At 74.3% G+C, this 56415-nt stretch carries 50 protein-coding genes and 1 riboswitch (1 of these 51 only partly in view); of the genes, 29 read left to right on the top strand and 21 right to left on the bottom strand.

The window, feature by feature from the left end; genetic code table 11:
- The 3 genes from AC2TEW_RS34185 to AC2TEW_RS34175 form a co-directional block, all read left to right on the top strand.
- A protein-coding gene (locus tag AC2TEW_RS34185) for an MFS transporter (RefSeq protein ID WP_484627156.1) crosses the window boundary here: on the top strand, positions 1-56 show its end. It extends 1369 nt beyond the left edge of the window; 56 of the gene's 1425 nt are visible here — the last part of the coding sequence; the start codon falls outside the window, past its left edge; its stop codon occupies positions 54-56.
- Positions 53-1078 carry a TolB family protein gene (locus AC2TEW_RS34180; RefSeq protein ID WP_484627155.1) on the top strand — a complete coding sequence of 342 codons (1026 nt, stop codon included), beginning with the start codon at positions 53-55 and terminating at the stop codon, positions 1076-1078. The genes AC2TEW_RS34185 and AC2TEW_RS34180 overlap by 4 nt, the downstream gene beginning before the upstream one ends.
- A gap of 237 nt (positions 1079-1315) precedes the next feature.
- A complete protein-coding gene (locus AC2TEW_RS34175; RefSeq protein ID WP_484627154.1) occupies positions 1316-1573 on the top strand; it encodes a hypothetical protein in 258 nt (85 codons plus the stop codon).
- Positions 1574-1614: 41 nt separating this feature from the next.
- On the opposite strand, the gene AC2TEW_RS34170 is transcribed toward AC2TEW_RS34175, so the two are convergent.
- Positions 1615-2085, bottom strand: a complete 471-nt coding sequence (locus tag AC2TEW_RS34170) for an OsmC family protein (protein ID WP_484627153.1) — start codon at positions 2083-2085, stop codon at positions 1615-1617.
- A gap of 88 nt (positions 2086-2173) precedes the next feature.
- Between AC2TEW_RS34170 and AC2TEW_RS34165 the strand changes: the two genes are divergently transcribed.
- Positions 2174-3547 carry a DUF4190 domain-containing protein gene (locus tag AC2TEW_RS34165; protein ID WP_484627152.1) on the top strand — a complete coding sequence of 458 codons (1374 nt, stop codon included), beginning with the start codon at positions 2174-2176 and terminating at the stop codon, positions 3545-3547.
- A gap of 67 nt (positions 3548-3614) precedes the next feature.
- On the opposite strand, the gene AC2TEW_RS34160 is transcribed toward AC2TEW_RS34165, so the two are convergent.
- The 5 genes from AC2TEW_RS34160 to AC2TEW_RS34140 form a co-directional block, all read right to left on the bottom strand.
- On the bottom strand, positions 3615-4970 hold the full coding sequence (locus AC2TEW_RS34160; RefSeq protein ID WP_484627151.1) for a cobyrinic acid a,c-diamide synthase CobB: 1356 nt from the start codon (positions 4968-4970) through the stop codon (positions 3615-3617).
- 4 nt (positions 4971-4974) lie between these two features.
- The gene (gene cobO / locus AC2TEW_RS34155) at positions 4975-5580 is read right to left on the bottom strand and encodes a cob(I)yrinic acid a,c-diamide adenosyltransferase (protein ID WP_484627150.1); all 606 of its coding nucleotides are present in this window, start codon (positions 5578-5580) and stop codon (positions 4975-4977) included.
- A gap of 4 nt (positions 5581-5584) precedes the next feature.
- On the bottom strand, positions 5585-7669 hold the full coding sequence (locus AC2TEW_RS34150) for a putative cobaltochelatase (RefSeq protein WP_484627149.1): 2085 nt from the start codon (positions 7667-7669) through the stop codon (positions 5585-5587).
- Positions 7670-7750: 81 nt separating this feature from the next.
- On the bottom strand, positions 7751-9277 hold the full coding sequence (locus tag AC2TEW_RS34145; RefSeq protein ID WP_484627148.1) for a cobyric acid synthase: 1527 nt from the start codon (positions 9275-9277) through the stop codon (positions 7751-7753).
- Positions 9278-9580: 303 nt separating this feature from the next.
- Complete coding sequence (locus tag AC2TEW_RS34140; protein ID WP_484627147.1) at positions 9581-10549, bottom strand: cobalamin biosynthesis protein; 969 nt, start codon at positions 10547-10549, stop codon at positions 9581-9583.
- 68 nt (positions 10550-10617) lie between these two features.
- Positions 10618-10761: riboswitch (cobalamin riboswitch) on the bottom strand.
- A 340-nt stretch (positions 10762-11101) separates the two neighbouring features.
- On the opposite strand from AC2TEW_RS34140, the gene AC2TEW_RS34135 reads away from it, so the two are divergent.
- The 3 genes from AC2TEW_RS34135 (at position 11102) to AC2TEW_RS34125 (ending at position 14708) form a co-directional block, all read left to right on the top strand.
- Positions 11102-11791 (top strand): helix-turn-helix domain-containing protein, encoded by a 690-nt coding sequence (locus AC2TEW_RS34135; RefSeq protein WP_484627146.1) that lies wholly within the window; start codon positions 11102-11104, stop codon positions 11789-11791.
- A gap of 119 nt (positions 11792-11910) precedes the next feature.
- Positions 11911-13020, top strand: coding sequence for an alpha/beta hydrolase (locus AC2TEW_RS34130; RefSeq protein ID WP_484627145.1), 1110 nt, complete (start codon positions 11911-11913; stop codon positions 13018-13020).
- A gap of 257 nt (positions 13021-13277) precedes the next feature.
- Positions 13278-14708, top strand: a complete 1431-nt coding sequence (locus AC2TEW_RS34125) for a hypothetical protein (RefSeq protein ID WP_484627168.1) — start codon at positions 13278-13280, stop codon at positions 14706-14708.
- An 83-nt stretch (positions 14709-14791) separates the two neighbouring features.
- On the opposite strand, the gene AC2TEW_RS34120 is transcribed toward AC2TEW_RS34125, so the two are convergent.
- The 9 genes from AC2TEW_RS34120 to AC2TEW_RS34080 form a co-directional block, all read right to left on the bottom strand.
- Positions 14792-15673 (bottom strand): CDP-alcohol phosphatidyltransferase family protein, encoded by an 882-nt coding sequence (locus AC2TEW_RS34120; RefSeq protein ID WP_033817846.1) that lies wholly within the window; start codon positions 15671-15673, stop codon positions 14792-14794.
- A complete protein-coding gene (locus tag AC2TEW_RS34115; RefSeq protein ID WP_033817845.1) occupies positions 15660-16352 on the bottom strand; it encodes a phosphatidylserine decarboxylase in 693 nt (230 codons plus the stop codon). Before AC2TEW_RS34115 ends, AC2TEW_RS34120 begins: the two co-directional genes overlap by 14 nt.
- Before the next feature lie 512 nt (positions 16353-16864).
- Positions 16865-18067 (bottom strand): acyl-CoA dehydrogenase family protein, encoded by a 1203-nt coding sequence (locus AC2TEW_RS34110; RefSeq protein WP_484627144.1) that lies wholly within the window; start codon positions 18065-18067, stop codon positions 16865-16867.
- A 131-nt stretch (positions 18068-18198) separates the two neighbouring features.
- Positions 18199-18702, bottom strand: a complete 504-nt coding sequence (locus AC2TEW_RS34105; RefSeq protein ID WP_484627143.1) for a MaoC family dehydratase — start codon at positions 18700-18702, stop codon at positions 18199-18201.
- Positions 18703-18717: 15 nt separating this feature from the next.
- Positions 18718-19680: an HpcH/HpaI aldolase/citrate lyase family protein gene (locus tag AC2TEW_RS34100; RefSeq protein WP_484627142.1), complete on the bottom strand. Its 963-nt coding sequence runs from the start codon at positions 19678-19680 to the stop codon at positions 18718-18720.
- Between the two features lie 23 nt (positions 19681-19703).
- Entirely contained in the window at positions 19704-21722 is a 2019-nt protein-coding gene (locus tag AC2TEW_RS34095) for a protein meaA (RefSeq protein WP_484627141.1), read from the bottom strand.
- Positions 21722-23059, bottom strand: coding sequence for a crotonyl-CoA carboxylase/reductase (gene ccrA, locus AC2TEW_RS34090; protein ID WP_484627140.1), 1338 nt, complete (start codon positions 23057-23059; stop codon positions 21722-21724). Before ccrA ends, AC2TEW_RS34095 begins: the two co-directional genes overlap by 1 nt.
- Before the next feature lie 378 nt (positions 23060-23437).
- Positions 23438-24328: a TetR family transcriptional regulator gene (locus tag AC2TEW_RS34085; protein WP_484627139.1), complete on the bottom strand. Its 891-nt coding sequence runs from the start codon at positions 24326-24328 to the stop codon at positions 23438-23440.
- Positions 24329-24630: 302 nt separating this feature from the next.
- Positions 24631-26409: a 3-hydroxyacyl-CoA dehydrogenase family protein gene (locus AC2TEW_RS34080; protein WP_484627138.1), complete on the bottom strand. Its 1779-nt coding sequence runs from the start codon at positions 26407-26409 to the stop codon at positions 24631-24633.
- Positions 26410-26857: 448 nt separating this feature from the next.
- Here AC2TEW_RS34080 and AC2TEW_RS34075 point away from each other — a divergent pair, with 448 nt between their 5' ends.
- Positions 26858-27439 (top strand): Uma2 family endonuclease, encoded by a 582-nt coding sequence (locus AC2TEW_RS34075; protein WP_484627137.1) that lies wholly within the window; start codon positions 26858-26860, stop codon positions 27437-27439.
- Positions 27440-27498: 59 nt separating this feature from the next.
- On the opposite strand, the gene AC2TEW_RS34070 is transcribed toward AC2TEW_RS34075, so the two are convergent.
- Both AC2TEW_RS34070 and AC2TEW_RS34065 read right to left on the bottom strand, forming a co-directional pair.
- Positions 27499-28995: an MFS transporter gene (locus tag AC2TEW_RS34070; RefSeq protein ID WP_484627136.1), complete on the bottom strand. Its 1497-nt coding sequence runs from the start codon at positions 28993-28995 to the stop codon at positions 27499-27501.
- Between the two features lie 114 nt (positions 28996-29109).
- Positions 29110-29748 carry a TetR/AcrR family transcriptional regulator gene (locus AC2TEW_RS34065; RefSeq protein WP_484627135.1) on the bottom strand — a complete coding sequence of 213 codons (639 nt, stop codon included), beginning with the start codon at positions 29746-29748 and terminating at the stop codon, positions 29110-29112.
- A gap of 214 nt (positions 29749-29962) precedes the next feature.
- On the opposite strand from AC2TEW_RS34065, the gene AC2TEW_RS34060 reads away from it, so the two are divergent.
- The 3 genes from AC2TEW_RS34060 to AC2TEW_RS34050 all read left to right on the top strand — a co-directional run bounded on the left by AC2TEW_RS34060 (position 29963) and on the right by AC2TEW_RS34050 (position 34088).
- Positions 29963-31282 carry a type I glutamate--ammonia ligase gene (locus tag AC2TEW_RS34060; RefSeq protein ID WP_484627134.1) on the top strand — a complete coding sequence of 440 codons (1320 nt, stop codon included), beginning with the start codon at positions 29963-29965 and terminating at the stop codon, positions 31280-31282.
- 4 nt (positions 31283-31286) lie between these two features.
- On the top strand, positions 31287-32450 hold the full coding sequence (locus tag AC2TEW_RS34055; RefSeq protein ID WP_484627133.1) for an amidohydrolase family protein: 1164 nt from the start codon (positions 31287-31289) through the stop codon (positions 32448-32450).
- A gap of 156 nt (positions 32451-32606) precedes the next feature.
- Positions 32607-34088: a S8 family peptidase gene (locus AC2TEW_RS34050; protein WP_484627132.1), complete on the top strand. Its 1482-nt coding sequence runs from the start codon at positions 32607-32609 to the stop codon at positions 34086-34088.
- A 180-nt stretch (positions 34089-34268) separates the two neighbouring features.
- On the opposite strand, the gene AC2TEW_RS34045 is transcribed toward AC2TEW_RS34050, so the two are convergent.
- Positions 34269-35162 (bottom strand): HipA family kinase, encoded by an 894-nt coding sequence (locus AC2TEW_RS34045; RefSeq protein ID WP_484627131.1) that lies wholly within the window; start codon positions 35160-35162, stop codon positions 34269-34271.
- Between the two features lie 190 nt (positions 35163-35352).
- Between AC2TEW_RS34045 and AC2TEW_RS34040 the strand changes: the two genes are divergently transcribed.
- The 9 genes from AC2TEW_RS34040 (at position 35353) to AC2TEW_RS34000 (ending at position 46017) form a co-directional block, all read left to right on the top strand.
- Complete coding sequence (locus AC2TEW_RS34040; protein ID WP_033821954.1) at positions 35353-35793, top strand: SRPBCC family protein; 441 nt, start codon at positions 35353-35355, stop codon at positions 35791-35793.
- Positions 35794-35997: 204 nt separating this feature from the next.
- A complete protein-coding gene (locus AC2TEW_RS34035; protein ID WP_484627167.1) occupies positions 35998-37161 on the top strand; it encodes a glycosyltransferase in 1164 nt (387 codons plus the stop codon).
- Positions 37162-37524: 363 nt separating this feature from the next.
- Complete coding sequence (locus tag AC2TEW_RS34030) at positions 37525-39030, top strand: sugar transferase (protein ID WP_484627130.1); 1506 nt, start codon at positions 37525-37527, stop codon at positions 39028-39030.
- Position 39031: 1 nt separating this feature from the next.
- Positions 39032-40372: an O-antigen ligase family protein gene (locus AC2TEW_RS34025; protein WP_484627129.1), complete on the top strand. Its 1341-nt coding sequence runs from the start codon at positions 39032-39034 to the stop codon at positions 40370-40372.
- On the top strand, positions 40369-42123 hold the full coding sequence (locus AC2TEW_RS34020; RefSeq protein ID WP_484627128.1) for a lipid II flippase MurJ: 1755 nt from the start codon (positions 40369-40371) through the stop codon (positions 42121-42123). Before AC2TEW_RS34025 ends, AC2TEW_RS34020 begins: the two co-directional genes overlap by 4 nt.
- Positions 42113-42910, top strand: a complete 798-nt coding sequence (locus AC2TEW_RS34015) for a polysaccharide deacetylase family protein (RefSeq protein WP_484627127.1) — start codon at positions 42113-42115, stop codon at positions 42908-42910. The genes AC2TEW_RS34020 and AC2TEW_RS34015 overlap by 11 nt, the downstream gene beginning before the upstream one ends.
- A complete protein-coding gene (locus AC2TEW_RS34010) occupies positions 42907-44082 on the top strand; it encodes a glycosyltransferase (RefSeq protein ID WP_484627126.1) in 1176 nt (391 codons plus the stop codon). Before AC2TEW_RS34015 ends, AC2TEW_RS34010 begins: the two co-directional genes overlap by 4 nt.
- Before the next feature lie 64 nt (positions 44083-44146).
- Complete coding sequence (locus AC2TEW_RS34005) at positions 44147-44863, top strand: Wzz/FepE/Etk N-terminal domain-containing protein (protein ID WP_484627125.1); 717 nt, start codon at positions 44147-44149, stop codon at positions 44861-44863.
- Positions 44860-46017, top strand: coding sequence for a GNAT family N-acetyltransferase (locus AC2TEW_RS34000; RefSeq protein ID WP_484627124.1), 1158 nt, complete (start codon positions 44860-44862; stop codon positions 46015-46017). Before AC2TEW_RS34005 ends, AC2TEW_RS34000 begins: the two co-directional genes overlap by 4 nt.
- Here the strand turns inward: AC2TEW_RS34000 and AC2TEW_RS33995 are convergent.
- Complete coding sequence (locus AC2TEW_RS33995) at positions 45994-47139, bottom strand: glycoside hydrolase family 26 protein (protein WP_484627123.1); 1146 nt, start codon at positions 47137-47139, stop codon at positions 45994-45996. The genes AC2TEW_RS34000 and AC2TEW_RS33995 overlap by 24 nt on opposite strands.
- A 316-nt stretch (positions 47140-47455) precedes the next feature.
- Here AC2TEW_RS33995 and AC2TEW_RS33990 point away from each other — a divergent pair, with 316 nt between their 5' ends.
- From AC2TEW_RS33990 to AC2TEW_RS33950, 9 genes are all read left to right on the top strand, one after another.
- Positions 47456-48373: a PQQ-binding-like beta-propeller repeat protein gene (locus tag AC2TEW_RS33990; protein WP_484627122.1), complete on the top strand. Its 918-nt coding sequence runs from the start codon at positions 47456-47458 to the stop codon at positions 48371-48373.
- Positions 48374-48579: 206 nt separating this feature from the next.
- Entirely contained in the window at positions 48580-50178 is a 1599-nt protein-coding gene (locus tag AC2TEW_RS33985) for an ABC-F family ATP-binding cassette domain-containing protein (protein ID WP_484627121.1), read from the top strand.
- 347 nt (positions 50179-50525) lie between these two features.
- Entirely contained in the window at positions 50526-50759 is a 234-nt protein-coding gene (locus AC2TEW_RS33980; RefSeq protein ID WP_033819349.1) for a helix-turn-helix domain-containing protein, read from the top strand.
- A gap of 233 nt (positions 50760-50992) precedes the next feature.
- A complete protein-coding gene (locus AC2TEW_RS33975) occupies positions 50993-51799 on the top strand; it encodes an enoyl-CoA hydratase/isomerase family protein (RefSeq protein WP_484627120.1) in 807 nt (268 codons plus the stop codon).
- Positions 51800-51980: 181 nt separating this feature from the next.
- Positions 51981-52463 carry an Asp23/Gls24 family envelope stress response protein gene (locus AC2TEW_RS33970; RefSeq protein ID WP_484627119.1) on the top strand — a complete coding sequence of 161 codons (483 nt, stop codon included), beginning with the start codon at positions 51981-51983 and terminating at the stop codon, positions 52461-52463.
- A gap of 22 nt (positions 52464-52485) precedes the next feature.
- Positions 52486-52680: a hypothetical protein gene (locus AC2TEW_RS33965; protein ID WP_033819319.1), complete on the top strand. Its 195-nt coding sequence runs from the start codon at positions 52486-52488 to the stop codon at positions 52678-52680.
- On the top strand, positions 52680-53054 hold the full coding sequence (locus AC2TEW_RS33960) for a hypothetical protein (RefSeq protein WP_484627118.1): 375 nt from the start codon (positions 52680-52682) through the stop codon (positions 53052-53054). The genes AC2TEW_RS33965 and AC2TEW_RS33960 overlap by 1 nt, the downstream gene beginning before the upstream one ends.
- Positions 53055-53257: 203 nt before the next feature.
- A complete protein-coding gene (locus AC2TEW_RS33955) occupies positions 53258-53890 on the top strand; it encodes a DUF6286 domain-containing protein (RefSeq protein WP_484627117.1) in 633 nt (210 codons plus the stop codon).
- 11 nt (positions 53891-53901) lie between these two features.
- Positions 53902-54510: an alkaline shock response membrane anchor protein AmaP gene (locus tag AC2TEW_RS33950; protein ID WP_484627116.1), complete on the top strand. Its 609-nt coding sequence runs from the start codon at positions 53902-53904 to the stop codon at positions 54508-54510.
- Positions 54511-54591: 81 nt separating this feature from the next.
- On the opposite strand, the gene AC2TEW_RS33945 is transcribed toward AC2TEW_RS33950, so the two are convergent.
- Together AC2TEW_RS33945 and AC2TEW_RS33940 are read right to left on the bottom strand one after the other, a co-directional pair.
- Positions 54592-55353 (bottom strand): SDR family oxidoreductase, encoded by a 762-nt coding sequence (locus AC2TEW_RS33945; protein WP_484627115.1) that lies wholly within the window; start codon positions 55351-55353, stop codon positions 54592-54594.
- 69 nt (positions 55354-55422) lie between these two features.
- Positions 55423-55965 carry a VanZ family protein gene (locus AC2TEW_RS33940; RefSeq protein ID WP_484627114.1) on the bottom strand — a complete coding sequence of 181 codons (543 nt, stop codon included), beginning with the start codon at positions 55963-55965 and terminating at the stop codon, positions 55423-55425.
- Positions 55966-56415 lie beyond the last annotated feature (450 nt).

Here is a 56415-nt window from a genome sequence, read left to right as displayed (position 1 = left end):
CCGATGAGCGTCCGACCGACGGCCGCCCGACCGACGACCTGGAGCAGCCCGGATGACCCGTACCACCCGTCTGGTGATCCTGCTGGTCGCCGTCCTGCTGCTGGGCGCGACCGGGACCGGGGCCGTGCTGTACGCCGCCGACCGTTCCGACCGGCGCGGCCAGGAGCAGGCCGGTGGCCCGCCGGTGCACACCGGCACCGTCGCGCTGCGGCCCGCGGCGGGCGGCCGGCAGCTGCTGGTCCGCAACCTCGCCTGGGGTCCGCACCGCGACGAGCTCGCCACGGTGCCGGCGGACCGGCCGGACGGGCCGCGCACCGTCTCGGGCGTCAAGTGCCTGCGCTTCCACGCTGCCGCGGGCACCGGGATCTGCCTGCAGGCCGAGCACGGCGCGCTGGAGGACACCTACCGGGCCGTGGTCCTCGATGCCGACCTGCACGAGCTGCGGCACTTCCCGGCGGCCGGCATCCCCACCCGGGCCCGGGTCTCGCCCTCCGGCCACCTGGCCGCCTGGACGGTCTTCGTCAGCGGCGACTCGTACGCGGGCACCGACTTCTCCACCCGCACCGCGATCGTGGACACCCGCAGCTGGGCGCTGGAGGACAACCTGGAGACCTTCGCCGTGGTCAAGGACGGCAAGCCCTACCGGGCCAGTGACGTCAACATCTGGGGCGTCACCTTCGCCGACGACGACCGCTTCTACGCCACCCTGGCCACCGGCGGCCAGACCTACCTGGTCCAGGGCGACCTCGCCGCCCGTACCCTCACCACCCTGCACCAGAACGTCGAGTGCCCCTCGCTGTCGCCCGACGGCACCCGCGTCGCCTACAAGAAGCGGGTCGCGGGCGCCTCGCCGGACGCCCCCTGGCGGCTGTACGTGCTCGACCTCGCCACCATGACCGAGACCGCCACCGCCGAGCAGCGCAACATCGACGACCAGGCCCTGTGGGCGGACGGCCGCACCCTGGTCTACGCCCTCCCCGGCGACTACGGCTCCGACCTGTGGACGGTCCCCGCCGACGGCACCGGCGCGGCCGTCCGGCTGATGACCTCGGCCGTCGCCCCGGCGTACCTCGGCTGAGCGGGCCGGGCCGCCGCCGGGCCCGTCCCGGCCGGGATGCCGCGGGCCGCGGCCGGTGCAAGGCTGGAAGCGTGCACGTGCGGGGAGCCGTGCCGACGCTCCCGGCGCCGTGCGCCGAACCATCCTCGGGGAAACGGCCGTCACCGGGCCGCGGGCTGCGGCTCCCGTGCCATGCCGGGGTGCGGGGCGAGTGCCGGGACGGCCGCCACCATCCGGCGTGCAGTGGAGGCGGACACCATGACCGGGACCAAGGTGCTGAGCGCCTGCGACACCCTGAAGCGGCTGGCCAAGGAGGGCAGGCGGGAGATCGCCGCCGAGGAGCGCCAGTTGGACGGACTGCGCGACGAACTCGCCGTCCTGGAAGGCTCACCGGGGACCACCCCGGCCCAGCTCGCCCTGCTCCGGCAGCGGATCGCCGAACTGGAGTCCCGGCTGGAGACGGACCGGATCCAGCAGGGCGCCCTGGAGGAGGAGATCCAGGCTTCCTGCGGGTGACCCCCTGCCGGGCGGTCAGGGGGTCCGCCCGGCCCACGCGGTCAGGGGCGGACCGTGACCACCGGTTCGTGCCGGACCGGGAAGTTGACCGAGTTGGCGATGAAGCAGGCCCGGTGGGCGTCGTCGTGCAGGGCGAGCGCCCGTTCCGCCATCCCCGCCTCGGCCACCTCGATCCGGGGCCGCAGCACCGCGCCGGTGTAGTGCCCGCCCTCGGCGGTCTCGGCCATCGTGCCCTCGGCCCGGTCCAGGTACGAGGTGACCACCACGCCGCCGGCCGAGCACAGGTGCAGGTACCAGAGCATGTGGCACTGCGAGAGCGAGGCGAGCAGCAGCTGTTCGGGGTTCCACCGGGCCGGGTCGCCGCGGAACGCCGGGTCCGAGCTGCCGGGGATGGACGGTGGTCCGTCTGCGGAGACCTCGTGTGACCGCTGGTAGGCGCGGTAGCCGCTGGTCCCGGTACCGAGGTCGCCGGTCCAGGTCACCGTGGTGGTGTAGGTGTGCAGTCGGCTCACCGGAGCCCCCGTCCGATCGGGCGGGGGCTCGACGGGCGCCCCGCGACGCGGCCATTGAAGCACCTGTCCGCACCGCCGCCCCAATGCGGTGGTTCTGTGGACGACCCGTCCGCTATATTCGCGCAGCCGTCGAACACGTCTGCTCGGCGGCCGTCCTGCGCCTGAAGGGGAATGCGCCATTCCGTCCGACCAGAACCAGCCGAGCGGGGCCGACGCCACCGAGGCGCCCGGCGACCCGCTCCTCAAGGCGTTCGCGCCGCCGACGGACGCCCCGGCCGAACCCCAGCCGCCGGGCGGGCAGCCGACGGACCAGCAGCCGGCGGACCCCTACGGACCCCACCCGTACGGACCGTACCCCCAGGGTCCGTACGCCCAGGGTCCGTACGCCCAGCAGTACCCCGGCTATCCCGCGTGGGGCGGCTGGACCGGGCCGCCGCCGCTCACCGGGTGGAACGGCTTCGCCATCACCTCGCTGGTGCTCGGCATCGTGGGATTCGGCTGCCTGCTGTGGGTGGGGGCGATCGCGTTCGGCATCGCCGCGCTGAAGGCGCCGCGCCGTCAGCAGCGCGGCCGGGGCATGGCCGTGGCGGGCATCGTGCTGGGCAGCCTGTGGGGCGTGGTGGTCGCGCTGCTGGTGGTCATCGGGGTGGTCTACGGGAACGACGGCGCCGACCGCGACGAGGACGGCCGGATCAACGGCTCCGGCACCGTGCAGGTGGTCGACCTGCGGCCCGGCGACTGCTACCTGCGGCCGGACCGCCTGGACCAGGCCACCGAGGTGACCGCGGTGCCGTGCTCGACCGCCCACTACGGCGAGGTGTTCGGCGTCTCCGAACTGCCCGGCGGCAGCTACCCGGGCGAGACCGAGATCGAGGACCGGGCGGAGAAGCTCTGCGACGAGCAGCGCGGCCGGTACACGATGGACACCCTCGCCGTCCCGTCCTCCGCCGACGTGTACTACTACTACCCGCGCAAGACGTCCTGGGACTGGGCCGACGACCACGCGGTGACCTGCGTCTACACCTTCCCGAAGGGGAACCGCACCGGTTCGCTGCGCCGCGACCCGACCAACCTGACCGCGGACCAGATCGCCTACCTGAAGGCCGTGGCCCCGTTCAACGCCGCCACCGACGGCGGCCCGGACGAGGAGGAGGTGGCCGACGACCCGGCCGCCTACCGGGCCTGGGCCGGCCGGCTGGCCGACGCGGCCGACACCGAGGCGGCCGCGCTCGAGGCGGGCCACTGGGCTCCCGCCGCCAAGCAGCCGGTGGCCGATCTGGCCGCCGGGATCCGGCGGGAGAGCACCCACCTGCGGGCCGCGGCGAACTCCTCCGACCCGGACGTCATCGAACGCGAGCTGGACGCCGCCGACGTCCCCGGCGTCTCGCGCGCCGCGATGGCCGTCCGCACCGCGCTCGACCTGGCCACCGTCCAGGGCGGCGCGGACACCCGCACGGTCTGACCGCACGACGGCGCCCGGCCGCCTGCCCCCTCGGGGAGCGGAGCGGCCGGGCGCCGTCGTTCCCGGCTCAGCCGCCCGCGGCCACCCGCACCAGCCGCTCGGCCAGTTGCGGTGCGCCCGCCCAGTGCAGATGCAGGTACGAGGCGTGCACCGAGCCGTGCACGAAGCCCTCGGTGCGCGGGCCGGCCGGGGTGCGCCAGCCCCAGGCGGGCTGCTCGCCGGCGCCCGGTTCGCAGACCGTGCGGTGGAACTCGTGGCCCCGCACCCGGGTGCCGGCGGCGGCGAGCGGACTGTCACCGAGGGCGACGGCCTCCCGGTAGCCGAGGGTCAGCCGTTCGGTCATCCGGGCGCTGGTGTCCAGCAGGCCGCACATCGGCCTGCCGTCCAACTCCCGTCCCAGGTACAGGAGTCCGGCGCACTCGGCGACCACCGGCCCGCCCGTGGCGGCGAACGCGGCGATGGCCGAGCGCAGCGGCGCGTTCTCGCTCAGCCCGCCGACGTACAGCTCGGGGAACCCGCCGCCGATCACCAACCCGGCCGTCTCCGCCGGCAGTTCGCCGTCGTGCAGCGGGTCGAGAGCGACCACCTCGGCGCCGGCCGCGGTCAGCAGCTCGGAGTTCTCCGCGTACGAGAACGAGAACGCGGCGCCGCCCGCGACCGCGATCCGCGGCCGGCCCGGAACGGCCGCGACCTCCTGCGCCGGGTCCCAGGGCACGTCGGACAGCGGGGGCGCGGTCCGGGCCAGCGCCAGGACGGCGTCCAGGTCGACCGAGCGGCCGATCAGCTCACCCATGTCGGCCACCGCCCGCAGGGCCTCGGCCGAGCGTTCCACCGCCGGGATCAGCCCCAGGTGCCGGGACGGCGTGGCGACCGTAGCCGCCCGCCGCACCGAGCCGAGCACCGGAACGCCCGACCCCTCCTCCAGCGCCTCGCGCAGCAGCTGTTCGTGCCGGTCGGAGGCGACCCGGTTGAGGATCACCCCCGCCAGCCGGACCTCCGGGTCCCAGGAGGCGAAGCCGTGCACCAGCGCCGCCACCGACCGGGACTGCGAGGAGGCGTCCACCACCAGCACCACCGGCGCCCGCAGCAGTTTGGCGACGTGCGCGGTGGAGGCCAGTTCGCCCTGCCCGGCGGCGCCGTCGAACAGCCCCATCACGCCCTCGACCACCGCGACGTCCGCCCCGGCCGCACCGTGCAGGAACAGCGGCGCGATCCGCTGCGGTCCGCACATGTACGCGTCCAGGTTGCGTCCCGGGCGCCCGGCGGCCAGCGCGTGGTAGCCCGGGTCGATGTAGTCCGGGCCGACCTTGTGCGGGGAGACGGCCAGGCCCCTGGCGCGCAGCGCGGCCATCAGCCCGGTGGCGACGGTGGTCTTGCCCGCGCCCGAGGAGGGCGCGGCGACGACGAGACGGGGGATGTTCAACGGCCTACCACTCGATCCCGCGCTGGCCCTTGCGGCCGGCGTCCATGGGGTGCTTGACCTTGGTCATCTCGGTGACCAGGTCGGCGAGGTCGGTCAGCGGCTGCTTGGCGTACCGGCCGGTGATCACCACGTGCTGGCTGCCCGGACGGTCCTTCAGCACGGCCACCACCTCGTCCACGTCGACCCAGCCCCAGTGCATCGGGTAGGTGAACTCGTCCAGCACGTAGAACCGGTAGGTCTCGGCGGCGAGGTCGCGCTTGACCTGCTCCCAGCCCTCCTTGGCGGCCTCCTCGCTGGACTGCTCCATCTCGGCCGACCGCTGGACCCAGGACCAGCCCTCGCCCATCTTGTGCCAGTCCACCGTGCCGCCCTGGCCGGAGGCGCCGAGCACGCGCAGCGCGTTCTCCTCGCCGACCTTCCACTTGGCGGACTTCACGAACTGGAACACCCCGATCGGCCAGCCCTGGTTCCAGGCCCGCAGGGCCATGCCGAAGGCGGCGGTGGACTTGCCCTTGCCGGGGCCGGTGTGCACGGCGGTGATCGGCAGGGTGCGGCGCTGGCGGGTGGTCAGGCCGTCGTCGGGAACGGTCTCGGGCTTTCCCTGGGGCATCGGGTCACGCGGCCTTTCGGTCGTGGTGGTCGGCGGAGCGGTGGGCCTGGACCAGGGCGGCGACGCCCTCGGCCCGCAGTTCGTCCAAGGTGACGGCGGTGCCGCCCAGCTGGGCGGCCAGGGTGTGCGCCAGACCGAGCCGGACCGGGCCCGACTCGCAGTCCAGCACCACCGCGGCCGCGCCCTGGGCGGCCAGCAGGCCGGCGGCCCGGCCGGCCAGCGCCAGCGCGTCCCGGCCGCCGGTGGCCCGGCCGTCGGTGACCACCACCAACAGCGGGCGGCGCTGCGGGTCGCGCATCCGCTCCACCCGCAGCACCTCGTGGGCGCGCAGCAGCCCGGCGGCGAGCGGGGTGCGGCCGCCGGTCGGCAGCTGCTCCAGCCGGGCCGCGCCGACCTCCACCGAGGAGGTCGGCGGCAGCACCAGCTCGGCGGCCGCGCCACGGAAGGTGATCATGCCGATCTTGTCCCGCCGCTGGTAGGCGTCCATCAGCAGGGAGAGCACGGCGCCCTTGACGGCGGTCATCCGCTGCCGGGCCGCCATCGACCCGGAGGCGTCCACCACGAACAGCACCAGGTTGGACTCCCGGCCGCGGCGCACCTGCTCCCGGAAGTCGTCCTTGTGCAGCACCAGCGCCCGGGACGCCCGGCCGCGCGCCGCCTGGTGCGGCGCGGCGGCCTGCAGGGTCGCGGCCAGGTGCAGCCGGCTGAGCCGGCCCTGCGGGCGGCGGGCCCGGATGGTGTGCCCGCTGTCGGTCTCGGCGGGGGAGCGGCGCCCCTGGGCACCCCGGCCGGTCCCCGGCACCTTGAACAGCCTGGTCCGGTAGGGCTCGCCGGCGGCCACCGGGGTGGACTCCCGGCCGCCGCCCGCGGGCGCCTGCGGGGGCGGCACCGGGCCGGCCGGCTCGTCCGCGGGCCCGGAGGCGGCGCTGCCGTCCTGCGGCGGGCCGGCGGGCTCGGGCAGCCCGCCGCCGTCCGGACCGCCGCCGTCGGGGCCGTCACCGTCACCGTCGCCGTCCGGGCCGCCGTCCGGCGCCGGGCCCTGCGGGTCCTCGGGCTGTTCCGGCTCCTCGGGCTGTTCGGCGTGGTCCGCCAGGGTGCGGTCCAGCTGCTCCTCGTCCAGCCCGGGCGCGTCGAACGGGTTGCGCCGGCGCCGGTGCGGCAGGGCCAGCTGCGCGGCCTTGCGGACGTCCTCCTCCCGGACCTCGGTCCGGCCGTCCCAGGCGGCCAGCGCGACGGCGGTGCGCGCCATCACGATGTCCGCCCGCAGGCCGTCCACCTCGAAGGCGGCGCAGACCGCGGTGATCTGACGCAGCGCCGCATCGCCCAGCTCCACCTCGGGCAGCAGCGCGCGGGCGGCGGAGATCCGTCCGGCCAGCTCCCGCTCCTCGTCCGCGAACCGGACGGCGAAGGCCGCCGGATCGGCGTCGTACGCGAGCCGCCGCCGCACCACCTCGGCCCGCTCGGCCGCGTCCCGGGTGGCGGCGATCTCCACCGTCAGGCCGAACCGGTCGAGCAGCTGCGGACGCAGCTCGCCCTCCTCCGGGTTCATCGTCCCGACCAGCAGGAACCGTGCGGCGTGCCGGACCGACACGCCCTCCCGCTCGACGTACGAACGGCCCATCGCGGCGGCGTCCAGCAGCAGGTCCACCAGGTGGTCCTGGAGCAGGTTCACCTCGTCGATGTACAGCACCCCGCGGTGCGCCTTGGCCAGCAGCCCGGGCTCGTACGCCTTGACGCCCTCGGCCAGCGCCCGCTCCAGGTCCAGCGAACCGACGATCCGGTCCTCCGAGACGCCGACCGGCAGCTCCACCAGGTGCGCCGGGCGCAGCGCGGTGCCCGGCAGGCCGTGCGGCGCGTCCGGGCACTGCGGGTCCACGGCCGCCGGGTCGCAGGCGAACCGGCAGCCGTCCACGGTCGCGATCGACGGCAGCAGTCCGGCCAGCGCCCGCACCATCGTCGACTTGGCGGTGCCCTTCTCGCCGCGCACCAGCACCCCGCCGACCGCCGGGGAGACGGCGTTGAGCAGCAGCCCGAGCCGCAGGTCGGCCATGCCGACGATCGCGGTGAACGGGTATCGGACGTCACTCATCTCTCGTGCCACTCTCCAGACTTGTCACGGTGCCGCGGTTCAGGGTGCAGAGGTTCAGGGGGAAGCGGTCGACGGCGCGGTTCACGGCGCCCCGGGCGGGACGAACGGCAGGCTGCCCGCGGCGGGCACCCCGTTCTCGATCAGCTTCCACAGCGCGTCGGTGTCGGCATGCTCCTCGATCAGGTCCCCCAGCCGGTCCAGCCGCTCCTCGCGGGCGGCGGCGAACGAGGTGCCAGGCGCGGGAACGAAGGCCCGCCCCGCCAGCGCCGCCACCTCGCGCAGCAGCGCGCGCCGGAACCCGTCGTTCTCCAGCACCCCGTGCCAGGTGGTGCCCCAGACCGGGCCCACCCGGCAGCCGTCCAGCGCCCGCCCGTGCCCGTCGGTGACGAACGCCTCGCCGCCCTCCACCTCGGCCACCCCGTGGTGGATCTCGTACCCCTCGACCGGTTCCCCGAACGCCACGCCGACCGGCCGGGCCAGCACCTTCTCGGCGCCGAACACCACCCGGGCGGGCAGCAGCCCGAGCGCGGCGACCGTACCGGCCCCGGACTCCACCTCGTCGGTGATCTCCCGGGTCAGCATCTGGAACCCGCCGCACACCCCGAGCACCGGCAGCCCGGCCGCGACCCGCGCCCGGACCGGGGCCTCCAGTCCGCGCTCGCGCAGCCACGCCAGGTCGGCGACGGTCGACCGGGTACCGGGCAGCACCACCAGATCGGCGTCGGCCAGCTCCTCCGGCCGGGTCGCCCAGCGCACCAGCACCCCAGGCTCCTGGGCCAGCGCATCCAGGTCGGTGAAGTTCGACAGCCGCGGGAAGCGCAGCACGGCGACCCGCAGCACATCCGCGCCGACCGGCCCGCTCGCCGCGCCCTGCGCCACCACGGTGGTCAGGTCCAGCGAGTCCTCGGCGTCCAGCCACAGCCCGGACAGCATCGGCAGCGTGCCCAGCACCGGACGGCCGGTCAGCTCGCGCAGCATCGCCAGCCCGGGCTCCAGCAGCCGGGCGTCGCCGCGGAACTTGTTGACGAACCAGCCCGCCACGTGCCGCTGGTCCTCGGCGGACAGCAGCGCCAGCGTCCCGTACATCGCCGCGAACACCCCGCCGCGGTCGATGTCCCCGACCACCACGGTCGGCAGCCCGGCGGCGGTGGCCAGGCCCATGTTGGCGATGTCCCGGTCGCGCAGATTGATCTCGGCGGGCGACCCGGCGCCCTCGCACACCACCACCTCGTACCGGCTGCGCAGATCCGCCAGGCACGCCAGCGCCCGTTCCAGCAGGACGGGCTTGCGGTCGCGGTAGTCCAGGGCGCCGACCTCGGCGACGGCCCGGCCGAGCAGCACGACCTGGCTACGGCCGTTGGCCCCGGGCTTGAGCAGCACGGGGTTCATCGCCGCCTCCGGCTCCACCCGGGCGGCGGCCGCCTGCATCGCCTGGGCCCGGCCGATCTCGGCACCGTCGGCGGTCACGAACGAGTTCAGCGACATGTTCTGCGCCTTGAACGGAGCCACCCGCACCCCCTGCCGGGCCAGCCACCGGCAGATTCCCGCCGTCACCACACTCTTCCCGGCATCCGACGTCGTCCCGGCCACCAGCAGCGCCTCAGCCACGCCCACACCACTCCTCGGTCGACATCGGATCCCCGACCCGCCCACCGGCGGTACGGGGGTGCGCCTCTTCGGGGGCGCGGGGAACTGCGCGCTGCGGGAGGTGCGGCGCGGTGCTCTGTGTCCTCGTGTCCTGGAGGTGCGCGTTTTCGGGGGCGCGGGGAACTGCGCGCTGCGGGAGGTGCGGCGCGGTGCCTTCCGGATTCGCGCAGTTCCCCGCGCCCCTGGGGGTTGCCCCGTTCCGTGTAGTGGCGCCCCTGGGGGTTGGCCGGTTCGCCCGGTTCCGTGCGGTGGTGCCTGCGGGGGTCATCGGGTGTCCCGGGGGTGGCGGCGGGTCAGGGTCCAGGCGGTGCGGGCGAGGACGGTGGTGGCCAGGGCGAGGGCGCCGACGCGGCGGGAGAGGAGGCAGGCCCGTTCGATGTCGTCGGCCGCCACCGGCCGGAGCTCCGCACCGAGCACCGGCCGGTGCTCGACCCGCGTCCCGTAGTGCAGCGTGCCCCCGAGCCGTACGCCGAGGGCGCCCGCGAACGCCGACTCGGCCTGGCCCGCGTTGGGGCTGGGGTGGGCGGAGCCGTCCCGTCGCCAGACCTGCCAGGCGGTCCGCGGGTGCGGCGCCGCGGCGACGGTCAGCAGCGCGGTCAGCCGGGCGCCGGGCCAGCCGGCCACGTCGTCCAGCCGGGCGGAGGCCCAGCCGAAGCGCCGGTGGCGGGCCGAGCGGTGCCCGACCATGGCGTCGAGGGTGTTGACGGCCCGGAAGGCGAGCAGCCCGGGCGTCCCGGCGAGGGCGCCCCAGGTGAGGGCGTTGACCACCGCGTCGGCGGTGTTCTCGGCCACCGATTCGACCACCGCGCGGGCGAGTTGCTGCTCGTCCAGGGCGCTGGGGTCGCGGCCGCACAGGTGCGGCAGCCGTTCCCGGGCCGCCGTCAGGTCGCCGGCCCGGAGGGAGGCGGCGATGGTGCGGGCCTCGCGGGTGAGGGAGGTGCCGCCGAGGACGGTCCAGGTGGCGGCGGCGGCCAGCGCGGTGCGGCCGGCGGCCGAACGCCCCAGCGTGCGTTCGGTGAGGACCGCGCCGGCCGCGACGGTGCCCACGCAGGCGGCGGTGTACGCGGCGCCGACGGCCCGGTGGTCGCGCCAGACGGCCCGTTCCAGCCGGCCGGCGGCCGAGCCGAACAGGGCGACCGGGTGCCCGCGCCGGGGGTCGCCGTACCGGGCGTCGGCCAGGTAGCCGGCGACGACGCCCAGCAGCCAGGGCAGGGCGGGGGTCAGTCGGCGCACGGCGCGGTGGGCGTGGCCCGGTCCTGGGCAGCCTGCATGGCTAGGTGTCCTCACTCAGGGTCCGCGCCCTGGATCGACGAACGGTGGTGAGAGTCTCCTGGCTCCCGGCCGGGCGACCGCCCGCCGCTGCGGGGGCGCCGACCGGTGACAGTGGCGGGACCGCGCCGGACTCGCACCGGCTTCCTCTGCTTGCCTCCGTATGGCGCAAGGATCCCATCACGGGCTTCGTCCGGGAGTCAACAAGACCGCCGGAGGGCTTGATCACACGTCATCACCCCAGCTCACCGGGCCCGTGACCGGGGCCCGCGGCCGGGCCGCGGCACCCAGCCCGGGTCGGCGACCGCCGGCGACCGGGGTGCCGGCCGGCCCGCGTTCCCGGGCATCCCGTACGGAGCGGGCCCCCGCGGCGTCAGCCGTCTCTACCTCCGAGTAGCCGGGCGCCTGCGGGGCGGGCGGTTGTCGATTCGACCAGTCCACTGTGGATCTGTCCAACGGGGCTTCGTGCGTTCAGCGGCTACAGGGGGCGGCGGCCCCGGCCCTAGCTTCGGTCCCATGCGACGAAGACAGCCCGCCCCCACCCCGGTGCCGTTCTCCCCGGCGGCCGCCCGGGCCCACCGCGCCGGTCTCGGTCTGACGCCGGACCAGGTGGCCGAGGGGATGGCCGCCCACGGGGTACGGCTGCTGCCGGCCCATGTGATCGGGTGGGAGAGCGGTGCCATCCGGCCCTCCGAGGAGGAGTTCATCGCGTTGGCCCGCGCCCTGTGGTGTCCGCCGGCGCAGCTGATGGGTGCCCGCCCGGCGAGCCTGCGGGACTTCCGGGTGGCCCGAGAGCTCGGCCAGGAGCAGGCGGCCCGGCAGATCGGGGTCACCCCGCAGGCCTATCTGAAGGCGGAGCTGACCGGCCGCTGGGCCGGTGACGCGGAGCAGACCAGGGCGCTGGCCCGGGTGCTCGGGCTCGGGCTGCGCACCCTGGTGTGGATCACCGGTCACCAGGACGACCTCGACCAGCGGCTGCGCCAGGTGGTGCAGGGCCGGTGGCAGGGCCAGCTGAAGCCGGTGGCCCGCCTGGTGCCGGTGGATCAGGAGGTGCTGGCGCTGGTGCTGGCCGAGCTGCAGGGCGAGTACCAGGTGCCGATGCACTGGGGTGCGGCCTCCCCGGCCGCCGAGGAGCAGCCGCGGCAGCTGCCGACGCCGCGGTTCTGGGAACTGCTGTCCCGGCACCGCACCGAACTCCCGATCTGAGGCGTGCCGCCCCGGCCCGCGGCCCCTCGAACGGCCCCGCCCGGTGGCCCGGGCCGGGGCCGGACGGTGGACTGGGAGCGCATCGATTTCGGTCCGCGATCAGCACACCGGGGAGCACAATGCGCTGGCAAACCGCCGCCGTCGTGGCAGCCGCCGTCGTCGGGACCGGGACCGCGGTCCTGCTGCTCGGCCGCAAGGTCTCCGACCGGGTGCTGAAGCCCGCCGACGGCGGTGGCGGCACCTCCCTGCGGGTGCACGCGCTCGGGCCCGGCCAGGTCACGCTGACCCGGACCACCGCCTCGGTCCGGCCCGGCCGGTACGCCCTGGAGTGGGCGGACGGCGGTCACGCCGTGGTCGGCGACGTGCTGCGCACCGACGTGCAGACCGTCACCCGGCGCCTGGAGCGGGCCGACGGCGGCACCCTCACCGCCGGCACCGAGGTCCGGATGACCCCCCGGGTCTTCGTCGGTGACCCACTCACCGCGCTGGGCATCGAGTACGTCGACTCCTCCGTGAACGCGGAGATCGGCGAGCTGCCCGCCTGGTACGTCCCCGCGGTCCGCGGGACCTGGGTGATCCTGGTGCACGGTCCGGGCGCCGACCGCAGCCAGGTGCTGCCGGTGCTGCCGCTGCTGCGTTCGCTGCGGGTGCCGACGCTCACCGTCACGTACCGCGGTGACGAGGGCGCGCCGCCCTCGCCGGACGGCCTCGGGCACTTCGGCGAGACGGAGTGGCGCGACGTGGACGCGGCGGTCCACACGGCGCTGGCCTCCGGCGCGGGCCGGGTGGTGCTGTACGGCTGGTCGCTCGGGGCGACGATCGCGATGCAGACGGCGGTCCGCTCGGACTGGCGCGGGTCGGTGGCCGGGCTGGTGCTGGACTCCCCGGTGCTGGACTGGCCGGCCACCGCCCGGCGGGGTGCGGCGCGCTCCGGGGCACCGGCCGCGGTGGCCGAACTGGGTGCCCTGGCGGCCCAGGGACGCTCCGGCGTCGACCTGGCCGATTTCGCACGCCTCGCGGACGGCCGGGACCTCCAGGTGCCGGTCCTGCTGATGCACAGCCGCTCCGACGAGATCGCCCCGTGGGCGGCCGCCGAACGGCTCGCCGGTCGCCGGGAACAGCTGGTCAGCCTGTACGCGGTGCCGGGCGCCGAGCACGCCGCGCTGTGGAACGCCGACCCGGACCGCTATCTGGAGCACCTGCGGCGCTGGCTCACCCCGCTGATCTGAAACCGGCCACTCCCGGCCGGTCGGACCTCCGGTTGTTGTCGTGTACGGGGCGCGTACGGCGGTCGCCTCGGCCCGGTTTGCGGGCCCTTGCCCGCATCCGGGGCCGCCGCCGGGCCGTCCCCCGCAAAGACGCGCCGCAGCCGATGTGACAGAACGCCCGTACAAGGGGAAGACTGCACGGCGTGACGTCTCGGAACCCGCGCGACCGTGATGCCCCGCTCCCGCCGACGATCCGTACCGGTGCGACGGTGACCCGTCTGCCAGGCACGGGCCGCCGAGCCGACAGCGCAATCCAGGGCAGCCCCGCCGCAGCCCGCCGCCGTACCCCCCAGCCCAAGCCCGGGCGGGGCCGGGTACCCGTACCCGACGGCTTCCCCGCACCCGCGGAGCTGGCCCCGCTCGCCCGGCGGATGCTCGCCGACGCGGTCCGGGTCGCCCGCTGGGCCGGCGAGCTCGGCGAGGTCGACAAGCGCGGCGAGCTGCTGCCCGACGACGCCAGGGCGGCCGGGCTGGCCCTCGCCATGACCGTCGGTGCCGCCGCCAAGGCCTGGGGGCAGGCGCTGCAGATCGGCCTGGTCGAGCTCCGCGACAGCGGCGCCGGACCCGGCTGGCGGCTGCACGCCTGGGAGCACGACGACGAGGCGGTGGTCCGCGGCTGGTCCGCGCTGTTCGACGCCTGGACGCTGCTCGCCCCCGTGCCGCCCGCCGCCATGCGCGGCGTGTTCGCGGTGCTGGCGGGCCAGGCCGTCGACCAGGCCCCGCAGCTGCTCTCCTTCCTCCACCTGGTGGACGGCCCGGTCCCCGACAGCGAGCTGCTGGAGCTGCTCAAGCGCGGCCTCGACGAGCGCCGGGTCGGGGTCGCCGTCGGCGCCGGCCCGCTGTCGCCGGTCCCGCACGCGGCCTCCGCCGTCTCGGCGGTCCGCGGCACCTGCCGCGAACCGCAGATCGACACCCTGCCCTCGGCCGGCGACGTGGCCGCGGTGCTCGACTGGATGCTGGACGGCCTCGCCGCCGTCGGCGCGCTGACCCGCCGGGACGAGGCGGCCGAGCTGTCCCCGCTCGGGCACTGGGCGGTGCGGGCCAAGCTGGAGGAGATCTGCACGGTCGCGCAGACCGCCGCCGGGCACATCGAGCAGAGCGCCCCCGAGCTGCTCAGCGCCTGCGCCGACTACTCGCCGGGCCCGGCCCGTGCCGAGTACCGCGCCTGGGTGGCGGCCCGGCCCGCCGACCGCGCCGTCGCCGAGCTGCTGGACGCCGCCCGCGGCGAGGACGCGCTGGTGCGCGGTCTGGCCTTCGAGGCGCTCCGGGTGGCCGGCCGGACGGCCGAGGCGGCCGTCCGCGGCGCGGTCGAGGAGGCCGTGCTGCGCCCGTACGCGCTGCTGTGGCTGGCCGAGCAGCTGGACGAGGAGGGCGTCTCACCGGCCGATGTGCTGGGCGCGGAGGACGCCGCCTGGCTCTGGGTGGACACCGCGGCCGCGGTGCTCGACCACGGCGAGACCGGGCTGCTGGTCGGGCACGTCGAGGGCGCCTCGGCGGGCGAGCCGGTCCGGCTGTTCAACCGCGCCCGGCAGTCCGGGCACCCCCGGGCGGCCTCGGTGCTCACGGCGGTCGCCGGTGTGCACCCGGACCCGGCGGTGGCCCGCGCGGCCCGCAGGTCGGCCTTCAGCGTCCACCGCGGCGGCGCGTAGCCGGCGACGGCACCCCGTGCACGGCGAAGGGGCCCGGATCCTGGTGGATCCGGGCCCCTTCGGTGGTGCGTGCTACAGGGTGATCAGCAGCCCCGCGACTCGGCGCGGCGGGCGCGCACGTCGCCGACCTTCTGGCCCACCTTGCGGCGGATGACCAGCAGCGGCGCCATCGCGGCCAGCGTGATCTGGGCGATCGCCCCGATGTGCATCAGCGGGTCACCGCCGGGCAGACCGGCCGCCCAGGCGGCCAGGCAGCCGATGCTGACCACGATCCAGGCGAGCGTGGCGGTCGCCAGCAGGCCCTGCGGCTTCGGGTACTCGATCCGGCTCACCATCAGGTAGGCCACACCGAAGATCATCAGCAGACCCGGCACGAACGGCGGGTCCAGCAGGACGATCGCGATCACCGTCATCGCGCCCATCGGGCAGGGCATGCCCTGGAAGATCCCGGGCCGCATCTTCACGGCCGAGAACCGGGCCAGCCGCAGCACCACCGAGAGCAGTACGGTGAGCGCGATGAAGGCCGAGAGCTGCTGGTTGCTGTCGGGCGAGACGATGCCCCAGACCGCGACGAAGTAGGCCGGCGCGATACCGAAGCTGATCAGGTCGGCCAGGTTGTCCAGCTCCGCGCCCAGTGCCGAGGAGCGGAGCTTGCGGGCCACCAGGCCGTCGAACAGGTCGCACATCGCACCGATCAGCAGCAGCGTCACGGCCGTGGCCGCGCTGTGCTTGTCCGGCGTGTTGGACTCGCCGGTCAGGTGCGGCATCAGGACCCCGGTGGTGATCGAGTAGATCGCCAGGAAGCCGCAGACGGCGTTCCCCAGGGTCAAGAAGTCGGCCGTGGACAGGTGCTGGGGCGAACGGGGGGCCCGCAGCTCGCGGTCGCGCGCCCAGCGGCGGCGGCGCAGGTCGGTCTCCTCGTCCTCGTTCAGGCCGACGAGAGTCTCAGGATCAGTCACGGTCAAGGCGTGTCACCCCGGCGGTGGTCTTCTGGCCGACCTCGACACCGGCCTCGATGCCGGCCGGCAGGTAGGTGTCGACCCGGGAACCGAAGCGGATCAGACCGATCCGGTCGCCCTGCTCGACCTTGGTGCCGGCGTCGACGTACGGCACGATGCGGCGGGCCACGGCCCCCGCGATCTGCACCATCTCAATGTCGCCGAGCTCGGTGTCGAAGTGCCACACGACGCGCTCGTTGCGGTCGCTGTCCTTGTTGAACGCCGGGACGAAGCCACCGGCGACGTGCTCGACGGACGTCACGGTGCCGGGCAGCGGCGCCCGGTTGACGTGCACGTTGAGCGGGCTCATGAAGATCGCGACGCGGGTGCGGCCGTCCGGCCACGCGTCGATGGACTGCACGACGCCGTCGGCCGGCGAGATCACTCTGCCGGTGCCGATCTCACGCTCGGGGTCGCGGAAGAACCACAGCATGCCCGCGCCGAGCGCACAGGCGGGAACGGCCGCCAAGGCCCACTTGCCGTTGCGCTTGGTGAGAGCGCTGGTGACGGCGGCGGTGGCCAGGGTGGGGACGAACCAGGGGGTGGCTCCGCGCGCGATGGTCACGCGGGGTCGCCGGCCGGCCGTCGGGGCGGCGAGGGCATCGCGGTCCTGGACGGAGGTGTGAGGGGACGGGCTGATGGGCATCGAAGACCTTTGTCGCGGGCCCCGAGGGACAGAGCATGGCCGCTGGACGGGGGCCACCGCGGGGATCGGGTGATATGGGGACGGCTGCTGTCCCGGTGGATGCTATCGGGACCAGACGGTAGGTGGGCAAGCCGCCTGCTCGTGGAACTCTCCAGTGCGGTACCCAGGTGCACGTGCTATGTGTACGACCGTAGCTCGGGGTGGACCGGTTCCCCAAGGGTCGGGGCGAATCGCGTGACCCATGTCTCACGGTGGGGTTCCGCAGGACCGTCGCCGGATCGCGGCTGGAGCGGGGCTGGAGCGGCCGCGGGGGTCGCGGTGGACCGGGGGCCCGTCGGCGGGCCCGACGCGGCTGCAAAGGCGTGCAGAAGCGGCCGTAGGGCGTGTACTGAGAGCAACGCGCCCTACGGCCGCTTCCGGCGCCGCACCGGCGCGGAGGCTGACCAGGCCCCGCGCCGGTGCGCGGTGGCCGGGTGCGGGCCCGCACGCCCGCACCCGGCCGGGACGGAAGGTCAGTCGGCGAGCCGGTACTCCTCCAGCAGGCGGCGGCCCACGATCATCTTCTGGATCTCCGCCGTACCTTCACCGATCAGCAGCATCGGCGCCTCGCGGTAGAGCCGCTCGATCTCGTACTCCTTGGAGAAGCCGTAGCCGCCGTGGATCCGGAAGGAGTCCTCGACGACCTCCTTGCAGTACTCGGAGGCCAGGTACTTGGCCATGCCGGCCTCCAGGTCGTTGCGCTCGCCGCTGTCCTTCTTGCGGGCGGCCATCACCATCATCTGGTGCGCGGCCTCGACCTTGGTGGCCATCTCGGCGAGCTTGAACTGGATCGCCTGGTGCTCGGCGATCTTCTTGCCGAAGGTGGAGCGCTGCTGGGCGTACTGGATGCCGAGCTCGAAGGCGCGCCGGGCGACCCCGCAGCCGCGGGCGGCGACGTTGACCCGGCCGACCTCGACGCCGTCCATCATCTGGTAGAAGCCCTTGCCGGGGACCCCGCCGAGGATCCGGTCGGCCGGGATCCGGACGTCCTGGAGCACCAGCTCGGTGGTGTCGACGCCCTTGTAGCCCATCTTCTCGATCTTGCCGGGCACGGTCAGGCCCGGGACGGTCTCGTTCGGCCCGAAGCCGGCCGTCTTCTCGATCAGGAAGGTGGTCATGTTCTTGTACGGGGAGGAGCCGCCCTCGTCGGTCTTGCACAGGACCGCGACCAGGGTGGAGGTGCCGCCGTTGGTCAACCACATCTTCTGGCCGTTCAGGACGTAGCAGTCTCCGTCCTTGACGCCCTTGGTGGAGATGGCCGAGACGTCGGAGCCGAGGCCGGGCTCGGACATCGAGAAGGCGCCGCGGATCTCGCCGGCCGCCATCCGGGGCAGGAAGTACTCCTTCTGCTCCTGGGTGCCGTGCGCGTTGATCATGTGGGCGACGATGAAGTGCGTGTTGACGATGCCGGAGACCGACATCCAGCCGCGGGCGATCTCCTCGACCACCAGGGCGTAGGTCAGCAGGGACTCGCCCAGGCCGCCGAACTCCTCCGGGATGGTCAGGCCGAACAGGCCGAGCTGCTTCATCCCCTCGACGATCGCGGTCGGGTACTCGTCCTTGTGCTCCAGCTCGGTGGCGACCGGAATGATCTCCTTGTCGACAAAGTCCCGCACGGTGGCGAGGATGTCCCGCTGGATCTCGGTCAGGCCGTCGGTCTGTGCGAGGCGTCCCATCGTGCGGCTCCGAATCTGCATCTACGGCAATGAGGGTGGGGGAGGTGTGGGGGCTCCACGGGCGTGACTTCCGTGGAGCCCCCTGGACCGGGTGGGGATCGGCCGATGACGGCGGCCTACCCGTCCGGGGTCTAGGACAGGGGCGTGGGACGGCCGGGCTGCTCGCCGCCGCGCTCCTTGATGTACGTCTCGGTCGGCACCATCACCTTGCGGCGGAAGATGCAGACCACGGTGCCGTCCTGCTTGTAACCCTTGGTCTCGACGTAGACGATGCCGCGGTCGTCCTTGGACTTGGACGGCCACTTGTCGAGGACCTCGGTCTCGCCGTAGATGGTGTCGCCGTGGAAGGTCGGCGCGATGTGGCGCAGCGACTCGATCTCCAGGTTGGCGATCGCCTTGCCGGAGACGTCCGGGACGGACATGCCGAGCAGCAGCGAGTAGATGTAGTTGCCCACCACGACGTTGCGGCCGAAGTCGGTCGTCTTCTCCGCGTAGTTGGTGTCCAGGTGGAGCGGGTGGTGGTTCATGGTCAGCAGGCAGAAGAGGTGGTCGTCGTACTCGGTGACCGTCTTGCCGGGCCAGTGCTTGTAGACCGCGCCGACCTCGAACTCTTCGTAGGTGCGTCCGAACTGCATGGGTGGTCCTTCGGGTCAGGCCTGCGGGGGCTCGAACTTGGAGGTGCGCTCCATACCGGCGGCGCGGCCCTTGCCGGAGATCACCAGGGCCATCTTGCGGCTGGCCTCGTCGATCATCTCGTCGCCGAGCATCGCGGAACCCTTGGCACCGCCCGCCTCGGAGGTGCACCAGTCGTAGGCGTCCAGGATCAGCTCGGCGTGGTCGTAGTCCTCCTGGGAGGGCGAGAAGATCTCGTTGGCCGCGCCGACCTGGTCCGGGTGCAGCACCCACTTGCCGTCGAAGCCGAGGGCGGCGGCCCGGCGGGCCACGGCCCGGTAGCCGTCGGCGTTGCGGATCTGCAGGTACGGGCCGTCGATGGCCTGCAGGTCGTTGGCGCGGGCGGCCATCAGGATGCGCATCAGGATGTAGTGGTACGCGTCGGCGTCGTAGCCGGGCGGCTGCTCGCCGACCACCAGGGACTTCATGTTGATCGAGGCCATGAAGTCGGCCGGGCCGAAGATGATCGTCTCCAGCCGGGGCGAGGCGGTGGCGATCGCGTCGACGTTGATCAGGCCCTTGGCGTTCTCGATCTGCGCCTCGATGCCGATCTTGCCGACCTCGAAGCCCATGGTCTTCTCGATCTGGGTGAGCAGCAGGTCGAGCGCCTTCACCTGCTCGGCGTCCTGGACCTTCGGCAGCATGATGCAGTCGAGGTTCGGGCCGGCGCCCTCCACGACGGTGATGACGTCGCGGTACGTCCAGTGGGTGGTCCAGTCGTTGACGCGGACGACCTTGGTCTTCTTGCCCCAGTCGCCGTTGTTGAGGGCGTCGACGATGTGGTGCCGGGCGCTCTCCTTGACCAGCGGGGCGCAGGCGTCCTCGAGGTCGAGGAAGACCTGGTCGGCCGGCAGCCCCTGGGCCTTCTCCAGGAAACGCGGGTTGCTGCCGGGTACGGCCAGGCAGGAACGGCGGGGCCGGAGGCGGTTGACGTTGGTCATGAGGGTGGTTGGTCCTTCCCGGGTCAGCTGGTCGCAGCGGTGGCGGCGGCCCAGGGCTGAAGCCTGTTGGCCAGCCGGATCTCGTCCACGATCCGGCCGATGATGGTGGTGATGCCGAAGTCCTTGGGTGTGAAGACCGCGGCGACACCGGCGGCCTTGAGAGTCTCGGCGTCCGCTGCCGGGATGATGCCACCGACGATCACCGGCACATCCTCCACCCCCGCCCGGCGCAGCCGGTGCAGGACGTCCGGGACGAGCTCCGGGTGTGCCCCGGAGAGGATCGACAGCCCCACGCAGTGCACGTCCTCGGCGACCGCCGCGGAGACGATCTGCTCCGGGGTGAGCCGGATGCCCTGGTAGACCACCTCGAAGCCGGCGTCGCGGGCGCGGACCGCGATCTGCTCGGCGCCGTTGGAGTGGCCGTCCAGGCCGGGCTTGCCGACCAGCAGGCGCAGCTTGCCGGTGCCCAGCTCGGCGGCGGTGGCGGCGACCGCCTCGCGGACCGCGGCGAGCTCGCCGCCGGGCTCGGCGGCCACCGCCACCGGTGCGCCGCCGACCCCGGTGGGGGCGCGGTACTCGCCGAAGACCTCGCGCAGGGCGAACGACCACTCGCCGGTGGTGACCCCGGCGCGGGCGCAGGCCAGCGTGGCGGCCATCAGGTTGTCGGTGGTGGCGGCGGTGGCCTTGAGCTCGGCGAGGGCGGTCTGCACGGCCGTCTCGTCGCGCCCCTCGCGCCAGGCGGCCAGCGAGGCGAGGACGGACTGCTCGGAGGCCGGGTCGACCACCATGATGGCGGTGTCGAGGTCGGCGGTGAGCGGGTTCTCCTCGGTGGTGTCGAAGCAGTTCACCCCGATGATCTTGTCCTCGCCGGCCTCGATCCGGGCGCGCCGGGCGGCGTGCGAGGAGACCAGGTTGGACTTGAGGTAGCCGGACTCGACGGCCGGGATCACCCCGCCCATCTCGAGCACCTTGGCGATCTCGGCCTCGGCGCCCGCCAGCAGCTCGGCGGTCTTGGCCTCGATCACCTCGGAGCCGTTGAAGATGTCGCCGTACTCCAGCAGGTCGGACTCGTAGGCCAGCACCTGCTGGATCCGCAGCGACCACTGCTGGTCCCAGGGGCGGGGCAGGCCGAGCGCCTCGTTCCACGCGGGCAGCTGGACGGCGCGGGCGCGAGCGTCCTTGGAGAGCGTGACGGCGAGCATCTCCAGCACGATCCGCTGGACGTTGTTCTCCGGCTGGGCCTCGGTCAGGCCGAGCGAGTTGACCTGGACGCCGTAGCGGAACCGGCGCTGCTTGGCGTCCTGGATGCCGTACCGCTCGCGGGTGACCTTCTCCCAGAGCCGGCCGAACGCCCGCATCTTGCACATCTCCTCGATGAAGCGGACGCCCGCGTTCACGAAGAAGGAGATCCGTGCGACCACCTCGCCCATCCGCTCCGGCGGCACCTGGCCGGAGTCGCGGACGGCGTCCAGCACCGCGATCGCCGTGCACATCGAGTACGCGATCTCCTGGACCGGGGTGGCCCCGGCCTCCTGCAGGTGGTAGCTGCAGATGTTGATCGGGTTCCACTTGGGGATGTGCGCGACCGTGTAGGCGATCATGTCGGTGATCAGGCGGACCGACGGGCCGGGCGGGAAGACGTGCGTCCCGCGCGACAGGTACTCCTTGACGATGTCGTTCTGGGTGGTGCCGGTGAGCTTGGCGATGTCCGCGCCCTGCTCCTCGGCGACCACCTGGTAGAGCGCCAGCAGCCACATCGCGGTGGCGTTGATCGTCATGGAGGTGTTGGTCTGCTCGAGCGGGATCCCGTCGAACAGCGTCCGCATGTCGCCGACGTGGCCCACCGGCACGCCGACCCGGCCGACCTCGCCGCGGGCCAGGATGTGGTCCGAGTCGTAGCCGGTCTGGGTGGGCAGGTCGAAGGCGACCGACAGGCCGGTCTGGCCCTTCGCCAGGTTCCGCCGGTAGAGCGCGTTGGAGTCGCTCGCGGTGGAGTGGCCCGCGTACGTGCGCATCAGCCAGGGGCGGTCGCGGTCGGCCATCAGATGTTCCGGAAGCGGTTGATCGCGTCGATGTGCTTGGCGCGCAGCTCGGTGTCGCGCACGCCCAGGCCCTCCTCGGGGGAGAGGCAGAGCACGCCGACCTTGCCCTGGTGCTTGTTGTGGTGGACGTCGAGGGCGGCCTGGCCGGTCTCCTCCAGGGAGTAGACCTTGGACAGGGTCGGGTGGATCTTGCCCTTGGCGACCAGGCGGTTGGCCTCGAAGGCCTCGCGGTAGTTGGCGAAGTGCGAGCCGACGATGCGCTTCAGCGACATCCACAGGTAGCGGTTGTCGTACTGGTGCATGAAGCCGGAGGTGGAGGCGCAGGTGACGATGGTGCCGCCCTTGCGGGTGACGTACACCGAGGCGCCGAAGGTCTCGCGGCCCGGGTGCTCGAAGACGATGTCCACGTCCTCGCCGCCGGTGAACTCGCGGATCTTGGAGCCCAGGCGCTTCCACTCGCGCGGGTCCTGGGTGTGCTCGTCCTTCCAGAACTTGTAGCCCTCGGCGCTGCGGTCGATGATCGCCTCGGCGCCCATGCTGCGGCAGATCTCGGCCTTCGCCTCGTTGGAGACGACGCAGATCGGGGTGGCGCCGCCGGCCAGGGCGTACTGGGTGGCGTACGAGCCGAGGCCGCCGCTGGCGCCCCAGATCAGCACGTTGTCGCCCTGCTTCATGCCGGCGCCGTTCTGGGAGACCAGCTGGCGGTAGGCGGTGGAGTTGACCAGGCCCGGGGAGGCGGCCTCCTCCCAGGTGAGGTGCTTGGGCTTGGGCAGCAGCTGGTTGGTCTTCACCAGGGCGATCTGGGCCAGGCCGCCGAAGTTGGTCTCGAAGCCCCAGATGCGCTGCTCCGGGTCCATCATCGTGTCGTTGTGGCCGTCCGGGGACTCCAGCTCGACCGAGAGGCAGTGCGCGACGACCTCGTCGCCGGGCTTCCAGGCGTTGACGCCGGCGCCGGTGCGCAGGACCACGCCCGCGAGGTCCGAGCCGAGGATGTGGTACGGCAGGTCGTGACGCTTGGTCAGCGGCGACAGGCGGCCGTAGCGCTCCAGGAAGCCGAAGGTGGAGACCGGCTCGAAGATCGAGCTCCACACGGTGTTGTAGTTCACCGAGCTCGCCATGACGGCGACCAGGGCCTCGCCCGGCCCGAGCTCGGGGAGTGCGACCTCGTCGAGGTGCAGGGACTTACGGGGGTCCTTGTCGCGGCTGTCCAGGCCCGCGAACATCTGCTCCTCGTCCCGGTGGAGCGTGACGGCGCGGTAGGACTCCGGGAGCTTGACCGCGGCGAAGTCCGCCGGGGTGCTGTCGGAGCTGAGGATCGCGTCGAGGATTTCCTGCATGGCTGCCTCCGAAGGCGTACCTGTGTTGAGGGCGCACAGGGCGTCTGGGGGAGCCGGGAGCGGACACCGGCTTCGCTGAGGGTCTGTGGGTGGTACTGCGGGTGTGCGACGGGTGGGTGGGTCGCCGTGGTGGTGCTGGTCCGGCCCCAGCGGTGCGGGGACGGCGGACACGGCGCGCCGAGGTGGGGAGCCGCGGCGCCGCGACCGATGGGTAACAAAGTAGTGGCACCCTGTGCCACTCGTAAAGACACCGGGTGTCATCAGTTCGGGTGAAACCCGATAACAGTTCGACCGGCGCTCCGGCGGCATGGGGAAGGCCCGCCCCGGAAAACCGGGACGGGCCTTCGAATCTGCTGTGACCTGTGCGGATGGCCTGCGTTAGCCAGCCTGCGAGCCGGTCAGCGCCGCCCTGATCGAGTCCACCACCACGTCCAGCGGGGCGTCGGTGCGGGCCACTGTGATGAGCACCTCACCGCCCGGGCTGGCACTGAGTGCGCTCACCGCGGCCGCCTCGACCGGTGACAGCGGGTCACCTGTGGCACCCGGTGCCACCGGTGTGCCGCGGCGCCTGGCACCGCTCGGCGGGGTCGGCCAGAAGGTCCCGCGGATCACGTCGAAGGAGTGGTCCAGCTGGGACTCCACGTCCCCGTGCCCGCCCGCCCGCAGCCACCGCCGCAGCACGTGGTTGTGGGCCGCGACCACCGCCGCCGCCGACACCTCGGCCAGCATCGAGTCGTCGTCCCCGCCGCGCTGCCAGCTCGGCGGGGTCTCCTCCGCCGCGTCGAAGCGCCCGAGCAGGTACCGGGTGAACAGCCGCTCGTACCGGGCCACCACCGCGATCTCCCGTTCCCGCAGCGCCGGCACCTGCCGGATCAGCTGGTAGCGGGCGACCGAGACGGCCGGGGTGGAGGCGTACATCCGGAGCACCTCCTTGATGCCCCGGCAGACCACGTCCAGCGGGTGCTCCTCCGACTCCGCGCTCGCCAGCAGGTCGGCCACCCGGACCAGGGTGTCGTCGTGGTCCGGGAAGATCGCCTCCTCCTTCGACCGGAAGTAGCGGAAGAAGGTCCGGCGGGCGACCCCGGCCGCGGCGGCGATCTGATCGACCGTCGTCTCCTCGTAGCCCTGGGTGGCGAACAGCTCCATGGCCGCGGTCGCCAGGTCCTGGCGCATCTGCTGCCGCTGGGCCGCCGCCCGGCGGCTGCCCGCTCCCGCCTCCGCCGCCGGCCGCGCGACGTCCTGCTCCAAGGGTGACTGATCCCGATCCATGGCCGGAACGCTACACGCCCCCGGGGCGGCCGCCGCCGGCCTCGGCCTGCGCACCGGCACCGCCGGTGCGGTCACCGCCGGACGCGGCCAGCGGGTGGCCGCGCCGGTACCCGCCGGCGGGCCGCCCCAGGCCGGCCCGCCCGGCCGCCGGGGCCCGCCGGGGAGCACCCCGGGGACCCCGGCCGCACCCGGTCCGCCGCCGAGGCCGCCGACCGGAACACCCGCGGGAACGCCGGCGGGAGCGCCACCCGGGACGGGGCGGCCGGCCGGGACCCCGCCCGGCAGCCCCGCAGCCCGGCCGGTCATCGGCGGGCGTGGTCGCGGAACCCGCGACCGCTCTTGCGGCCCAGGCAGCCGGCCGCCACCAGGTGCTCCAGCAGCGGCGCCGCCGCCAGCCCCGGCTCGCGGAACTCCTGGTGCAGCACCTGCTCGATGGTCAGCGAGACGTCCAGGCCCACCACGTCCAGCAGCTCGAACGGGCCCATCGGGTAGCCGCAGCCCAGCTTCATCGCGGTGTCGATGTCGTCCACCGTCGCGTAGTGCTCCTGCAGCATCCGCACCGCGTCGTTCAGGTACGGGAAGAGCAGGGCGTTGACGATGAAGCCGGCCCGGTCGCCGCACTCCACCGGGTGCTTGCGGGCCTTGCCGCACAGCTCCAGCACGGTCGAGGTGACGTCCTCGGAGGTCAGCACCGTGGAGACCACCTCGACCAGCTTCATGGCCGGCGCCGGGTTGAAGAAGTGCATGCCGATCACGTCCTGCGGCCGCGAGGTGGCGGTCGCACAACTGATCACCGGCAGGCTGGAGGTGGTGGTGGCGAGCACCGCGCCCGGCTTGCAGATCTTGTCCAGGGTGGCGAACAGCTCCCGCTTGACCTCCAGGTCCTCCGCCACCGCCTCGACCACCAGGTCCACCCCGGCCAGGTCCGCGTACTGCCCGGTCGGCGTGGTCAGCGCCAGCGCCGCGTCCCGCTGCTCCGCGGTCAGCCGGCCCTTGGCCACCGAACGCTCCAGCGACTTCGCCAGCTGCGCCTTCGCCCGGTCCGCCTTCTCCTGGCTGCGCGCGGCCAGCAGCACCGGGTACCCGGCCTTGGCCAGCACCTCGACGATGCCGGTCGCCATGGTGCCCGAACCGCAGACGCCGATGCTGCGCACCTCGCGGCCCGCCACCCGGCCGGCCCGGCCCGCACCCGCGGCACCGGACACCACCTTGGACGACCCGGGCGCCTCGTAGGTGTAGAAACCGCGGCCGGACTTGCGGCCCAGCAGCCCCGCCGAAGCCAGCTGGCCGAGGATCGGGGCGGGCGCGTGCAGCCGGTCCTTGGACTGCTCGTACATCGCCTCCAGCACGGTGCGCGCGGTGTCGATGCCGATCAGGTCGAGCAGCGCCAGCGGACCCATCGGCAGGCCGCAGCCCAGCCGCATCGCGGCGTCGATGTCCTCGCGGGTGGCGTACCGCGACTCGAACATCGCGGCGGCCTGGTTGAGGTAGGCGAACAGCAGGCCGTTGACGATGAAGCCGGCCCGGTCGCCCGCCGCCACCGGCTCCTTGTCCAGCTCGCGGGCGAGCGCGGCGACGTCCTCGGCGGCCTGCGGGGAGGTCAGCACCGTGCGGACCACCTCGACCAGCCGCATCGAGTGCACCGGGTTGAAGAAGTGCAGGCCCAGCACGCGCTCCGGGCGGGCGGTGGCCGCGGCGATCCGGGTCACCGACAGCGCGGTGGTTCCGGTCGCGAGGACGGTCTCGGCGGGGCAGATCCGGTCCAGTTCGGCGAAGATCTGCCGCTTCAGCTCCAGCTGCTCCGGGACCTCCTCGACCACCAGGTCGGCGCCCGCCGCGGCCTCCAGGTCGTGGCCGACCGAGATCAGGCCGAGCAGCGCGGCGCGGTCCTCGGCGCTGAACCGCTCGCGCTCGACGGCGTGCGCGGTGGCCTCCTCGATCCGGGCCAGCGCCCGGGCGGCCGAAGCCTCGTCGGCCTCGATGCCGATCACCCGGCGGCCGCTGCGGGCCACCGCGACGGCGATGCCGGCACCCATGGTGCCGAGGCCGACCACGGCGACGGTGGGGAAGGGACGCTCCATTGTCCGGACTCCTATGTCATGGGCCCGCGCCGCCACTCCGGCACCGGCGGGGCCGGCTCGGCGTCGAGCGGGCGGCAGGCCGTACGGGAGGAGGGTTCGGCGGCGCGGGGGCGGGAGATGACGTGTCGAGGCATGCCGACAGGGACCGGTCCGCTCCGGCCGTGCTGAGGGTGTGCCGTGGTGCTCAGACGCTCTGGAAGAACACTGAAGCGGCGCTGAAAGCACTGCGTTGACGTACTGCGCTGAAGAGGCCCCGAGGGCCGGGAAGCAGAACACCAGGGCGGCCGTCGATCACACACGGCCGCGGCCCTGCCGGTGCGGCTCCCGAAGCCCGGCAGTGGTGCGTGCGGTCACTGTAGCGGAGTTACCCCGGGGTAGGAAGAGGCAACCCGCCACCGGGACACGCGGGTTGTCCGTACGGTGGCCGCGCCGACCCAAGGAGGACACCATGGCAGTCATGACCTTGGACCGGACCCAGATGGACCGCGAGGCCTTCGAGGCCATCGCGACAGCTGCCGCGCGGGAGGACGTGACGCTGGAGTTCATCAACGGCAGGATCAGAGTCAAGCCGGTGCCCGACGGCGACCACGGCGAGATCGTCATGTGGCTGATCCGGTCCTGCATCCAGCAGCGGCCCGACCTCAACCTCTACCCCGAACAGGGGCTGACGGTGGAGAGCTACCGGACCGGCCACGCCCGGCCGGACGGTTCGCTCACGGCTCTCGGCGCCTTCGCAGGCCAGGGGGAGTGGGCCGACCCGACCGGTGTCCTCATGGTCGTGGAGGTCACCTCGTGCGACCCGGACGCCGACCGGCGTGACCGGATCGAGAAGCCGGTCGCCTACGCGCAGACCAGGATCCCGGTCTACCTGCTGGTCGACCGGGACGCCGGAGCGGTCACCGTGCACAGCGAGCCCGAGGGCGGCCGGTACCGGAGCGTGGTCACGCTCTCGTACGGGCACGAGGTGGTGGTGCCGGCGCCGGTGTCGGTCACGCTGGACACCGAGGTGCTCAAGGACTACGTGCGCTGAACGCACCGCGGCCCGCCCGGTGGGGACCGGGCGGGCCGTGGTGGTGTGCGGGGTGAGGGTCAGTGCGCCATCACGGGGACGGCGAGCTCCTCGGAGTCGGCGCCGGTGGCCTGGTGGGCCTGCGGGCGGCCGGTGTTGATCAGGACGAACGAGATGCCGGCCGCCAGGACCAGGATCCCGAAGGACCACCAGATCGCGGTGGAGAAGCTGTGCACCATGCCTTCCATCCGCTGGAGCGTCGACGCGTCCGGGCCGATGTGGTGGGCCTTGGCGTACGCGACACCGGCGCTGTTGGCGATGGTGTTCAGCAGCGCGGTGCCGATCGCGCCGCCGACCTGCTGGGAGGTGTTGACCATCGCGGAGGCGACACCGGCGTCCTGCGGCTTCACCCCGTGGGTGGCCATGCTCATGGCCGGCATGAAGGCGGTACCCATGCCCAGACCCATCAGGACCAGGCCGGGGAGCAGGCTCCAGTAGGAGCTGTCGACCTTGATCTGGGTCAGGATCAGCATGCCGATGGAGGCGACCAGGAAGCCGGGCGCCATCAGGTAGCGCGGGGCGACCCGGGTCATCAGGCGGGCGCCGATCTGGGTGGAGCCGGTGATCATGCCCGCGACCATCGGCAGGAAGGCGAGGCCGGTGACGACGGGGGTGTAGCCGAGCACGACCTGCAGGTAGTAGGTCAGGAACAGGAACAGGCCGAACATGCCGATCACGGCGAGGCCCAGCGACAGGTAGACACCGCCGCGGTTGCGCTCCAGGACCACCCGCAGCGGCAGCAGCGGGGCCTTGACCTTGCTCTCGACCAGGACGAACGCGGCCAGCAGGACCGCGGCGGCGGCGAACAGGCCGAGGGTGGAGCCGGAGGTCCAGCCGTTCGACTCGGCCCGGGTGAAGCCGTAGACCAGGGAGACCAGGCCGGTGGTGACCAGCAGCACGCCCGGGATGTCGAGGCGGTTGCGGTTCTGGCTGCCGGCCGGCTCGCGGATCACCAGGACGGCGCCGGCGACGGCGGCCAGGGCGAACGGGATGTTGACGTAGAAGGTCCAGCGCCAGTTCAGGTACTCGGTGAGCAGGCCGCCCAGGATCAGGCCGATGGCACCGCCACCACCCGCGATGGCGCCGTAGATGCCGAAGGCCTTGGCGCGCTCCTTGGCGTCGGTGAACATCACCGCGAGCAGCGAGAGCGCGGCGGGCGCGAGCAGCGCGCCGAAGACGCCCTGCAGGGCGCGGGCGCCGAGCAGCATGGCGGTGTTGGTGGCGGCGCCGCCGATCGCCGAGGCGAGGGCGAAGCCGATCAGGCCGACCGTGAAGGTCCGCTTGCGGCCCCAGAGGTCCGCGATCCGGCCGCCGAACAGCAGCAGACCACCGAAGGCCAGCGCGTAGGCGGTGATCACCCACTGCCGGTTGGCGTCGGATATGCCGAGGTCACGCTGGGCGGACGGGAGCGCGATGTTCACGACCGTGGCGTCCAGGACGACCATCAGCTGGGCCAGGCCGATGAAGATGAGCGCCTTCCACCGCCGGGGGTCGGGCTGCAGGGCTGATTCAGACATGGGGATACCCACTTGTGTGCGAGAGAGCGGAACGGCAGGGCAGAGGCACCGGCTGGTGCCGAATGGTGCGAGAAGAAGGGGCGGCCCGTGCTGGGCCGGACGGTGCGGGAGGGCTCAGGGGCGCGGCTTCAGGTCGTCCAGGGAGACGGCGCGGCCGGGCAGGGTGGATCGGGCCGGGGCCTGCACGCCGTCGAGGAACAGCTGCAGGTGGCGGTGGACGAACTGGTCGAGGTCGATGCAGTGGGTGCCGGGCAGCGGTCGGGTGAGCTGGGTGATGGCGACCACGAAGTCGCCCACCCCCACGTCCTCGCGCAACTGGCCGCTCCGGTGCGCCCGGGTGATCACCTCGGTGGTGGTCTCCTGCAGGCGGGCCTTGGCGTCGTGCATCTCGGGGTCGTTCGGGTCGATGTGCTCGGAGAGCAGCGGGCACAGGGCGCCCATCCGCTCGTCGGCCGAGGCGTGGGTGAAGCGGGCCAGCGCCGCGAAGGCGTCCGGTTCCTCGGCCATCGCGCGCTCCGCGTGCTCGACCACCCGGTCCAGGACCGAGAGTGTCACGTGGTGGATCAGCTCGCGGCGGTCGGCGAAGTGGCGGTACAGCGTCGCGTTGCCGACCCCGGCGCGGCGGGCGATCTCGTCGAGCGGCACCTCGGCGCCGTGCTCCACGAAGGCCTCGCGGGCCGCTTCGATGATGCGGTTGCGGTTGCGGGTGGCGTCCGCGCGGAGCTTGGGCGCCGGTGGCGTGGTCGTGGTCATCGGTCGTCCCTTCGGTTCCGGTGGCGGATGCTTCCGGGGAATGAGTCCCCGCTTCGTTCGACTCTAGCCTAAACGGGGAGCGAGTCCCCGGAAATTTCGCCGCCCCGTGTGAGGTGGGTCACATCGGGTTTGGGCGGGGAATCCGGTCCGCCGTCCGGGTGAACGGGCGGTCGATGCTCGGTGCACGTCCGACCGGCCCGGCAGCATGGGCGGCATGACCACGATGCTGCCCCGCGCCGAGCGCGCCGCCCGGGCCCGTACGGCCGCCGACGACCTGGCCGCGGGCGGTACGGACGGAGTGGTCCTCGGCTGGGTGGACAACGCCGGGGTGCACCGGGTGAAGGCGGTGCCGGTCGAGCAGCTGGCGCACGCGGCGGAGTGGGGCGTGGGCGCGGCGCCGTGCTTCGACGCGTTCCTGGTGGACGACTCGATGGCCCCGTCCGGCAGCCCGGTCGGCGATCTGCGGCTGGTCCCGGACCTGGCCGCGCTCACCGTCCTCGCCGCCCAGCCCGGGTGGGCCTGGGCGCCGGCCGACCGGTACGCGCAGGACGGCGAGCCGCATCCGGGCTGCCAGCGGCTGTTCGCCGGCCGGATGGCCGCCGAGGCGCAGCGGCGGGGGCTGGAGGTGCTGGCCGGGATCGAGGTCGAGTGGGTGGTGGTCGACGGGGCGGGCGCCGGGCCCGCGTACGGGATGCGCCGGCTGATCGGACTGTCCGACTACCTCCGGGACGTCCTGCGGGCGCTGCGCGACCAGGGGCTGACGGTGCTGCAGATCCACCCGGAGTACACGGTCGGCCAGTTCGAGGTGTCGCTCGCCCCGGCCGGCCCGGTGACGGCCGCGGACCTCGCCGTCCTGGTGCGGCACACGGTGCAGGCGGTGTCCGTCCGGTACGGGCTCGAGGCCTCCTTCGCCCCCGCGGTGGCCGCCGACGGCGTGGGCAACGGCGGACACCTGCACCTCGGCCTGAGCCGCGACGGACGCAATCTCATCGGCGGCGGGCCCGGCCGGTACGGACTGACCGTCGAGGGGGAGGCGTTCCTGGCCGGGGTGCTGGCCGAACTGCCCGCCCTGCTCGCGCTCGGCGCCCCCAGCGTGGCCAGCTACCTGCGGCTGGTGCCCGGCCGCTGGTCCGGGCCCTACCGCTGCTGGGGCCGGGAGAACCGGGAGGCGGCGCTGCGGCTGATCCCCGGATCCACCCCCGAGCAGGCCAACGCCGAGGTGAAGTGCTTCGACGCCGCCGCCAACCCGTACCTGGCGGTGGGCGGGGTGCTGGCGGCCGGCTTCGGCGGCATCGACCGCGGGCTGCGGCTGCCGCCGGAGGTCTCCGGCGATCCGGCCGACTCCGGCTACGCCGAGCGGCTGCCGGCCGACCTCGCCGAGGCGGCCGCCGCGTTCAAGGGCTCCGACCTGCTCCGGGAGGCGCTCGGCGCGGAGCTGCACGCGGCGGTGCTGGCCGTCCGGGAGGCCGAGATCGCCCTGTTCGACGGGGTCGGCGCCGACGAGGTGATCGCCGCGACCAGGCTGCGCTGGTGACCGGATGCTGATCGACCAGCACTGCCACAGCGTGCTCGCCGACTCCCCGCAGGAGCCGGACGACGCGGTGTTCGCCTCGCTGCTCACCGAGTCCGACCGGCCGCCCGCCCCGGGCTGCAGCCCGTTCGGCAGCGCGCTGGGCCTCGCCGTACGGCGGTGGTGCCCGCCCGCCCTGGGGCTGCCCGTCCATGCGGAACCGGCCGAGTACCTGGCCCGGCGGCGCGAGTTGGGCGCCGCCGAGGCCGGCCGACGGCTGCTGGCGGCGGCCGGGCTGACGGCCTGCCTGGTGGACACCGGGCTGACCGGGGCGGCCGGTCGCCCGCTGCTCCCGCTCGACGCGCTGGCCCGGCTTTCGGGCGCCCGGACGTACGAGGTGGTCCGGCTGGAGAGCGTGGCGGCCCGGGTCCGGGCGGCGCCCGGGCGCTGGCCCGAGGCGCTGGCCGAGGAGCTCGCGGCGGCCTGCGCGGGCGCGGGCGTGGTGGCGGTGAAGTCGGTGCTGGCCTACCGGTACGGGCTGGCCATCGACCCTCGGCCGCCGGGCCGGGCCGAGGTGGTCCGGGCGGCCGAGCGGTGGGCCGCCCGGCAGCGCGCGGCCGAGCAGCGGGAGGGTGGCCCGGGGGCCCGGCTGACCGACCCGGTCCTGCTGCGCCATCTGCTCTGGCAGTCGGTCGGGCTGGGGCTGCCGATCCAGCTGCACACCGGTTTCGGCGATCCGGACCTGCGGCTGCACCTCGCCGATCCGGCGCTGCTGGTGGACTTCGTCCGGGCGGTCGAGCCCGCGGGGGTGCCGCTGGTGCTGCTGCACTGCTACCCGTACCACCGTCAGGCCGCCTGGCTGGCGCACTGCTTCCCGCACGTCCACCTGGACGTGGGGCTGACCCTCTCGTACACCGGTGCGCGGGCGGCCGAGGTGCTGGGCGAGGTGCTCGAACTGGCGCCGTTCGGGAAGGTGCTGTTCTCGACGGACGCGTACGGGCTGCCGGAGCTGTTCCTGGTCGGCGCGGCGCAGTACCGGCACGCCCTGGGCTCGCTGCTGGCGGGGTGGCAGCGCGACGGCGCGTGCACGGCGGCGGACGCGGCGGGGATCGAGGCGCAGCTGTCGGCGGGGAACGCGGCCCGGCTCTACGGTCTGGACACGGACATCTCAGCTGACACGGCAACTACCTGACGTCACATCAGCTGGTCAGGTGCGGTGGCCGCGCGGGTGCGGCGATCACCCCCGTCCGCACCCTTGCGGAAGCGATCGAGGGGTCACTAGCGTCCCACCCACTTACGTGTTCCTGCCATCAGTGGGGCACCACGAGACTCGGGAGGGCCATCCCCTATGAGAGTTCCTCGGATACGTCGGGCACGGCTCGCGGCGGCAGGTCTCGCGCTCGCCACCGCCGGCTCGATCGCGCTGCCGGCCGGCACCGCCGCGGCAGCCGGATCGGACCCGGCGCCCGGGCCGCTGCTCAGCTATGTGGTGAACACCCAGGCCAACCACGGCCAGGTGAAGAAGGCCGAGCGGGAGATCACGAAGGCCGGCGGCTCGGTGGTCTACTCGTACGAGCAGATCGGTGTGGTGATCGCCCGCTCCACCGACACCGGGTTCGCGGCCAAGCTGCGGCACGTCAAGGGGATCGACTCGGTGGGCGCCAGCCGGACCGCCGGGATCGTGGCCGCGGACGTGGAGTCCACCGTCGAGCGGGTCTCCCCGGGCGCCACCCCGGCGGACGGTTCCGAGCCGCTCTGGGCCAACCAGTGGGACATGCGGCAGATCGGCGTGGACAAGGCCCACGAGACCACCCTCGGCAGCCGCCGGGTGGTGGTCGGCGTCCTGGACTCGGGCATCGACGCCAAGCACGAGGACCTGGCCGCCAACGTGGACGCCTCGCTCTCCGCCTCCTGCATCGACGGCGGACGCCCGAACACCGACTTCAACTCCTGGCAGCCCACCACCAGCGACCACGGCACCCACGTGGCCGGCACCATCGCGGCCGCCAAGAACGGCAAGGGCATCGAGGGCATCGCCCCCGGCGTGCGGCTCGCCGCGGTCAAGGTGGTCGACGACGGCGGCTTCATCTACCCGGAGTACGCCATCTGCGGCTTCGTCTGGGCCGGTGAGCACCACTTCAAGGTGACCAACAACAGCTACTACATCGACCCGTGGCTGTTCAACTGCAAGAACGACCCCGACCAGGCCGCCGTCACCACGGCCGTCAAGCGGGCCGTCGCCTTCTCGCAGCGCAACGGCGTCCTCAACGTCGCCGCGGCCGGCAACGACAACATCGACCTCGCGCACAAGACGGTCGACGTGACCAGCCCCGACGACACCACCCCCGGGTCGCGGCCGATCGACGAGAGCTGCCTGTCGCTGCCGACCGAGCTGCCCGGCGTCGTGGTGACCAGCTCGGTGGGCTTCAAGGGCGACAAGTCCTTCTACTCCAGCTACGGCAAGGGCAAGGTGACGGTGGCCGCCCCCGGCGGTGACTCCCGCTACCAGCTGCCGGACACCCCGGACAAGAACGGCCGGGTGCTCTCCACCGTCCGCGGCGGCTACGCCTACATGCAGGGCACCTCGATGGCGTCCCCGCACACCGTCGGCGTGGTCGCGCTGCTCGCCTCGACCCACCCGTGGGCCGGCCCGGACGAGCTGCGCGCGATGCTGGTCCACCAGGCCGACGACCACGCCTGCCCGGCGGTCTTCGACCCGAGCGGCGACGGCGCGTTCAAGGGGGTCTGCGAGGGCAGCACCGCCAACAACGGCTTCTACGGCGCGGGCATCATCAACGCCGCGACGGCCGCGCAGTGGTGGCGGTTCTGAGCCGCTGAGTCGCTGAAGCGCTGAGCCGCTGAACCCGGAGCGCTGCTGAGGACGGAGCGCCCTGAACCCGGAGTGCCCCGCCCGGACCTGGTCCCGGGCGGGGCACTCTGCTGCGGGGTACGGGGTACCGGGGTACGCGCTCTCCGGTCTGGGTGCGGGCCGGGCCGGGGCTCGGGCGGGTCAGCCGATGTGGCGGCTCCAGTCGGACTCCACCTGCGCCTGGCCGTGCCGGTTCGGTACCTGCTTCAGCCAGGCGGGCCGGGCCGCGAGGGTGGCCGCCGCCCGGGCGGCCTCGGCGGCCCGCTGCTCCTCCGGGGTGGCGAAGCAGGTCGGCAGCCAGGCCGCCGACGCGGCCGCCCGCGCGGCCAGCTGGGTCACGTACGCCTCCCGCAGCTCCGCCACCGAGTCGAAGCCCGGTTCCCCGGCCAGCCACTGCTCGGGCACCAGTGCCACCACCTCGCGCAGCAGCGCCTCGGTGACCCGGGGCGCGAACGCGGCGTCGGCGGCGAGCACGTCCGGGTGGTAGCCGCCGAGCGCGTGTGCGGACATCGGGTACGGCTTGAGCAGCGAGGCCGCCGCACCGGACCAGCGGTGGTGGAAGACCAGCCCGGCGCCGTTGTCGATCAGCCAGAGGCGGCCGTGCCAGACCATCAGGTTGGGGTTGGCGGTGGTGCGGTCGACGTTGCCGGTCAGCGCGTCCAGCCAGACCACCCGGCCGGCCTCGGCCGGGTCGACGTCCAGCAGGCCCGGCCGGAAGTCGCGGGCGCCCGGCAGCAGGTCCATGCCGAGGTTGAGCCCGGAGCTGGCCCGCAGGATGTCCTGGATCTCCGGGTCCGGCTCGTCCGCCGCGACCGCCGGGTCGAAGTCCACCAGGACCAGCGGCGGTACCCGCAGGCCCAGCCGGCGGCCCAGCTCACCCACGATCACCTCGGCCACCAGCGCTTTGCGGCCCTGCGCGGCGCCGGTGAACTTCACCACGTAGGTGCCCAGGTCGTCGGTCTCCACCACCCCGGGCACCGAGCCGCCCGCGCGCAGCGGGTCGAGATAGCGGACTGCGGTCACCTGATCGAGCACACCGGCCACCCTAACTCGGCCGCCCCGCGGGGTGCGCCCGTATTCCGGGCCCGGTTTGGGGTGCGGCCGAGGGCGGTGGTTGGCTTGACCCCGATCGTCCGGCGGCCGGGCCGCCGGAGGCACGGGCCGTCCCGCAGCAGTGCAGCAGCAGTGCAACGGCAGTGCAGTCGCAGTGAAGGAGAGCAGCCCCATGGGCAAGGTGCAGGCCACCACCGAGCGCGTCTACCAGGCCACCCCGGAGCGGGTGTACGAGGCGCTGGCCGACTACGCCGTCGTCCGTCCCCGCCTGCTGCCCGCGCAGTACAGCGAGTACGAGGTGAAGGCCGGCGGCACCGGGGCCGGCACCCAGGTGCACTGGCGGCTCCAGGCCACCGAGAAGCGGGTGCGCGACTGCCTGTTCACGGTCTCGGCGCCGAGCCCGGAGCAGCTGGTGGAGACCGACGCCAACTCCACCATGGTGATCACCTGGACGGTGGCCGCGGCGGGCGAGGGTGCGGCGCGGGTGACGGTGGACGCGAGCTGGCAGGGCGCCACCGGTATCGGTGGTTTCTTCGAGCGGACCTTCGCGCCCAAGGGGCTCAACCGGATCCACGACGCGGTGCTCGCCAAGCTCGCCGACGAGCTGGCCTGACGCCTGACGTCCGGCCGCCGACGTCAATCCGATGATCGATGACAGATTTCAGATTCTGTCATCGGTCAGCCGTCATCGGGGTAGCCACCGCCCACCCCCCGCACACCCGTACGGCCCGCCCGCCGTACGGGTGACGTGCTTCCCCGGACGGGTGACGGGACCCGGGATCCGGTGGCGCCCGGACCTAGGCTCGCCGCCGTGCGCATGACGATCCTTCATATCTCCCAGCCCGTGGACGGCGGTGTCGCCCGGGTCGTGGTGGACCTGGCCCGGGGCCAGTGCGAGGCCGGCGGCCGGGTGCTGGTGGCCTGCCCGCCGGGCGGCCGGCTGGCCGCCGAGGCCGCCGCCGTCGGGGCCGAGGTGCTGGACTGGCCGGCCGGCCGTTCGCCCGGCCCCGGCACCCTGGGCGAGGCGAGCAGGCTGCGCCGGATCGTCCGTGAGGCCGCCCCCGACGTGCTGCACCTGCACAGCGCCAAGGCCGGGCTGGCCGGCCGGCTGGCGGTCCGGGGTGCGGTGCCCACCGTGTTCCAGCCGCATGCCTGGTCGTTCGCGGCGGTCGGCGGCCCGCTGGCGGCCGCCACGCTGCGCTGGGAGCGGTTCGCCACCCGCTGGGCCCGGGTCCTGCTGTGCGTCAGCGAGCAGGAGCGGGTGGACGGTGTGGCAGCCGGCCTGGCCGGCGACTGGCGGGTGGTGCCCAACGGCGTGGACGTCCGGTACTTCGCCGCCGAGAACGCGGCCGGCCGCCGGGCCGCGCGGGCCGCGCTCGGTGTGGATCCGGACGCCCCGCTCGCGGTCTGCGTCGGCCGACTGTGCCGCCAGAAGGGGCAGGACGTGCTGCTCGCCGCCTGGCCCGAGGTGGCGGCCCGGGTTCCCGGCGCGCGGCTGGCGCTGGTCGGCGGCGGCCCGGACGAGGCCGCGCTGACCGAGCTGGTGCGGGGGCTGCCCGACCCGTCCGGGGTGCGGCTGGCGGGGAACGTCGCGGATCCGCGTCCCTGGCTGGCGGCGGCCGACCTGGTGGTGCTGCCGTCCCGCTGGGAGGGGATGGCGCTGGCCCCGCTGGAGGCGATGGCCGCGGCCCGTCCGGTGCTGCTCTCGGACGTGCCGGGGGCCCGGGAGTGCCTGCCGCCGGGCCATGCCGCGTCCGCCCTGGTGCCGCCGCAGGATCCGGCGGCGCTGGCCGGCCGGCTGGCGGCGGCGCTGGCCGACCCGGGGGAGTGCGAACGCCGCGGGGCGCAGGCCCGTGCGCACATGGCGGCCCGGCACGACATCCGCGAGGTGGTGCGGCAGGTGGCCGCGGTCTACGACGCGCTGCTGGGCGCCGCCGCGGTGCCCGGCGGCCGGACCCCCCGTGTCCCGGAGCGGTCCTGATCGTTTCTCAGACCGTGAATGCTCGCCGCGAATGCTCGCGGTGAAGGTGCTGCCGAATTCGCGCCGTGACCGCTGGGCCGAAGGTGCAAATCCGACGGTCTGATTAATGGGCAGGTGGAATGAAATGGCAAGTCAACTTCCTGACATTCAGGCGGCGTTCGGTATTGTCTGATTTTGCCTGCTTCGTTCCGATTCTCACCGGTCCGTCCCGCGTGGATCGACCGGCGAGAGGGCCGAGAGCCGTCCGAGGCAGCAGGTGCTTACCTGGACCGCGTCCACCGGGCCGGGATCGCCGCGCGCTGGTGCGACCCGGCTCCGGCTGTCCCGCCATGGCGGGTACACAGCAGGGGAGTTCGTGCGCTGATGACCATTGACCACGAGAGTGTGCCGCGGCCGGGCAGATCCCTGTCGGCGCCGCGGCGGCTCTCCGCCGAGGTGCTCGATCGGCCGGTCCCGCCGCGGACCCGCTCCGCACCCGGCCTCGGGCGCCACCGCAGGCCGTTCCGCTCCCGGGTCGCCCTCCCGCTCGCCCTGGTCGGCGTCGACAGCCTCGCGGTCTGCGGCGCCCAGGCCGCCGTCGCGGCCGCCACCGCCTCGGGCCCGCACCCGCTGACCGGCGCCGCCGCCCTGCTCCCGCTGCTGCTCCCGCTCAACCTGGCCGGCGGGCTCTACCGCAACCGGCTCAGCCTCTCCGTCCTGGACGAACTCCCCGCGCTGGCCGCCCGGGCCGCCGTGGCCACCGCCTTCGCCGTCACCCTCACCGCCTGCCTGGACGGCCGCTGGCCCGGCTCCGGCCCGGCCACCCCGCTGAGGCTCACCGCCCTCCTCGCGGGCCTGCTGCTGCTCGCCGTCACCGGCCGCGCCGTCACCTACCACCTGCTGCGCAAGGTCCGCCGCCGCCGCCCCAGCCCGGTGCTGGTGCTCGGCGCCGGCGAACTCGGCCAGCGGATCGCCGCCACCCTCACCGAGCGGCGCGAGTACGGCCTGCGCCCGGTCGGCTACGTCGACCCGGACCCGGTCCTGCTGGCCGGTGACTCCCGGCTGCCGGTGCTCGGCGGCCGCGAGGTGCTGGAGCGGGAGGTGCGCCGACGCCGGATCCACCACGTGGTCGCCACCGAGGGCGCCGCCGACGAGGCCGAGACCGCGGCCGCCCTGCGCGACGCCGTCCGGCTGGGCTGCCAGGTCTGGCTGGTCCCGGCGCTGCGCGAGTACGGCTCGCTCGGCCGCTTCCCCGCCGACCACCTGTACGGTTTCCCTTGCCTGCCACTGGCCCGGCCCGCGATGCGCCGCCCCGGCTGGGCCGCCAAGCGGGCCCTGGACATCGTCGCCTCCGGGCTCGGCATGCTCGCCCTGGCGCCGGTGCTGGCGGTCTGCGCGCTGGCCGTACGGTGCGACACCGGCCCCGGGGTGCTCTTCCGCCAGCAGCGCACCGGCCTGGACGGCAAGGCCTTCACCGTCCTCAAGTTCCGCACCCTGCGCCCCAGCAACGAGCACGAGTCGGCGACCCGCTGGAACATCTCCCAGGACCACCGGATGGGCGCCGTCGGCCGCCTGCTGCGCCGCAGCTCCCTGGACGAGCTGCCGCAGCTGTGGAACGTGCTGCGCGGCGACATGAGCCTGGTCGGCCCGCGGCCCGAACGACCGTACTTCGTGATGCGGTTCGGCCAGGTCTACCCCGAGTACGCCGACCGGCACCGGGTGCCGGTCGGGCTGACCGGCCTGGCGCAGGTCAACGGTCTGCGCGGGGACACCTCGATCGAGGACCGGGCCCGCTTCGACAACCGCTACATCGAGGGCTGGAGCCTGTGGCAGGACACCAAGATCCTGCTGCGCACGGCCGCCCTGATGCTCCACCCGGACGGGAGCTGAGATGGCCCTCGCACTCCTGCGCCCGTCCCCGGCGGGCGGCCTGACGACAGGTCGGCTGCTGAGCATAGTGGCGCGCCGGCCGAGCCTGTGGGCCGCCGCGACCGTCCTGCTGGTCTGCGTGCCGACCGGCGAGAAGGACGTCACGGCCGCCGTGCACGTGACCCCCGCCGACGTCGCCTCACTGGTCCTGGTCGCGCTCACCGCCGTCGACCTGGTGCGCGGCCGCGCCCCGCGGGTGGACCGCCGGGCCTGCCTGCTGTTCGGCGGGATCGTGCTGGCGGCCGCCGCCGCCACCCTCACCTCGATCGACCCGGCGGCCAGCGTCACGGGCTTCGTCCGGCTGGTGCAGATCTTCGTGCTGGTCCCCGCCGCCGTGGTGTGCTCCCTGCGGGACCGCCGCGACCAGCGGCTCGTGCTCGGCGCCTTCGTCGCCGCCGCCCTGGTCCAGGGCGTGGTCGGCGCCCACCAGTACCTCACCCGCACCGGCGCCTCCTACACCGGACAGCCGATCCGGGCGGTCGGCACCTTCGGCGCCCTGGACATCATGGGCATGTCCACCGTGGTCAGCTTCGGCCTGCTGGCCGCCCTCGCCCTGGCGCTCGGCGAACGCGGCCCGGCCGGCAGCCGCCCGCTGCGCCTGGCGATGACCGGCGTCGCCGCCTTCCTCGCCTTCCCGCTCGCCGTCTCGTTCAGCCGGGGCAGCTGGATCGCCTGCGGCGCCGCCGCCACCGTGCTGCTGCTGCGCGCCGACGCCCGGCTGGCGGTCCGCGGCGCGGTGCTGACCGCGGCCGCGGCCGTGGTGCTGGTCGGCGGCCTCGGGCTCGGCGCCTCCGGCGTCACCGAGCGGCTCAGCAGCATCGGCTCGGTGTCCGCCGCGCCGGACCAGTCGGTCAGCGACCGCTACGACCTGTGGACGACGGCCGGCCGGATCTGGCAGGACCACCCGGTCACGGGCGCCGGCCCGAAGGCGTTCCAGCGGCTGCGCGACAGCCACGCCCCGCTGCGGCTGTCCTCCGGCAGCGACGCGGCCGACGCCACCATCGGCTTCCAGCGCGAACCGCTGCTCTCCCCGCACAACATGTACTTCCTGGTCCTGTCCGAGCAGGGCCTGGTCGGCATCGTCGCGTACGCGGCGCTGTTCCTCGCGCTGCTCGCCGGCTGCCTGCGCCGGGCCGCCGACGGTCCCGGCCTGGCCGCGCTCGCCCTGCTCGGCTGGGTGACCGTCGACTTCCTCTACGCCGACATCGGCGGCACCACCACGGTGCTGACCTCGGTGGTGCTGGGCCTGGCGGTCCGGTCCGCCCTGCCCGGACCGGACTCCCGCGGAGCGTACGCCGAATGACCACCGACCAGCCCGCCCCGGCGGTCGTCGCGGCGGTCCCGCCGGCCCGGGCGGGCGCCGCCCAGCCCGGCGGCGCCCCGGCCGGGGACCCGCCGCCGGCCGCCCCCGCCGCCGGCCGGCGCGGGTTCCTGGCCAAGGCGTTCGGCGTCACCGCACTGCTGAGCGCGGCCGGTTCGGCCCTCGGCCTGCTGCGCGACCTGCTGCTGGCGCGCTACTTCGGCGCCAACCAGGGCACCGACGCGTTCCTGGTGGCGTGGACGGTCCCCGAGACGGCGGCGCCGCTGCTGATCGAGGACGCGATGTCCTTCCTGATGGTCCCGGCGTTCAGCCTGGCCCTGGTCCTGCGCGAGGAACGCCCGGCCGGCCCGGACCCGGTCCGGCAGCTGGTCCGGGCCACCCTGCCCTGGCTGCTGCTGGCGCTGTGCGCGCTCTCCCTCGCGGTCGCGCTGGGCGCCCCCCAGCTGGTCGCCGTCCTGGCGCCGGGCCTCGCCGACCCGGGTCTGGCGGTCAGCTGCACCCGGATCACCGCCTTCACCGTGCTGCCGTTCGGCGTCGCCGGCTACCTGGGGTCGGCGCTGCGGGCGCACCACCGGTTCACCGCGCCGGCCGCCATCTACGTCGCCTACAACCTCGGCATCCTCGCGGTGCTGCTGACCGGGCAGGCGTTCCTGGGGGTGCGTTCGGCCGCCGTCGGGGTCGCCTTCGGCAGCCTGCTGATGGCCGGCGTCCTGGTCGGCCCGTTCCTGCGGCGGCTGCGCGGGGGCCGCCGGCGGCGCCGCCGGCGGGGTACGGCGGGCCACGGCGGCCTGGTGCTGATCCCGCTGGCGATGTTGCCGGTGGCGGCGTTCACGCTCACCCGGCAGGCCCAGGTGTTCATCGAGCGCTTCCTCGGCTCGGGGCTGCCGCCCGGCACCATCTCGCACCTCAACTACGCCGCCAAGGTCTCCCAACTGGCCATGACGGCGGGCATCCTGATCGTCACGGTGACCTTCCCGCTGGTCGCCAGGGCACTGGCGGCCGGGGACCTCGCGGCCGCCCGCGACCGGGTGGAGAAGGACCTCGGCCAGGCCGCCGCGGTGGTGCTGATGGGCACCGCGTTCCTGCTGGCCTGCGCCCCCTCGGTGGTGGCGCTGCTGTTCCAGCGCGGCGCGTTCGGGGCGCCCGACACCGCGGCCACCGCGGCGGTGATCCGGGTCTACAGCTTCGGCCTGCCGGCCCAGGCCATGATCGGGGTGATGGTCCGCCCGTTCTTCTCGCTGCGGCCGGTGGTCCGCCGGGCGGACGACCCGAAGGCCGACGACGGCGGCCGCCGGCTGCTCGACTGGTACCCGGTCGCCGCGATGGCCCTCGGGCTGCTGGTCACCGTCGCCGTGGGACTCGCCGCCACCCCCCGGTTCGGCGCGCTCGGCCTCGCGGCCGGCAACGCCGCCGGCATCACCACCACCGCCGCGCTGCTGCTGCGCGGGCTGCTGCTGCGCGGCATCGCGCTGCGGCTGCCCCGGGTGCTGGCCGGCCAGGCGCGGCTGCTGGCCGCCGCGGTGGCCGCGGCCGCGGCCGGCACCCTGGCCGCCACGCTCAGCGGTGACCCGCTGCTGTCCACCGTGACCGGCGGCGCCGCCGTCGTCCTGGTGTACGCGGCGGTGGGCACCGCGCTCGGCGCCGCCGAGGTGCGCGGACCGGTCCGCGCCCTGGCCCGAGCCCTGTACCCCCCTGCCACGGCCGCTGAAGGGAAGCTGCCCCATGGACGCTGAAACAGCCCGGCATCCGCTCCTGCCGGCCCAGCCGGCGGTGGGGCCGGCCCCCTGGATCCTGATGTACCACTCGGTGGCCGAGGAGGAGGAGGACCCGTACCTGCTCACCGTCAGCCCGCAGCGGTTCGCCGCCCAGATGGCCTGGCTGCACCGCACCGGCCGGCGCGGCGTCAGCGTGCGCGAGCTGCTGACCGCGCGCCGGGCCGGCCGGGCGGCCGGCCTGGTCGGGCTGACCTTCGACGACGGCTACGCCGACTTCGCCCGGTACGCCGTACCCGTGCTGCGCGAGTACGGCTTCACCGCCACCGCCTACGTGGTGCCCGACCTGCTCGGCACCGAGAACGGCTGGGACTCCGAGGGCCCCCGCAAGAAGCTGCTGACCGTCGACCAGGTCACCGAACTCGCCTCCGCGGGCTGGGAGATCGGCTCGCACGGACTCGGCCACCAGGCGCTGCCCGGGCTGCCCGCCGACCTGCTGGCCACCCAGTGCCGGGAGAGCCGCCGGGCGCTGGAGGACCTGGTCGGCGGCCCGGTCACCGGCTTCTGCTACCCGTACGGCGCGGTCGACCTGCCCGCCACCCTGGCCGTGCGCGACGCCGGCTACGACTACGCCTGCGCGATCCAGCACTCCCAGCTGACCGGCCGCTTCGCGCTGCCGCGCTGCTACGTCGGCGACCGCGACGGCGCGCTGCGGCTGCTGGCCAAGCACGGCCGCCACCGGCTGCGCGACGCCGTCACCGGACTGCGCCGCACCACCCTGGTCCGCCCGCGCGAGGAGCGGTCATGAAGATCCTGCACGTGATCACCGGCCTCGCCTCCGGCGGCGCCGAGCGCCAGCTCCAGCTGGTCCTGCGCCACCTGCCGTCCGAGCACCGGTGCGAGGTCGCCACCCTCACCAACCCGGGGACGGTCGCCGCCGCGCTGCGCGCCGACGGCGTCACCGTGCACGACCTGGCGATGCGCGGCAACCGGGACCTCGCGGTGCTGCCCAGGCTGACCCGGCTGATCCGCTCCGGCGGCTACGACCTGGTCCACACCCACCTGTACCGGGCCGGACTGTACGGCCGGCTGGCGGCCCGGCTGGCCGGGGTGCGGCCGGTGGTCGCCACCGAGCACTCGCTGCAGCCGGGGGTGATCGAGGGCCGGCCGACCTCGCGCGGGGTCAAGGCGCTGTACCTGGCGGCCGAGCGCCTCGGCACCGTCACCATCGCGGTCTCCGGGCAGGTGGCCGGCACCCTCGGTGACTGGGGGGTGCCGCCGGCCCGGGTGCACCTGCTGCCCAACGGCATCGACGCCGCCCGCTACGAACTGCCCACCGCCTCCCGGTACGCCCTGCGGCAGAACCTCCGCGCCGCGCTCGGCCTGCCGCAGCAGGCCTGGGTGGTCGGCGCGGTCGGCCGGCTGGTCCCGGGCAAGCGGTTCCACGTGCTGATCGACGCGCTGGCCGAGCTGCGCACCGTCGCCGAGCGCCACCCGGCGCTGCGCGAGCCGTGGCTGCTGCTGGTCGGCGCCGGCCCCGAGCGGGCGGCGCTGGAACAGCACGCCGAACGCCTCGGGGTGGGCGCCACCGTGCTGTTCACCGGCGAGCGCGAGGACGTGCCCGACCTGCTCGCCGCGATCGACGTGCTGGCCGCGCCCTCGGCCGAGGAGACCTTCGGCCTGACCGTGCTGGAGGCGCTGGCCGCCGGACTGCCGGTGCGGCACAGCGCCTGCCCGGCGCTGGACGGGCTCGGCCCGCAGGCCGCGCCGGAGGCGGTCCGGCTGCCCTCGGAGCCGGCCGCGTACGCCGCCGCGCTGCGCGAGCTGTGGAGCCGGCGCAGCGCCGCACTGCCCCAGCCGCCCGCGGTCCGGCACTACGACATCACCCGGATCGCCGCCGAACTCGGCGCGCTCTACGACCGGTTGGCGCCGCCCGCCGACACCGCCGGACGGCGGCGCCGGGCCGGCGCCGGGGTCTGAACCACCATCTGTCAGTCCGCAGCGGGCCGGACGTACCGGCGCTGCGTCGAGCGAGGAGCTACCGATGTCCGATCTGCGCCGAAGCGCCCGTGCGCTGGCCCGCCGCTGGTGGCCGGTGGCCGTCGCGGTCCCGCTGGGGGCCATCGCCGGGGCCGGCTACGCGGCCGTCTCGCACCCCTCCTACACCGCCGACTCCTACGTGGTGGTGGTCCCGGCGGAGACGGGGGACGGCGCCTCGGCGGTCAACTTCGCGCAGGCGTACGGCCGGCTGGCCGGGCAGCCGCAGGTGCTGGCGGGGGCCGCGGCGCGGACCGGTCACAGCATCGCCGAACTGGCGGGGCTGGTCAGCGGCACCACCTCGCCGGACGCGCCGGTGATCGACATCAGCGGTTCCGGCGGCCGGCCGCAGGACGCGGTCCGGGCGGCCGACGCGGTGGCCGGTTCGCTGATCACCTTCGCCAACGCCAGCAGCAAGGAGACCGGGGTGCGGCTGGTGCCGCTGGCGCCCGCCGCGGAGCCGGAGAGGCCGACCACGCCGTCGGCCGCGCTGGACACCGGGGTCGGCGCGGCGGCGGGTGTGCTGGCGGGGGCGCTGGTGATGCTGACCCGCCGCCGGCCCGCCGCCGACCCGGGACCCGACCCGGCGCCCGGCGTCCCGGCCGAGGAGCGCCCCGGCCCGCCGCGCCCGCGCGGCACCGCCGCCGAACCGGCCGCCGCCGAACCGGCCGCCACCGAGGACGCCGCCGCGCCGAAGCGGTCGGCGGCGAGGAGCCCCCGGTGACCGCCGAGCTGACCTCGGCCGGCCTGCCGGCGCAGGCCGCGGTCCCCGTCTGGACCACGGAGGTCCGGCGCCAGGACGACGCGCTGGAGCGGCTGGCCGGGGAGTGGGACGCGCTGGCGGCCCGCTGCGGCTCGGCCACCTCCTTCCAGGCCGCCGGCTGGCTGGCCTCCTGGTGGCGGCAGTACGGACGGCCCGGCGGCCTGGTGGTGGTGCTGGTCCGCCGGGATGGCCGGCTGGTCGGCGCCGCGGCGCTGCGCCGCCGCGGCCCGTTCGGCGGCCTGACCAACCTCGGCGGCGGCCTGGTGGACTTCACCGACGTCCTGCTGGACGACGACTGCGCCGACCGGGCGGCCGCCGAACTCGCCGCCGCGCTGCCGCTGCGCCGGCCCTGGCACAGCCTGGAGCTGCGCGAGGTGCACCCGGACGCGGCGGTCCACCGGGTCCACCGGGCCTGGCCCGGCCGCCGGTGGCGGTTCGAGGATTCGCTCTGCCAGTACCTGCCCGCCGTGCCGATGGAGGAGCTGCTGAAGCGGCTGCCGGGCAAGACCGCCCAGCGCAGCCGGGTCAAGCAGCGCAAGATCGCCGAGGCCGGGGTGGTGGTCCGGGCGACCGCGCCCGAGGAGGTGCCGGAGGCGGTCCGGGAGCTGCTGCGGCTGCACTTCCTGCAGTGGCAGGACCGCGGGGTCACCCCGGAGCACCGCACCGAGCGCTTCGCCGCCCACCTGACCGACTCCACCGCCGCGCTGGTCGGCTCGGGCCGGGCCGCGATGCACCGCTACTGGCTGGACGGCGAGCTGGTCGCGGTCAACCTGCTGGTGCTCTGCCCGGCCTTCGGCGGCCTCTACATGTACGGCGCGCACCCCGGGCTGCGCGAGCGCCTGGACATCGCGGGGCTGCTGTTCGGGGTCGCGCTGGACGAGGTGCGGGAGGCCGGGATCCCGGTGCTCAGCCTGCTGCGCGGCCAGGAGCCGTACAAGCAGCGGTGGCGCCCGGACCAGCTGTCCAACCAGCGGCTGGTGCTGGGCCCCGGGCGGCTGGCCCCGGCGGCCGCGGTGCGCGCGCTGCGGGTCCGGGGGCGCCGGGCGGCGGTGGGGGTGCTGCGCAGCCGGCTGCCCCGGCTGAAGGCCGCGCTAGTGGCCCGTCGCCTGCGCTGAGGCCTGCTGCCCGGGGGTGCCGGCCGGGGCGGCGGCCGCCGGCGGGGCGGAGGCCGGCGCCTTGGCGGCGGTGCCGGCCGGCACCCCGGCCGAGCCGGACATCAGCTGCTTGTACCGGGCGGCCGACCGGGGGTTGCGGTCGCACTGCCAGAAGCCGTGCGGGCAGTAGTCGGTGAGGGTCTGGTAGGCGGTGTCGTGGGTGCGCATCCAGTCCACCATCCGTTCCACGAAGACCGGGTTGTCGCCGTTGCGGAACAGCCCCCACTCGGGGTACGAGACCGGCTTGCCGCGCTTGGCGGCGAACTCGACCTGGTCCTGCAGCCCGTACGGCTCGTTCACGTAGTCGTCGAAGGTGGCGCCGGCCGGCTGGTCGTAGCTGTCCATGCCGATGATGTCGACGACGTCGTCGCCGGGGTAGCAGCGGGTCCAGGGGATGGCGTCCAGGCCGCGGGTCGGGGTGAAGTCGAAGCTGAAGTGCTGGCCCGGTACCGAGCGCATCACCCCGACGATCCGCCGCCAGTACGCCTTCCAGGCCGTCGGGTCGGGCCGGCAGCGGCTGGTGTAGGTGGTGCCGTTCATCTCCCAGCCGAGGGTGATCACGGTGTCGCCGCCGCCGAGCGCGGTCAGCTTGCGGGCCAGCTTCAGGAAGTGCGCGTCGAACTCGCCGCGGTTGCCGCGGGCCAGCAGCCGCGCCACCTCGGCGTCCGGGACGTTGCCCTCGTTGGGGACCAGCATCGGCACGCCGAGCACGAGCCGGCGCGAGGGGTCGGCCTGCCGCCACTGCGACCACAGCCCGAGCACCACCGTCTCGCCCTCGATGTCGTTCCAGCCGTTGCCCGCCAGGTAGGTGTGGCCGACCTGCATGTTGGCGCCGCCCAGCCAGCGGGCCATCTTGGCGATGTTCGGGATGTAGGTGTCCCAGGAGCCGACGAACGCGCCGAACGGGACCTCGTGCCGGGCCCGCTGCACCACCGGGCGGGGTGCGGCGCCGCGCGGTTCGACGGCGTCCGAGGAGAACGCGGCATGCCGCTCGGTCTGGCTCAGCGGGGTCCCGGACGGGACGCTCGCGGTGGTCACCAGCAGCAGCGCGGAGGCGGCCAGCGCCAGGCGGCCGAGTCGCATGGATTCTCCAGGCGGGGAGGGTGGGACGGCTGACCCGACAGTACGGGCACCAGCCGTCCGAAAAGCCTCATGTCACCCATTCGTGGCAGGTCGTACGACGAACGGCAGCGACGGCCGGCCGGGCGCGCGGCGCTGTCTCACCTCTGTAACAGTCCGGGATGCCCGCCGGCCCGCACCCCGGGCCCGGGCGGCGCTTACCCCCTGTTGACAACCGCAGGTGAGCGGTGTGCGCCACGGGCGGCGGCGCCCCTCGCCCCGGCCGGGGGAGCGGCCGCGTCGAGCTGACGTACATCCGTGCGGAGGGTACGCTCCGCCCGTGTCCTGGAATCCGCTGCGTAGTCTCACGCCCCGATCGGCCCTGCCCGCCGTTGCCGTCCTGCTGGTCCTCGGCGCGGGCGCCGCTGCGCATGCGAACAAGCCGGTGCCCTTCGGTGACCGGGTGGCGGAGCCGGGCGGCGCGGACGCCAGCCCGGCGGGTGCGCAGTCCCTGGACACCGGCGGCATGGAGCTGAAGGTCGGCCCCGGCCTGGAGGCGTACGACCCGGCCACCGGCGAGCACCTGTGGTCCTACCGCCGGGAGGGCGCGACCGCCCTGCACCTGGCGATGGCCGGCGAGAGTGCCGTGGTGGTCTGGGACGACGGCATGGTCACCTCGGTCCGGCCCAGCGACCACTCGGTGCGCTGGCACCGTTCGGTCCCCGGTCTGGCCGACTGGCTGCGCGCCGAGGGCGAGCCCGGCGCCGCCGACCGCTCCGAGGCCGACCGCCGGGCGACCGCCGTCAAGCGGGCCGCCGCCGCGCTCCAGCCGGTGTCGGTGGCGGAGTCCTGGGTGGCGGTGGTCACCCCCTCGCTCACCATGGGCTTCCGCGACCGCGACGGCGACCTGCGGTTCAACTCCCGGCCGCCGGCGGGCTGCACCTTCGACCCGCTGCGCTCGGTGCACACCGACGACGCGGTGCTCATCCCGCGCGGCTGCACCAGCGACGGCCTCGGCCGGGCGCTCCCGGGCGCGGTCAGCGTCTTCGAGCTGGACGGCGGCCAGACCGCGCTGCTGAACGCCGGCCCCGACGTGGTGCTGCGCCGTCTCGACGGCCACCGGGTGTCCGTCGAGGACGGCCCGATCGTGGGCAGCCACGTGTTCGACACCCGCAAGGGCGGGCCCGAGGCGGTCTGCGGCGGCCCGGCGGCGCCGTTCGCGGCGGTCCCGGCGAAGGACGCCTGTCCCGCGAAGTGACGCTCCCGTCCCGGCCCCGGCGGGCGGGGGCGGCAACTCCCGAAGGGTCCGCGGCCGGGCCCGGTAGACTGGTCCGCATGGCTGTTCTCCGCTGGCATTAGCGCGCCGTCCGGCAGGGCCCGTAGCGGCCCGCCGTTCCGTGTCGCCGCCTCCCCCTCCCCGCCCGGCCGCCGCGCCATGCCCACGTCTCAGGAGTAACCCCAGCCATGATTTCCGCGAACGCCCTGGAGCTGCGCGCCGGCGCCCGCATCCTGATCGAGTCCGCCACCTTCCGGATCGCCCCGGGCGACCGGATCGGCCTGGTCGGCCGCAACGGCGCCGGAAAGACCACCCTGACCAAGGTGCTGGCCGGCGAGGGCCTGCCGGCCGGCGGTTCGGTCACCAACTCCGGCCAGGTCGGCTACCTCCCGCAGGACCCCCGCACCGGCGACCTCGACGTGCTCGCCCGCGACCGGATCCTGTCCGCCCGCGGCCTCGACACCGTGCTCAAGAAGATGCGCGACAACGAGGAGCGGATGGCCAACGGCAAGGGCGCCACCCGCGACAACGCGATGAAGAAGTACGCCCGGCTGGAGACCGAGTTCCTCACCAAGGGCGGTTACGCCGCCGAGGCCGAGGCCGCCACCATCGCCGCCGCGCTCGGCCTGCCGGACCGCATCCTCGGCCAGGAGCTGCACACCCTCTCCGGTGGCCAGCGCCGCCGGGTCGAGCTGGCCCGGATCCTCTTCTCCGACGCCGACATCCTGCTGCTCGACGAGCCGACCAACCACCTCGACGCCGACTCGATCGCCTGGCTGCGGGACTTCCTGAAGACCTACAAGGGCGGCTTCATCGTCATCTCGCACGACGTCGACCTGGTCGAGACGGTCGTCAACAAGGTCTTCTACCTGGACGCCAACCGGTCCGCCATCGACATCTACAACATGGGCTGGAAGCAGTACCAGCAGCAGCGCGAGGACGACGAGAAGCGCCGCAAGCGCGAGCGGGCGAACGCGGAGAAGAAGGCCGCCACCCTGAACTCGCAGGCCGACAAGATGCGGGCCAAGGCGACCAAGACCGTCGCCGCGCAGAACATGGCCCGCCGCGCCGAGAAGCTGCTGTCCGGCCTGGAGCAGGTCAGGGTCTCCGACAAGGTCGCCAAGCTGCGCTTCCCGGACCCGGCCCCGTGCGGCAAGACCCCGCTCACCGCGGAGGGCCTGTCGAAGTCGTACGGCTCGCTGGAGATCTTCACCGACGTGGGCCTGGCGATCGACCGCGGCTCCCGGGTGGTCATCCTCGGCCTCAACGGCGCCGGCAAGACCACCCTGCTGCGGATGCTGGCCGGGGTCGAGCAGCCGGACACCGGCGAGGTGATCGCCGGCCACGGTCTGAAGATCGGCTACTACGCCCAGGAGCACGAGACGCTCGACCCCGAGCGCAGCGTCCTGGAGAACATGCGGTCGGCCGCGCCCGACACCGACCTGGTGCAGATCCGCAAGATCCTCGGTTCGTTCCTGTTCTCCGGCGACGACGTCGACAAGCCGGCCGGGGTGCTCTCCGGCGGTGAGAAGACCCGGCTCGCGCTGGCCTCGCTGGTGGTGTCCAGCGCCAACGTGCTGCTGCTCGACGAGCCCACCAACAACCTCGACCCGGCCAGCCGCGAGGAGATCCTCGGCGCGCTGCGCACCTTCACCGGCGCGGTGGTGCTGGTCACCCACGACGAGGGCGCGGTGGACGCGCTCCAGCCGGAGCGGATCATCCTGCTGCCGGACGGTGTGGAGGACCTGTGGAGCCCGGCGTACCACGATCTGGTGTCGCTGGCCTGAGCCGTCCCCGGCTCCGGCCGGGTGTAGACGCCGGTGTAGACGCGGAATCCACCGTCCGGGCGAGAAAAACTCAGCTTCGGGGAGCGGTGGGAATTCCCGATCCGGTGATTCCGTTTTGCTGGGCCCCGCCGCGGTTTGCGGCGGGGCCTGCTGTGCTGATCAGCAGATTCATCATCGAACACGCGCATCGTGGGGGGCGCGTGCACCCTGTGTGAGCGCCCTTGTGCGCAGCGAGCACCACCGGCAGACTGCGCTTTCCCGGTATCGACCTTGTCGAATGGGTGGCCAGGAGCCTGGCTATGGGTGATCATGGGAATCTGACCGAGCACAGCTACGAGGAGGCACGGGTGGCCGAGACTCTGAAAAAGGGCAGCCGGGTGACAGGTGCCGCGCGTGAGAAGCTCGCGGCCGATCTGAAAAAGAAGTACGACTCCGGGGCGAGCATTCGCGCGCTGGCGGAGGAGACGGGCCGCTCGTACGGCTTCGTGCACCGCATGCTGAGCGAGTCCGGGGTCATTCTCCGGGGCCGCGGTGGTGCCACGCGTGGCAAGAGCAAGGCTACTGCCGCAGCAGGTTCCTGACGATCCATCATATGTGTCGGCGGCGGCGGCCCAGGTCGTCGCGGAGCGGCTGCGCGACATGGGTGCGCCACCGGGCAGAACGCGCAGTCGACAGTTCCAGACGTATCGGCGGACGGGGTCTCCCGGGCCGCCGATCGTCATTTCGGCCGCTCTCCGGTAATCGGTACTGTCCGCCCGGACGCGGCTTTGTTACTCTCCAGTAGGTTCACTGCCCCTTCGCTGGAGGTATCCCCATGACCGTGCCCGCAGCCCACCCCGACTCCGCCCGGTGGGAGCAGGACGGAGTCCGCCTGGAGCTCGACGGCGAACTGGCACTGGTGACGCTCTGTCACGGAAAGCGTCGCAACGCCCAGACCCCCGCGATGTGGCGGGCGCTGGCCGAGGCCGGGCGCAGCCTGCCCGGTACGGTCCGGGTGGTCCTGCTGAGGGCCGAGGGCGTCTCCTTCTCGGCCGGGCTCGACCGGGCGATGTTCAGCCCCGAGGGGATCCCCGGCGAGCTGACCTTCCTGCAGCTCGCGGCCGCCGGCGACAAGGAGCTGGACGAGGCCATCGCGGGCTACCAGGAGGCGTTCACCTGGTGGCGGCGGGCCGACCTGGTGAGCATCGCCGCGGTCCAGGGCCACGCGGTCGGCGCCGGCTTCCAGCTCGCCCTCGGCTGCGACCTGCGGGTGGTCGCCGACGACGTGCAGTTCGCCATGAAGGAGACCTCGCTCGGGCTGGTCCCGGACCTGGCCGGCACCAAGCCGCTCACCGACCTGGTCGGACCGGCGCGGGCGCTGGAGATCTGCGCGACCGGCCGGTGGGTCGGCGCCGAGGAGGCCGTGGCGAGCGGGCTGGCCAACCTCGCCGTCCCGGCGGCCGAGCTGGACGCGGCGGCCCGGGACCTGGCCGCGGCCCTGCTGGCCGCCCCGCGCAACGCGGTGACCGAGACCAAGGCGCTGCTCCAGGGAGCGGCCGGCCGCTCGTACGAGGAGCAGCGCGCCGCCGAGCGGGCGGCCCAGGCCCGCCGGCTCCGCGACCTGGCGGGCATCGCGGACTGACCCGCCCGCACCCCTGCTCGTCGAGGGCCCGGCCGTGCCACGGCCGGGCCCTCGGCATGTCCGGGACCCCTGGCCGGCCCGGGCGGTCCGGGTGCCCCACGCGACGCGCGCGAGATGTGCCGGAATGTCAGAGTTGGTGGTGATTTGCGATATAGCTGGACCGCGACCACAGGAGATCCCCATGCCGCAGACCCCGACCCCCGCCGACCTCCAGAAGAGCGCCGCCGAGCAGGGCGGCGGCCGGACCAGCGCCGACCGGGGCCGTACCGCGCTGGCGGTCGGGGTGGTCGAGAAGATCGCGGGCATGGCGGCCCGCGAGGTCTCCGGCATCCACGCGCTCGGCTCGGGCTTCTCCCGCACCTTCAGCGCGATGCGCGACCGGGTGCCGGGCGGGAAGTCCAGCATCGGACGGGGGATCAAGGCCGAGGTCGGCGAACGGCAGACGGCGATCGACATCGCCCTGGTGGTCGAGTACGGCGTGGTCATCCCCAGACTGGCCGCCGAGGTCCGGGAGAACATCATCGCGGCCGTGGAGCGGATGACCGGCCTGGAGGTGGTGGAGGTCAACATCGCCGTCAACGACGTCCACCTGCCGGACGAGCCGGACGAGGTCGAGGAGGAGGAGGCGCCCGGCCAGGCCGGCCGGCGCCCCCGGGTCCAGTAGGAGCGGTTGACGAGGAGAGCGGATGAATCTGGCGTTGGTGGGCCTGCTGGCCGGGATGGGGCTGGGCTTCGCCGGGTACTTCGGCGGCTTCGCCGCGTTCCTGCTGGTCGCGGTCCTGGGCGGGGCCGGTTTCGTGGCCGGCCGGGTGCTGGAGGGCGACCTGGACCTGCGCGACCTCGGTGACCTGCTGCGCGGCGGCCGGGACCGGCGCCGCTGATGTCCGCACTCACCCCCTCGGCCGGGGTCGCGACCCCCAGCCCCGCACTGGCCCCCGCTCCCCGCCGAGGTGACCTGCGGATCGCCGACCTGGTGTTCAGCCGGATCGCGGAGCGGGCGATCGGTGACTCGCTGGCCGAGCACTGGGCCGGACGGGCCGAGCGGGGCGGACCGCCCACCGTCTCGGTCCGGCTGGTCCGCGGTGTCGCCAGGCTCACCCTCCACCTCGACCTGCCGTTCCCCGCCGATCTGGCCGCACTCGCCGGGACCGCCCGCCGGGCGGCGGCCGGGCGGGTCGCCGAACTCACCGGCACCCCGGTCGAGGAGGTCACCGTCGTGGTCGAGCGGCTGGTCCCCGCGGAGGCTCCCCGGTGAACGCCGGCTCGGCCGGGGACGGCGCGGCAGAAGGGCCGACGGAACCGGCGGGACCGGCGGGACCGGCGGAGGCGGCGGAGGCGGCGGAGGCGGTCGAGCGGGCTGAGCCGACTGAGCAGGCCGAGCCGGCTGAGCCGGCCGGGAACGCCCGGACAGCAGAGGGCGTGGGGGCGGCGGGGGCGGCAGAGGCGGCGGGGCCGGGGGTGCCGCAGACGGTGGTCGGGTCGGCGGCCGGGCCCGGGCCGGAGGTGGAGCAGGACCCGAAGGCCAGGGGCCCGCGTTCGCCGCGCACCGTACCCGCCTTCCTGACCGTGGTGGCCGTCCTGGTGCTGGCCGGCGGGCTGCTGTACGACGTGATCGCGGTCCGCAGCGGGTTCACGGCCGCGCCGTGGCGGGCCCGGGTGGCACACGAACTGGCGGTCCGCGGCCCCGACGATCCCTGGGTGCTGGCCGGGGCCGGGGTGGCGGTGGTGCTGGGGGCGTTGCTGCTGTGGGGTGCGTTCTCCGCCGGGGCGCGGCGCTGGCTGCCGCTGCGGGAGCCGGGCGCGGTGATCGACAGGTCGGGGGTGGCCGTGCTGATCGCGGTCCGGGCGGCGGAACTGCCCGGGGTGCAGGGCACCAAGGTCCGGGTTGCCCGCCGGCGGACCGTGGTCCGGGTGACCGGCGCCGTCGACCCCGCCGCCGTCCAGCGGACCCTGCGGGCGGAACTGGCTGCCGTCCCGCTGGCCGCCCCCAACCGGCTGGACGTCCGCGTCCGGGCGGGCCGCCCGGCCCACCCGCACCGGCACGGCGGCCTGGAAGAGCCGGCCGGGCCGTCCCGGGGGGCCGCGTCATGAGCCGGGGCGCGGTGAACCGGACCATCCTGGCGGTCGCGGGGGTGCTGCTGGTCGGCGGCGGGCTGCTGGTGCTGGCCGGCGGGCTCGACCTGTACCGGCGGCTCGGGCTGTCGATGCCGGCCGGCTGGCCGCTCACCGCACGGACCCGGCCGCTGCTCGGGGTGGCCGCGCGCGCCCGGGTGGCCGGGCACGGCTGGTGGTGGCCGGTGGTGATCGCCGTCCTGGTGCTGCTGGTGATCGGGGCGCTGGCCTGGCTGGCCGCCCAGCTGCGCCGGACCCGGTCCGTCTCGCTGGAGCTGGCTGCGCCGCTCGCCGCGACGGCGCTGCTGGTGCGCGGGCGGGCGGTGGAGGAGGTGGTCGAGGCCGCCACGGTCGCCCTGCCGGGGGTGGAGCGGGTCAGCGCGCAGCTGGGCGGCCCGCCCGGGGCGCCGGTGGTCCGGGCGGCGGTCCGGCTGACGCCCCACGGCTCCCCGGCCGAACTGCTGGAGGGGTTCAGGACCGGCCCGCTGGCCCGGACCCGGCGCAGCCTCGGGCTGCCCACCCTGCGCTCGGAGCTGCGGCTGCGGGTGGCACCGCAACGCCGGCCGGCCCGCCGCCGCAAGCAGCCCCGGGTGCGCTGAGCCGCTGCGGCGGTCCGGGCTGCGGCGGTCCGGTCCTGGTCGGGGAGGACGGGCGGGGAACGGGGAGCCGCTGACCGCCGGTCAGAGGCCGCGCAGGGCGCCGCCGTCCACCGGGACCATCACGCCGGTCAGGAAGGAGGCGGCAGGGGAGAGCAGGAAGGCCGCGACCCGGCCGAACTCCTCCGGCCTGCCGTAGCGGCCCAGCGGGATGGTGGCGGTCGCGCGGGCCTTGGCGGCGGCCGGGTCGCCGCCGAGCGCGTCGAGTTCGCGGAGCCGGTCGGTCTCGATCCGGCCGGGCAGCAGGCCGACCACCCGGATGCCGCGCGGGCCCAGCTCGTCGGCGAGCGACTTGGCGGCCATCGCGAGGCCCGGGCGCAGCCCGTTGGAGATGCCGAGGCCGCCGATCGGTTCGCGGACCGAGCCGGACAGGACGAAGCCGATCACCCCGCCCTCGCCGAGCGCGGCGGCCGCGGTGCGGGCGATCCGCAGGGCACCGAGGAAGACCGATTCGAAGGCGGTCCGCCAGGCGTCGTCCCCGGTGGCCGTCACCGGGCCGGCGCTCGGGCCGCCGACGCTGATCAGTACGCCGTCGAGCCGGCCGAAGCGCTCCCGGGCCGCGTCGACCAGCCGGTCGGCGGTGGCGGGGTCGGCGTTGTCGGCGACCACGCCGTGCACCCGGGTGCCGTCGCCGAGTTCGGCCACGGCGGCGGCCACCGACTGCTCGGTGCGGCCGCTGATGACCACCTGCGCGCCGTCGGCGAGCAGTTCGCGGGCGGAGGCCAGGCCGAGGCCGCGGGTGGCGCCGGTGACCACGAACACCTTCTGCTGAAGTCCTAGATCCATGGGCCCATCCTGCCCGGTCGGCGGCCCGGCGCGGGCCCGGTGTCCCGAGGCGGGGGATTCCGCGGGGGTTCAGCGGCGGCCGGCCCGGACCGCGGCGCGGGCCGCCGGGCCCGCGAGGGCGCCGAGGAGCAGGCCGATCGCCAGGCCGAGGTAGTTGTCCAGCAGGTCCTGGCCGTCGCAGGCCCGCCCGAGGACGGGGAACGCGTACTGCACGGACTCCACCAGCGCCGGGACGGTCACGGCGACGGCCCCGGCCGCGAACCGGCGGCCCCAGGTGCCGGCGAGCGCCGCGGTCAGGCCGAGCGGGACGAACAGCGCCACGTTGAGGCTGCTCTGGGTGGCCGTGAGCAGTTCGGACAGCGGGTGCGGGCCGACCCGGTCGAAGGTGCACTGACGCACGGCGTAACGGGCGTTGTCCCACAGCGGCAGCCGGGTGTCCGGCAGCACGGTGAGGGTGATGATCCCGCCGAGCGCGAGGACCAGCAGGAAACCCGCCGCCCGGTGGGCGCGCAGCAGCCGGCCCACCGGGCGGCTCAGCAGGGCGGCCAGCAGCAGGGAGCACAGCACGCCGGGCCAGAACAGCGGGGACGCACTCAGAACGGCTTCGATCACACCGAACCCGACGCAATCGGACACCCGTCCGGTTGCCGCAGCGCCGGTCCGCCCGCCCGTCCGTCAGTCCGGCCCGCCGCCCGTACCCGCTAGGCCGTGTCTGACAATTCGCGTCGGATCAGCGCGCGGCGCTGGGCGCCTGGCTGGGCGTGCCGGCGGAGCGCCCTCGTACTGGGTCGTACTTGGGCGATTCGCCGGTGCGTCCAGGTGGGGGCCCCTCCCGGCCGGAGGCTGGGGGAGGATGCACGGCGTCGGGCGCCCGGCGGGAATTGTCAGACACGGCCTAGTACTGCAACGGTGCTTACCGTGACGGTTGTCGGGTCCGCTCGTTGGACCGTTCATGGGTGGGGACATATCCGAGATCGATGCTCGTCGCTGGTCGGACGGGCTGGCCGGGCTGCATGAGCGGTTTGCCCGCCGGTTCGCGCGGAGTGAGTCTCGGGAGTCGGC

The sequence above is a fragment of the Kitasatospora sp. NEAU-CNBT7 genome, assembly GCF_057220535.1.
Note: the sequence above shows the minus strand (reverse complement) of the source record. Positions and strands in the feature narration are given on the sequence as shown.

Excerpts from the sequence above, each read along its gene's own strand:
- AC2TEW_RS34025 (WP_484627129.1), top strand. The coding sequence starts at position 39,032 with ATGGCCCTCGCACTCCTGCGCCCGTCCCCGGCGGGCGGCCTGACGACA.
- AC2TEW_RS34130 (WP_484627145.1), top strand. The coding sequence starts at position 11,911 with ATGCGCTGGCAAACCGCCGCCGTCGTGGCAGCCGCCGTCGTCGGGACC.
- AC2TEW_RS34085 (WP_484627139.1), bottom strand. The coding sequence starts at position 24,328 with ATGGATCGGGATCAGTCACCCTTGGAGCAGGACGTCGCGCGGCCGGCG.
- AC2TEW_RS34110 (WP_484627144.1), bottom strand. The coding sequence starts at position 18,067 with ATGGGACGCCTCGCACAGACCGACGGCCTGACCGAGATCCAGCGGGAC.
- AC2TEW_RS34115 (WP_033817845.1), bottom strand. The coding sequence starts at position 16,352 with ATGCCCATCAGCCCGTCCCCTCACACCTCCGTCCAGGACCGCGATGCC.
- AC2TEW_RS34080 (WP_484627138.1), bottom strand. The coding sequence starts at position 26,409 with ATGGAGCGTCCCTTCCCCACCGTCGCCGTGGTCGGCCTCGGCACCATG.
- AC2TEW_RS33985 (WP_484627121.1), top strand. The coding sequence starts at position 48,580 with ATGATTTCCGCGAACGCCCTGGAGCTGCGCGCCGGCGCCCGCATCCTG.
- AC2TEW_RS34050 (WP_484627132.1), top strand. The coding sequence starts at position 32,607 with ATGAGAGTTCCTCGGATACGTCGGGCACGGCTCGCGGCGGCAGGTCTC.
- AC2TEW_RS34005 (WP_484627125.1), top strand. The coding sequence starts at position 44,147 with ATGTCCGATCTGCGCCGAAGCGCCCGTGCGCTGGCCCGCCGCTGGTGG.
- AC2TEW_RS33945 (WP_484627115.1), bottom strand. The coding sequence starts at position 55,353 with ATGGATCTAGGACTTCAGCAGAAGGTGTTCGTGGTCACCGGCGCCACC.
- AC2TEW_RS34010 (WP_484627126.1), top strand. The coding sequence starts at position 42,907 with ATGAAGATCCTGCACGTGATCACCGGCCTCGCCTCCGGCGGCGCCGAG.
- AC2TEW_RS34055 (WP_484627133.1), top strand. The coding sequence starts at position 31,287 with ATGCTGATCGACCAGCACTGCCACAGCGTGCTCGCCGACTCCCCGCAG.
- AC2TEW_RS34095 (WP_484627141.1), bottom strand. The coding sequence starts at position 21,722 with ATGGCCGACCGCGACCGCCCCTGGCTGATGCGCACGTACGCGGGCCAC.
- AC2TEW_RS33960 (WP_484627118.1), top strand. The coding sequence starts at position 52,680 with ATGTCCGCACTCACCCCCTCGGCCGGGGTCGCGACCCCCAGCCCCGCA.
- AC2TEW_RS33995 (WP_484627123.1), bottom strand. The coding sequence starts at position 47,139 with ATGCGACTCGGCCGCCTGGCGCTGGCCGCCTCCGCGCTGCTGCTGGTG.
- AC2TEW_RS34065 (WP_484627135.1), bottom strand. The coding sequence starts at position 29,748 with ATGACCACGACCACGCCACCGGCGCCCAAGCTCCGCGCGGACGCCACC.
- AC2TEW_RS34105 (WP_484627143.1), bottom strand. The coding sequence starts at position 18,702 with ATGCAGTTCGGACGCACCTACGAAGAGTTCGAGGTCGGCGCGGTCTAC.
- AC2TEW_RS34150 (WP_484627149.1), bottom strand. The coding sequence starts at position 7,669 with ATGAGTGACGTCCGATACCCGTTCACCGCGATCGTCGGCATGGCCGAC.
- AC2TEW_RS34175 (WP_484627154.1), top strand. The coding sequence starts at position 1,316 with ATGACCGGGACCAAGGTGCTGAGCGCCTGCGACACCCTGAAGCGGCTG.
- AC2TEW_RS34135 (WP_484627146.1), top strand. The coding sequence starts at position 11,102 with ATGCGACGAAGACAGCCCGCCCCCACCCCGGTGCCGTTCTCCCCGGCG.
- AC2TEW_RS34100 (WP_484627142.1), bottom strand. The coding sequence starts at position 19,680 with ATGACCAACGTCAACCGCCTCCGGCCCCGCCGTTCCTGCCTGGCCGTA.
- cobO (WP_484627150.1), bottom strand. The coding sequence starts at position 5,580 with ATGCCCCAGGGAAAGCCCGAGACCGTTCCCGACGACGGCCTGACCACC.
- AC2TEW_RS34030 (WP_484627130.1), top strand. The coding sequence starts at position 37,525 with ATGACCATTGACCACGAGAGTGTGCCGCGGCCGGGCAGATCCCTGTCG.
- AC2TEW_RS34180 (WP_484627155.1), top strand. The coding sequence starts at position 53 with ATGACCCGTACCACCCGTCTGGTGATCCTGCTGGTCGCCGTCCTGCTG.
- AC2TEW_RS34040 (WP_033821954.1), top strand. The coding sequence starts at position 35,353 with ATGGGCAAGGTGCAGGCCACCACCGAGCGCGTCTACCAGGCCACCCCG.
- AC2TEW_RS34060 (WP_484627134.1), top strand. The coding sequence starts at position 29,963 with ATGACCACGATGCTGCCCCGCGCCGAGCGCGCCGCCCGGGCCCGTACG.
- AC2TEW_RS34035 (WP_484627167.1), top strand. The coding sequence starts at position 35,998 with ATGACGATCCTTCATATCTCCCAGCCCGTGGACGGCGGTGTCGCCCGG.
- AC2TEW_RS34015 (WP_484627127.1), top strand. The coding sequence starts at position 42,113 with ATGGACGCTGAAACAGCCCGGCATCCGCTCCTGCCGGCCCAGCCGGCG.
- AC2TEW_RS34020 (WP_484627128.1), top strand. The coding sequence starts at position 40,369 with ATGACCACCGACCAGCCCGCCCCGGCGGTCGTCGCGGCGGTCCCGCCG.
- AC2TEW_RS33975 (WP_484627120.1), top strand. The coding sequence starts at position 50,993 with ATGACCGTGCCCGCAGCCCACCCCGACTCCGCCCGGTGGGAGCAGGAC.
- AC2TEW_RS34075 (WP_484627137.1), top strand. The coding sequence starts at position 26,858 with ATGGCAGTCATGACCTTGGACCGGACCCAGATGGACCGCGAGGCCTTC.
- AC2TEW_RS33970 (WP_484627119.1), top strand. The coding sequence starts at position 51,981 with ATGCCGCAGACCCCGACCCCCGCCGACCTCCAGAAGAGCGCCGCCGAG.
- ccrA (WP_484627140.1), bottom strand. The coding sequence starts at position 23,059 with ATGCAGGAAATCCTCGACGCGATCCTCAGCTCCGACAGCACCCCGGCG.
- AC2TEW_RS33965 (WP_033819319.1), top strand. The coding sequence starts at position 52,486 with ATGAATCTGGCGTTGGTGGGCCTGCTGGCCGGGATGGGGCTGGGCTTC.
- AC2TEW_RS34070 (WP_484627136.1), bottom strand. The coding sequence starts at position 28,995 with ATGTCTGAATCAGCCCTGCAGCCCGACCCCCGGCGGTGGAAGGCGCTC.